Annotated in this window: 44 protein-coding genes (2 of these 44 cut by a window edge); 17 read left to right on the forward strand and 27 right to left on the reverse strand. The window is 43.6% G+C overall.

Annotated elements, in window-relative coordinates; translation table 11 throughout:
- The 7 genes from NBH14_RS06425 to NBH14_RS06455 form a co-directional block, all read left to right on the forward strand.
- Window positions 1-424, forward strand: the 3' portion of a protein-coding gene (locus tag NBH14_RS06425; protein ID WP_007654110.1) for a helix-turn-helix domain-containing protein. The gene continues 131 nt to the left of window position 1, outside the view; only the last 424 of its 555 coding nucleotides appear in the window; the start codon falls outside the window, past its left edge; its stop codon occupies window positions 422-424.
- Window positions 425-504: 80 nt separating this feature from the next.
- Window positions 505-2160 (forward strand): AMP-binding protein, encoded by a 1656-nt coding sequence (locus tag NBH14_RS06430; RefSeq protein ID WP_186958313.1) that lies wholly within the window; start codon window positions 505-507, stop codon window positions 2158-2160.
- 14 nt (window positions 2161-2174) lie between these two features.
- Window positions 2175-3260 carry a glutamate 5-kinase gene (proB, locus tag NBH14_RS06435; protein WP_186958314.1) on the forward strand — a complete coding sequence of 362 codons (1086 nt, stop codon included), beginning with the start codon at window positions 2175-2177 and terminating at the stop codon, window positions 3258-3260.
- A 133-nt stretch (window positions 3261-3393) separates the two neighbouring features.
- A complete protein-coding gene (locus NBH14_RS06440) occupies window positions 3394-4641 on the forward strand; it encodes a glutamate-5-semialdehyde dehydrogenase (RefSeq protein WP_186958315.1) in 1248 nt (415 codons plus the stop codon).
- Window positions 4642-4720: 79 nt separating this feature from the next.
- The gene (locus tag NBH14_RS06445) at window positions 4721-5674 is read left to right on the forward strand and encodes an N-acetylornithine carbamoyltransferase (RefSeq protein WP_186958316.1); all 954 of its coding nucleotides are present in this window, start codon (window positions 4721-4723) and stop codon (window positions 5672-5674) included.
- A gap of 318 nt (window positions 5675-5992) precedes the next feature.
- The gene (locus NBH14_RS06450) at window positions 5993-6994 is read left to right on the forward strand and encodes an FAD:protein FMN transferase (RefSeq protein ID WP_128135780.1); all 1002 of its coding nucleotides are present in this window, start codon (window positions 5993-5995) and stop codon (window positions 6992-6994) included.
- Window positions 6995-7093: 99 nt separating this feature from the next.
- A complete protein-coding gene (locus NBH14_RS06455; RefSeq protein WP_186958317.1) occupies window positions 7094-8383 on the forward strand; it encodes an NAD(P)/FAD-dependent oxidoreductase in 1290 nt (429 codons plus the stop codon).
- Window positions 8384-8700: 317 nt separating this feature from the next.
- Here the strand turns inward: NBH14_RS06455 and NBH14_RS06460 are convergent, their stop codons facing one another.
- The 5 genes from NBH14_RS06460 to NBH14_RS06480 all read right to left on the reverse strand — a co-directional run bounded on the left by NBH14_RS06460 (window position 8701) and on the right by NBH14_RS06480 (window position 15009).
- Window positions 8701-10758, reverse strand: a complete 2058-nt coding sequence (locus tag NBH14_RS06460) for an outer membrane beta-barrel family protein (RefSeq protein WP_186958318.1) — start codon at window positions 10756-10758, stop codon at window positions 8701-8703.
- Between the two features lie 75 nt (window positions 10759-10833).
- A complete protein-coding gene (locus NBH14_RS06465) occupies window positions 10834-11058 on the reverse strand; it encodes a hypothetical protein (RefSeq protein WP_007654122.1) in 225 nt (74 codons plus the stop codon).
- Window positions 11059-11216: 158 nt separating this feature from the next.
- The gene (locus tag NBH14_RS06470; protein ID WP_007654123.1) at window positions 11217-12881 is read right to left on the reverse strand and encodes an AMP-binding protein; all 1665 of its coding nucleotides are present in this window, start codon (window positions 12879-12881) and stop codon (window positions 11217-11219) included.
- A 109-nt stretch (window positions 12882-12990) separates the two neighbouring features.
- Entirely contained in the window at window positions 12991-14148 is a 1158-nt protein-coding gene (locus tag NBH14_RS06475) for a 6-bladed beta-propeller (RefSeq protein WP_186958319.1), read from the reverse strand.
- 177 nt (window positions 14149-14325) lie between these two features.
- Window positions 14326-15009: a hypothetical protein gene (locus tag NBH14_RS06480; protein ID WP_186958320.1), complete on the reverse strand. Its 684-nt coding sequence runs from the start codon at window positions 15007-15009 to the stop codon at window positions 14326-14328.
- A gap of 207 nt (window positions 15010-15216) precedes the next feature.
- Here NBH14_RS06480 and mtaB point away from each other — a divergent pair, with 207 nt between their 5' ends.
- The 3 genes from mtaB (at window position 15217) to NBH14_RS06495 (ending at window position 18607) form a co-directional block, all read left to right on the forward strand.
- Window positions 15217-16545 carry a tRNA (N(6)-L-threonylcarbamoyladenosine(37)-C(2))-methylthiotransferase MtaB gene (gene mtaB / locus NBH14_RS06485; protein WP_186958321.1) on the forward strand — a complete coding sequence of 443 codons (1329 nt, stop codon included), beginning with the start codon at window positions 15217-15219 and terminating at the stop codon, window positions 16543-16545.
- Window position 16546: 1 nt separating this feature from the next.
- Window positions 16547-17428, forward strand: a complete 882-nt coding sequence (locus NBH14_RS06490) for a lysophospholipid acyltransferase family protein (RefSeq protein ID WP_007654137.1) — start codon at window positions 16547-16549, stop codon at window positions 17426-17428.
- Window positions 17429-17554: 126 nt separating this feature from the next.
- A complete protein-coding gene (locus NBH14_RS06495) occupies window positions 17555-18607 on the forward strand; it encodes a glycosyltransferase family 2 protein (protein WP_186958322.1) in 1053 nt (350 codons plus the stop codon).
- Window positions 18608-18829: 222 nt separating this feature from the next.
- On the opposite strand, the gene NBH14_RS06500 is transcribed toward NBH14_RS06495, so the two are convergent.
- The 5 genes from NBH14_RS06500 to folB all read right to left on the reverse strand — a co-directional run bounded on the left by NBH14_RS06500 (window position 18830) and on the right by folB (window position 23359).
- Entirely contained in the window at window positions 18830-19519 is a 690-nt protein-coding gene (locus NBH14_RS06500; protein WP_186958323.1) for an HAD family hydrolase, read from the reverse strand.
- Entirely contained in the window at window positions 19519-20163 is a 645-nt protein-coding gene (locus NBH14_RS06505; RefSeq protein ID WP_128133153.1) for a MarC family protein, read from the reverse strand. Before NBH14_RS06505 ends, NBH14_RS06500 begins: the two co-directional genes overlap by 1 nt.
- An 89-nt stretch (window positions 20164-20252) precedes the next feature.
- Entirely contained in the window at window positions 20253-21497 is a 1245-nt protein-coding gene (locus NBH14_RS06510; RefSeq protein ID WP_186958324.1) for a PNGase F N-terminal domain-containing protein, read from the reverse strand.
- Window positions 21498-21503: 6 nt separating this feature from the next.
- Window positions 21504-22940 carry a monomeric [FeFe] hydrogenase gene (locus NBH14_RS06515; RefSeq protein ID WP_186958325.1) on the reverse strand — a complete coding sequence of 479 codons (1437 nt, stop codon included), beginning with the start codon at window positions 22938-22940 and terminating at the stop codon, window positions 21504-21506.
- Between the two features lie 56 nt (window positions 22941-22996).
- A complete protein-coding gene (gene folB / locus NBH14_RS06520; RefSeq protein ID WP_007654144.1) occupies window positions 22997-23359 on the reverse strand; it encodes a dihydroneopterin aldolase in 363 nt (120 codons plus the stop codon).
- A gap of 88 nt (window positions 23360-23447) precedes the next feature.
- On the opposite strand from folB, the gene NBH14_RS06525 reads away from it, so the two are divergent.
- Window positions 23448-23828 carry a bactofilin family protein gene (locus tag NBH14_RS06525; protein ID WP_186958326.1) on the forward strand — a complete coding sequence of 127 codons (381 nt, stop codon included), beginning with the start codon at window positions 23448-23450 and terminating at the stop codon, window positions 23826-23828.
- Window positions 23829-23862: 34 nt separating this feature from the next.
- Here the strand turns inward: NBH14_RS06525 and NBH14_RS06530 are convergent, their stop codons facing one another.
- From NBH14_RS06530 to NBH14_RS06570, 9 genes are all read right to left on the reverse strand, one after another.
- Entirely contained in the window at window positions 23863-26556 is a 2694-nt protein-coding gene (locus tag NBH14_RS06530) for a 4-alpha-glucanotransferase (protein WP_186958327.1), read from the reverse strand.
- A gap of 87 nt (window positions 26557-26643) precedes the next feature.
- Entirely contained in the window at window positions 26644-29187 is a 2544-nt protein-coding gene (locus tag NBH14_RS06535; protein WP_186958328.1) for an adenosylcobalamin-dependent ribonucleoside-diphosphate reductase, read from the reverse strand.
- 254 nt (window positions 29188-29441) lie between these two features.
- Window positions 29442-30839, reverse strand: coding sequence for a chromosomal replication initiator protein DnaA (dnaA, locus tag NBH14_RS06540; protein ID WP_128133159.1), 1398 nt, complete (start codon window positions 30837-30839; stop codon window positions 29442-29444).
- A 366-nt stretch (window positions 30840-31205) separates the two neighbouring features.
- On the reverse strand, window positions 31206-32090 hold the full coding sequence (locus NBH14_RS06545) for an MlaD family protein (protein ID WP_128133160.1): 885 nt from the start codon (window positions 32088-32090) through the stop codon (window positions 31206-31208).
- A gap of 24 nt (window positions 32091-32114) precedes the next feature.
- Window positions 32115-33311 (reverse strand): N-acetylmuramoyl-L-alanine amidase family protein, encoded by a 1197-nt coding sequence (locus NBH14_RS06550; protein WP_233566776.1) that lies wholly within the window; start codon window positions 33309-33311, stop codon window positions 32115-32117.
- A gap of 247 nt (window positions 33312-33558) precedes the next feature.
- Entirely contained in the window at window positions 33559-34002 is a 444-nt protein-coding gene (gene rplI / locus NBH14_RS06555; protein ID WP_007654153.1) for a 50S ribosomal protein L9, read from the reverse strand.
- 21 nt (window positions 34003-34023) lie between these two features.
- Window positions 34024-34293: a 30S ribosomal protein S18 gene (gene rpsR, locus NBH14_RS06560; RefSeq protein ID WP_007654155.1), complete on the reverse strand. Its 270-nt coding sequence runs from the start codon at window positions 34291-34293 to the stop codon at window positions 34024-34026.
- A gap of 2 nt (window positions 34294-34295) precedes the next feature.
- Window positions 34296-34649, reverse strand: coding sequence for a 30S ribosomal protein S6 (rpsF, locus tag NBH14_RS06565; RefSeq protein ID WP_007654157.1), 354 nt, complete (start codon window positions 34647-34649; stop codon window positions 34296-34298).
- A 118-nt stretch (window positions 34650-34767) separates the two neighbouring features.
- On the reverse strand, window positions 34768-36276 hold the full coding sequence (locus tag NBH14_RS06570; RefSeq protein WP_128133162.1) for a sulfatase: 1509 nt from the start codon (window positions 36274-36276) through the stop codon (window positions 34768-34770).
- A 345-nt stretch (window positions 36277-36621) separates the two neighbouring features.
- On the opposite strand from NBH14_RS06570, the gene NBH14_RS06575 reads away from it, so the two are divergent.
- From NBH14_RS06575 to NBH14_RS06585, 3 genes are read left to right on the forward strand one after another with little or no spacing between them, the layout of a single operon-like run.
- A complete protein-coding gene (locus tag NBH14_RS06575; RefSeq protein WP_128133163.1) occupies window positions 36622-39051 on the forward strand; it encodes a TonB-dependent receptor domain-containing protein in 2430 nt (809 codons plus the stop codon).
- A gap of 18 nt (window positions 39052-39069) precedes the next feature.
- Window positions 39070-40104: a sensor histidine kinase gene (locus NBH14_RS06580; RefSeq protein WP_128133164.1), complete on the forward strand. Its 1035-nt coding sequence runs from the start codon at window positions 39070-39072 to the stop codon at window positions 40102-40104.
- Window position 40105: 1 nt separating this feature from the next.
- Complete coding sequence (locus NBH14_RS06585) at window positions 40106-40810, forward strand: LytR/AlgR family response regulator transcription factor (RefSeq protein WP_128133165.1); 705 nt, start codon at window positions 40106-40108, stop codon at window positions 40808-40810.
- 16 nt (window positions 40811-40826) lie between these two features.
- Here the strand turns inward: NBH14_RS06585 and NBH14_RS06590 are convergent, their stop codons facing one another.
- Window positions 40827-42047, reverse strand: a complete 1221-nt coding sequence (locus NBH14_RS06590) for an alkaline phosphatase family protein (protein WP_128133166.1) — start codon at window positions 42045-42047, stop codon at window positions 40827-40829.
- Between the two features lie 379 nt (window positions 42048-42426).
- Here NBH14_RS06590 and NBH14_RS06595 point away from each other — a divergent pair, with 379 nt between their 5' ends.
- Window positions 42427-43434 carry an alpha/beta hydrolase gene (locus tag NBH14_RS06595; protein ID WP_128133167.1) on the forward strand — a complete coding sequence of 336 codons (1008 nt, stop codon included), beginning with the start codon at window positions 42427-42429 and terminating at the stop codon, window positions 43432-43434.
- On the opposite strand, the gene NBH14_RS06600 is transcribed toward NBH14_RS06595, so the two are convergent.
- Entirely contained in the window at window positions 43435-44820 is a 1386-nt protein-coding gene (locus NBH14_RS06600; RefSeq protein WP_128133168.1) for a protein kinase domain-containing protein, read from the reverse strand.
- Between the two features lie 141 nt (window positions 44821-44961).
- Between NBH14_RS06600 and NBH14_RS06605 the strand changes: the two genes are divergently transcribed.
- Complete coding sequence (locus NBH14_RS06605) at window positions 44962-46449, forward strand: capsule assembly Wzi family protein (protein WP_128133169.1); 1488 nt, start codon at window positions 44962-44964, stop codon at window positions 46447-46449.
- 2 nt (window positions 46450-46451) lie between these two features.
- Here the strand turns inward: NBH14_RS06605 and NBH14_RS06610 are convergent, their stop codons facing one another.
- Window positions 46452-47189, reverse strand: coding sequence for a lysophospholipid acyltransferase family protein (locus tag NBH14_RS06610; RefSeq protein ID WP_186958329.1), 738 nt, complete (start codon window positions 47187-47189; stop codon window positions 46452-46454).
- Window positions 47190-47328: 139 nt separating this feature from the next.
- On the opposite strand from NBH14_RS06610, the gene NBH14_RS06615 reads away from it, so the two are divergent.
- The gene (locus NBH14_RS06615; RefSeq protein WP_007654169.1) at window positions 47329-47499 is read left to right on the forward strand and encodes a hypothetical protein; all 171 of its coding nucleotides are present in this window, start codon (window positions 47329-47331) and stop codon (window positions 47497-47499) included.
- A gap of 82 nt (window positions 47500-47581) precedes the next feature.
- Here NBH14_RS06615 and NBH14_RS06620 read toward each other — a convergent pair whose 3' ends face one another.
- The 5 genes from NBH14_RS06620 to rplL form a co-directional block, all read right to left on the reverse strand.
- Window positions 47582-47899: a DUF3467 domain-containing protein gene (locus NBH14_RS06620; protein ID WP_007654170.1), complete on the reverse strand. Its 318-nt coding sequence runs from the start codon at window positions 47897-47899 to the stop codon at window positions 47582-47584.
- 386 nt (window positions 47900-48285) lie between these two features.
- Window positions 48286-49146: an endonuclease/exonuclease/phosphatase family protein gene (locus NBH14_RS06625; protein WP_186958330.1), complete on the reverse strand. Its 861-nt coding sequence runs from the start codon at window positions 49144-49146 to the stop codon at window positions 48286-48288.
- Between the two features lie 135 nt (window positions 49147-49281).
- Window positions 49282-53574 (reverse strand): DNA-directed RNA polymerase subunit beta', encoded by a 4293-nt coding sequence (gene rpoC, locus NBH14_RS06630; RefSeq protein WP_186958331.1) that lies wholly within the window; start codon window positions 53572-53574, stop codon window positions 49282-49284.
- A gap of 74 nt (window positions 53575-53648) precedes the next feature.
- Complete coding sequence (rpoB, locus tag NBH14_RS06635) at window positions 53649-57461, reverse strand: DNA-directed RNA polymerase subunit beta (protein WP_186958332.1); 3813 nt, start codon at window positions 57459-57461, stop codon at window positions 53649-53651.
- Window positions 57462-57568: 107 nt separating this feature from the next.
- On the reverse strand, window positions 57569-57671 hold the final stretch of the coding sequence (gene rplL / locus NBH14_RS06640) for a 50S ribosomal protein L7/L12 (RefSeq protein ID WP_122356276.1). Its footprint extends 275 nt past the window's final position; only the last 103 of its 378 coding nucleotides appear in the window; its start codon lies beyond the right edge, outside the window; the stop codon is at window positions 57569-57571.

Here is a 57671-nt window from a genome sequence, read left to right on the forward strand (position 1 = left end):
CGTCGATATTTCAGTCAGTGTCTTACACCAGATATCACAGGCATACGGAGTGGAACTTACCACACTTATGTTCGGTGACGAGCCTAAAATGAGCACTTACTTTATTACCCGTAAAGGAAAAGGTATTGCCGTTGAACGTACCAAGGCCTACAAGTATCAATCGCTGGCAGCCGGTTTTGCCGGACGCAAGGCAGATCCGTTCCTGGTTACCGTTCATCCGAAATCCGAAGAAGAACCCATTTATCTGAATTCTCATCCGGGACAGGAATACAACCTCGTACTGAAAGGACGTATGCTTTTGCAGATCAATAACAAGGAATTGATCCTTGAAGAAGGAGACAGCATATATTTCAACTCCGAACTGCCACACGGCATGAAAGCATTGGACGGAGAAAAAGTCAGTTTTCTGGCAATCATTTTATAAATCAGTAGACAGTTGACAAGCGAGAGCTGACAATTAATTATAAAAGCGACAACTATCCTTGTCCGTTAAATAAATAAATTATGTTAGAAAGATTCTTAGATCAGACGTCTTTTACGTCTCAGGAAGATTTTATAAAGAATTTCAAGATAAAAGTACCCGAGAACTTTAATTTCGGATATGATGTAGTAGATGCATGGGCCGCCGAAGAACCCGACAAAAAGGCTTTGTGCTGGACAAACGACCAAGGCGAACATATTGATTTCACATTTGCCGATCTGAAGAAATACACCGATCAAACGGCTGCCTATTTCCAGTCTTTGGGAATCGGACATGGCGATATGGTGATGCTGATCCTGAAACGCCGTTACGAATTCTGGTTCTCGATTATCGCATTGCATAAGTTAGGAGCGGTTGTTATTCCGGCAACTCACCTGCTGACTAAAAAAGATATTGTTTATCGCAATAACGCAGCCGATATAAAAATGATCGTTTGCGCCGGCGAAGAAATCATTACCAAACATATTATCGACGCCATGCCGGACTCTCCGACTATCGAGAAATTAGTCTCTGTCGGTCCTGAAATACCGGAAGGCTTCGAAGATTTCCATAAGGGAATCGAGGATGCGGCCCCATTCGTTCGTTCGTCTCATCCAAACAGCAATGACGATATTTCACTGATGTATTTTACATCGGGCACGACAGGTAATCCGAAGATGGTGGCACACGATTTCACTTATCCTCTGGGACATATCGTGACCGGTAGTTTCTGGCATAACCTGCACCGCGACAGTCTTCACCTGACGATTGCCGATACAGGATGGGGAAAAGCCGTCTGGGGAAAACTATACGGACAATGGATCGCCGGTGCGACTGTTTTCGTTTACGACCATGAGAAGTTCACACCAGCCGATATGTTACAGATGATTCAGGACTACAGAATCACTTCTTTATGTGCACCTCCAACAATCTTCCGCTTTCTGATCCGTGAAGATATGACAAAATACGATCTGTCATCCCTCCAATATTGTACGATTGCCGGTGAAGCACTGAACCCTGCCGTATTCGAAGCATTCTATAAGCTGACAGGAATCAAGCTGATGGAAGGATTCGGCCAGACGGAAACAACACTGACGGTTGCAACCTTCCCCTGGATGGAACCGAAACCCGGTTCTATGGGTGTTCCCAATCCGCAATATGATGTCGACCTGATCCGTCCGGACGGAACCCGTGCGGAAGATGGCGAACAGGGACAAATCGTGATCCACACGACCAGCGGCAAGCCTATCGGACTGTTCAAAGAATATTACCGGGATGCCGAACTGACTCACGAAGCCTGGCACGACGGCATGTATTATACCGGCGACGTTGCCTGGCGCGATGAAGACGGCTATCTGTGGTTTGTTGGCCGTGCCGACGATGTAATAAAAAGCTCCGGTTACCGTATCGGCCCGTTCGAGGTGGAGAGCGCCCTGATGACACACCCGGCAGTCGTAGAATGTGCCATCACCGGTGTGCCGGACGAAATACGCGGACAGGTAGTAAAAGCAACGATCGTACTGGCTAACGATTATAAAGAAAAGGCAGGCGAAGCCCTGATTAAGGAATTGCAGGATCACGTGAAACGTGTGACGGCTCCTTACAAATATCCGCGTGTAGTGGAATTTGTCGATGAGTTACCGAAGACCATCAGCGGTAAAATCCGTCGCGTGGAGATCAGGGATAAAGACAATAAATAACCGTGAACGCAAAGATGGCATATCAGTTTAAGCGGATAGCAGTAAAGATAGGAAGTAATGTGCTGACAAGGAAGGATGGCTCACTCGACGTCACCCGTATGTCAGCACTGGTTGACCAGATAGCCGAACTACACCGGAAGGGAGTTGAAGTTGTTTTAATCTCTTCGGGAGCGGTAGCTTCCGGGAGAAGCGAGGTGAAACCCGGCAAGAAGCTCGATGCCGTTTCAGCCCGCCAACTCTACTCCGCAGTAGGCCAGGCCAAACTGATCAACCGTTACTTCGAACTGTTTCGCGAACATAAGATCGCCTGCGGCCAGGTGCTCACTACGAAAGAGAATTTCGGCAGCCGCACGCATTATCTCAACCAGAAACATTGCATGGAAGTGATGCTCGACAATAACGTGATACCGATCGTAAACGAAAATGATACGATATCCGTTACAGAACTGATGTTTACGGACAACGACGAACTGTCGGGACTGATCGCCACCATGATGGGGATGGATGCACTTATCATCCTGAGTAATATCGACGGCATCTATAACGGAAATCCTGCCGATCCTGCCTCTACCGTTATCCGCGAAATAGACGGCGGGAAACAGGACCTTTCCGAATACGTACAAACCAGTAAGTCCTCATTCGGACGGGGTGGCATGCTGACTAAATGCAACATTGCACAGAAAGTTGCCGACGAAGGCATAACCGTCATTATTGCCAACGGGAAAAAGGAAAACATTCTGCCCCAATTGTTGGTTAAAGGAAGTACGGAAATATGTACCCGTTTCATTCCTGCGGCCAAGCCGGTCAGCAGCGTAAAGAAATGGATCGCCCACTCCGAAGGCTTTGCCAAAGGAGAGATACATATCAACAAAGGTACTGAAGAAGCATTGACCGGCCCACGTGCGACAAGCCTTCTATTAGTCGGCGTCACAGCCATTAAAGGAGAGTTTGAAAAGAACGACATCATAAAGATTGTCAATGAGGAAGGTATCCAACTCGGTGTCGGCTGCACCGGTTACGACAGCAATGAAGCAAAGAAGCTGATCGGGCAGCGCGACATAAAACCGTTGGTACATTATGACTATCTGTATCTGGATTAGAGACTAAACATAGCGACCGGTAGTAATCACTCCCCTCTTGAGAGGGGGTAGGGGGTGTGTTATCTTCCGTCATTCACGCAAATTATTACACACCCCCTGCCCCCTCTCAAGAGGGGAAAAGTTACTATCAAGAATGTCTATTAAGAACCTATTACAGCAGACCGTTGCCGCTTCACGCCAGCTGATCACGCTGAGCGACGAAGCCATAAACCGTATCCTGACCGATACAGCCGGCGAGTTGATGAACCGGCAAGCCGAAGTTCTTGCAGCAAACGAGAAAGACCTGTCCCGTATGGACCCGGCCAATCCCAAATACGACCGCCTGAAACTGACAACCGACCGTTTGGAAGGTATTGCCGGAGATATGCGGAATGTAGCAACACTCCCCTCACCGCTTGGAAAGGTATTGAGCGAAGTAACCCGCCCGAACGGCATGATGATCCGCAAGGTATCCGTCCCATTCGGAGTAATAGGTGTGATCTATGAAGCACGTCCCAACGTGACATTCGACGTATTCTCCCTCTGTTTCAAGAGTGGCAATGCCTGTGTATTGAAAGGCGGTTCAGATGCTGACGACTCTAACCGGGCACTGGTCGGTATCATCCATCAGGTGCTGGAACGTCATGGCGTAAACCCGGCTGTTTGTTGCCTGCTGCCACCTGACCGGGAAGCGACAACCGAACTGCTGAATGCCGTCGGACTGGTGGACCTGATCATACCACGCGGCAGCAGTTCGCTGATTAATTTCGTACGCGACAATGCCCGTGTCCCGGTAATCGAGACAGGAGCCGGTATCTGCCATACCTACTTCGACAAGGAGGGAGATAAAGAGAAAGGACAAGCCATCGTAAACAACGCAAAGACGCGCCGTGTCAGTGTATGTAACGCTTTGGATTGCCTGATCATCCATAAAGACCGGCTCGGTGACTTGCCCTATATCTGCAATAAGTTAAAGGACAGCCATGTAATCATATACGCCGATCAACCGGCTTTCAACTCCCTGGCTGGTTTTTATCCATCAGAACTGCTTCAACCGGCTACAGAAGACAGTTTCGGTACCGAGTTCCTCGACTACAAGATGAGCATCCGTACGGTTGCCAGTCTCGACGCAGCCTTGGAGCACATCGCCCGATACAGTTCAAAACATAGTGAAAGTATCGTAAGCGAATCGGCAGAAGCAATCCGTTTGTTCCAGCAGATGGTCGATGCCGCCTGCGTTTATGCAAACGTATCGACCGCTTTCACCGACGGCGCACAGTTCGGATTCGGGGCTGAGATCGGTATCAGTACGCAGAAACTGCATGCACGTGGGCCGATGGCGTTGCCGGAGCTGACCACCTATAAGTATATTATCGAAGGGGAAGGCCAGATTAGACAGTAGTAAGAAACAGCATTTGTAGCCTATGTTATCATTCAATTAAATTGACTACATTTGCCATTCATATAAACAGATAAACAACATGAGACATTTCACTTGTGTACAAGATGTAGGCGACCTGAAGCAGGCGCTTAACGAAGCATTCGAGATCAAGAAAGACCGCTTTCAATTCACAGAACTTGGCAAGAACAAGACGCTGCTAATGATATTCTTCAACTCCAGCCTGCGCACCCGCCTCTCTACCCAGAAGGCTGCGATGAACCTGGGGATGAACACGATGGTGCTCGACGTGAACCAGGGTGCCTGGAAACTGGAAACCGAACGCGGTGTCATCATGGATGGCGACAAACCCGAACATTTGCTGGAGGCTATTCCTGTCATGGGTTGCTACTGCGACATCATCGGTGTCCGTTCCTTTGCCCGTTTCGAAAACAAGGCGGACGATTACAATGAAAAGATTATCTCCGAATTCATCCAGTACTCCGGTCGTCCGGTATTCAGCATGGAAGCGGCTACCCGCCACCCATTGCAGAGTTTTGCCGACCTGATTACGATTGAAGAATACAAGAAGACTGCCCGTCCGAAGGTGGTTATGACCTGGGCGCCTCATCCGAAAGCCTTACCGCAGGCCGTTCCCAACAGTTTCGCCGAATGGATGAATGCAACCGACTACGAGTTCGTCATCACCCACCCCGAAGGTTACGAGCTCGACCCGAAGTTCGTCGGCAATGCCCGCGTAGAATATGATCAGAAGAAAGCCTTCGAAGGTGCCGACTTTATCTACGCCAAAAACTGGGCCGCCTATGCCGACCCGAATTATGGCCAGGTATTAAGCAAAGACCGCGCCTGGACTGTCGATACGGAAAAGATGGCACTGACCAACAATGCTTATTTCATGCACTGCCTGCCGGTTCGCCGTAACATGATCGTCACCGACGACGTGATCGAAAGCCCGCAAAGCATCGTCATCCCCGAAGCAGCCAACCGGGAAATCTCAGCACAAACAGTATTGAAGAAGATATTGATGGGGTTATAACCGGAAAGAAAACCTGTCCCCGTGCCTGACACGGGAGCAGGTCGGTTATGTCACCTATAGGAAGTCACCACGTCACTTATGGGAAGTCACCGTGCCACCTATATGTCTTAATTTCCTTAGGAGGAAACTCCAGTTTCCTAAGGAAGAAACGCGCGTTTCCTGCCGAGGAAATTACAGTTCCCTGCCCAGGGAACTACAGTTTCCTAAACACGAAACTACGAGGAAACTGTAATCGAATGTATATTAAATATATAGTCCCCTATAAAGAACAAAGCAAAAAGAAGTAAATTCTCCCTATATTATTCATCCCGGAAAACAATGAAACACTCTTCTATCCTACTTGCCTTTTTCACTCTATATCTATTGAGCAGTTGTGCGAAACAGAAACAGTATTACGAAGTAACCGGCATGCTTCATACTCCATATCAAATCAAGTTCGAATATACCGAATCACTGGAAGATGAAATCAGTGCTGAACTTCAACGCTACTACCATTGCCTCAATCCGTTCGATTCTACCTCCGTCATCTCCCAGGTAAACCAAAACAAAGATATAGAGGTCGATGATCTTTTCATCGAAGTCTTCAATAAAGCGATGGAAGTATCCGGACAGACCAATGGCATCTATGATATTACCTGTGCCCCGTTTATTAATCTTTGGGGATTCGGATTCAGCAAGAGTGACAGTGTTACGCCGGCTATGATAGATAGCATACGTCCATTTGTCGGTTATCAGAAAGTCCGTTTGGAGGGACGGAAGGTTATCAAAGACGATCCCCGCCTTCTGCTGAATTGTTCCTCTTTGGGAGACGGATGCTGTTGCGAAGTCATCGCCCGCCTCTTCGACAGTAAAGGCATCGAAAACTACCTGATCGATATAGGTGGTGAAACGACAGCCAAAGGCGTCAACCCTAAAGGTGAATGCTGGCACGTCGGGATCACCAGGCCATCCGATGATCCGATGGGCACGAATAAAGAGTTGCAGGTGATCCTCCTGTTATGCGGACGCCACGGCCTTGCCACTTCCGGCGACTACCGCAACTTCTACATCAAAGACGGAAAGAAATACGCCCATACCATCGACCCGAGAACAGGTTCTCCCGCCGGACAGCCCGTCCTAAGCGCAACCGTTATCGCCGCCGACTGCATGACCGCCGACGCTTACGCTACCGCCTTCATGGCTATGGGCCGCGAAGAAGCCCGCAAAATCCAACAACAACATCCGGAACTGGAATATATGTTTATCTATGCGGATGAGAATGGAGACTATCGCACGGATTATACGGAAGGATTTAAACAGTATTTGTTTCAGAAGCCATAATTCCTGATAACTTATCCTATAAATCAAGGCCTTCCCCCTATTCCATCCGAACATATTCCGTCTCCGATTGTTCTATTATAAAACATAACATAGAACATCATGGGCTTCAACATCGCAAAAACAAATAAGAAACGCGTAGTCATCATAGGGGGTGGCTTCGGCGGATTAAAGCTGGCCAATAAACTGAAGGGGAGTAATTTCCAGGTTGTCCTGATAGACAAAAACAATTTCCATCAGTTCCCGCCTTTGTTGTATCAGGTAGCATCGTCCGGGCTGGAACCGGGCTCAATCATATTTCCTTTCCGGAAGATATTCCAGAAGCAGAAAGACTTCTACTTCCGGATGGCGGAAGTGAAAGCCATCATTGCCGAACGCAATCTGATTGAAACATCCATCGGTGAATTAACCTACGATTATCTGGTGATTGCTTCGGGAACTATCACCAACTTCTTCGGCAACAAGACCATTGAAGAAAAGGCTTTGCCGATGAAGACAATCCAGGAAGCTCTCGAACTCAGGAATACCCTACTCTCAAACTTCGAGAAGGCTACAATCTGTACCGACCCGGAGGAACGGCAAGCACTGATGAACGTAGTTATAGTCGGTGGCGGTGCAACAGGCGTTGAAATATCGGGCGTATTGGCCGAGATGAAAAGATTCGTTATGCCCAAGGACTATCCGGACCTGAAACAGTCGGACATGCACATCTACCTGGTGGAAGGTTCTCCCCGGCTACTCGGAGTGATGTCGCCCGAAGCATCAGCCAATGCAGAAAAATTCCTGAAAGGAATGGGAGTAAACATCATACTCAACAACCGTGTTACAGACTATCAGGACGGAAAAGTGATACTGGACGACAACTCCACCATCGCCACCAAAACACTCGTATGGGTCAGCGGAGTAACCGCCACCCATTTCGAACATATTGATAAAGAGGCATTAAACCGCGGCGGACGAATAACGGTAAATGAATTTAACCAGATGCCGGGAATGGCAAACGTTTTTGCCATCGGAGATGTCTGCTTCCAGACAGAGGAAGACTACCCGAACGGCCACCCACAGGTAGCCCAGGTAGCAATCCAACAAGGTAACCTGCTTGCCGACAACCTCAAACGGCTGGAATCGGGCAAAGAATTAAAAGCCTTCCATTATCTAAATCTCGGAACACTGGCTACCGTTGGACGCAATAAAGCGGTGGCCGACCTGAAAAAGTTAAAGCTGCAAGGGTTCATTGCCTGGATGGTTTGGATGGGAGTCCACCTCCGTTCTATCCTGGGTGTCAAAAACAAACTGATGGTGCTGATCGAATGGGTATGGAGCTACTTCACATACGACCAGTCCATTCGCCTGATATTGTATATCCCTAAAAGAAAAAAGAATTCGGCATAACGATATGAACGAAATATTCATTTATAGAAATAATTGAGCTATCCAACTGTCAAAGTGACTCATCTGTTACAGGTTCATTTGCCGTCTGCTTTAGCTGACGGTTTATAAGCAGGTTCTTTTTTTGGCTTTAGCCACATTTCTCTCAGATAGAAAGCTTTAAGAAATGGGACTAAAGTCCAAAGAGATAGATTCTTTACTAGTCCGTCAGCTAAAGCAGACGGCAAATAGACCTGTAATAGTCAAGTGAGGTTGATGACAGGATAGTATCTGATAAGATTTGAGCCTATCTATCTTTATCTACGCCATCAAAATACCATTTACAAACTATAGGTCAATGTCAGCCAGGTCACCCGTGCATCCCGGTTGCGTACTTGCTCCATGTGCATTTTGCTTGTATCGATAAGGGTCGTCTCTTCCAGGCCGTCAAAGATATTATTGATACTCAGATTGGCACGCAGTTTACGATGCATGAAATATTGGGAAAGCCCGGCATTCACACTGCTGTGGCTTTTAATTTTACCCTGCGGAGTCAGTTGGTCCGAGATAAAGAAACCATCCAACTGAAACTCCGTGGTCGGGGTGATATAAATACTCACACTTCCTTTCAGGTCGGTACAAACCATTGACTTTTTCTCCTCATAGCCAACCGTTCTGCCATCAATCTCATCTCTGTACACATTGCCGGAGAAACCGATATTCAGGAGACGGATAGGATTCCAGTTTCCGGAAAGTTCAAAACCCAATGCCTGGCTGTGGCCTATATTCTCTTTCTGCCAGATAGACTCCTCGTTTATCACTTCCATAATCCGGTTCGATTTGTTACGATAATAAATAGCCGGAGAGAAACGGAAACGATTTGCAACCAACAGATAAGACAATTCCAATGAATGAATGAACTCATCCTTCAAATCCGGATTCCCCTGTGACAGATGAGTCGGGTCACTGTAATTGGTGAAAGGACTCAAATCCGCTCCATTAGGACGAATCACGCGTTGCAGATAACTCAATGACAAACTACCCGCGTTGCCGGTCTGTAAAGAAAACTTTACCCGGGGATATACATGAAAACGAGTATTGCTTTTCTGTGTTTTGAATTTCTGCGCATTGACTTCCGCCTGTAAACCGGCTTCGGCAGAGAAGCGGTCCCAACGTCTGTCGACCGAGGCGTACAACAAATGGGTATTCCGGTTGAAAGAATAATCGTATGTTTTATTTGCAACGGGAGTCCAGTTATTATCATCCAAGCCGATGTCGTTTGTCTCCGTCCTGTAAGTTTCATCCTTGATACGTCCGATATATCCGGCTTTGAAATACCATTCATCAGCAAACAACTTACTGAAAGCAGCAGAAAAATAATAATTATGCTTGTCCTGATTGATGAACATATTGTCTTTCTTCAGGATAGTTCCGGTTCCCGGCTTCTCATTTTCATAGTAATTGTCCTCATCATAACCGAAGTCATTATAATTGAATGTTACACTCAACTGATCCAACGGATTGGAAAAATGATGGTTCCAACGGGCCTCCAAGGCATAAGCATCCTGACGCTGGTCGTTATAACGATGGCGAGTCATCTGGTTCTTTACACTTCCATCCGGATTCAAGACCTTATTATTGATTCCCCCATAACGGCTGTAATCCATCAAATGATATAATCCGTAGACAGTCAGCAAGTCTTTTGAAGTCAGGTCATACCCCACACTCAGGTCGGCCAGATGAACATCCGGACGTGCCGATGCATTATTATTCATTATGGTTGTACCGGCATCCGTTTTTGTCGTCTTGTCAAACGAACGTTCGCGGTATTCTTTCCGGTAATTATATTTCCCAATGATATGAAATTTTCCCGGATGCAGATTTACGATTGCTCCGGCATTATACCGTTCCTGCAATCCCGCTCCCAACGTCACCGTCAGCGGCGAATCCGATTTTGTATAATTGGTAGAGGAAAGGTTCAGTACACCGGCATCCCCATCTGGCACCAGCGAAATATCAGGCAAGGCAGACATTGATATCCGGTTGAAAAATAAAGCAGGCAACTGGATAAGGACATCTCCGCTATATTCCTCCAGCAACCCGTAAGGAATACCATTAATCAGCATCCCTGCTTTCCCCGACCCGCGATAAGTGACTCCCCCTTCAATATCGGTCACCAGCGAAGGCATTTGCCGGAAGGCTTCGGATACCGTGCCCGTCATACTGCTCAGGTTCTTGTCTACCTGAAGACGTTTAACCTCACCGCCATTGAGACCGGCAATACGTTTACCCTGTATTTCCACATTCTGCAACTGCAAATTCATGTCAACCGGGGTCTGGGCATACATCGTATGACTCAACAATGCGACAACTGGGATAATGATTCGATTTCTTTTCATATTGAATACCGTTATAAACAAAAAAAGTCTGTATGTTTGAGCATACAGACTGTCCTTTTAACTGATTACTGAATATTATTCAGCAGGAGCAGCTTCTGTTTCAGTAGCAACAGCAGTTGAATCACCTTCAGCAGGAGCAACTTCTTCTGTTACTGTTTCTTCTTCAACAACTGCAGGAGTAGTTTCTTCTACTGTAGTTTCTGTTTCAGCTACTTCAGCATTTGATTCTGCAGATTTGTTACCACATGATGTGAAAGAAACGGCTGCAACGATAGCAGCAAATGCAACTAACTTTTTCATTTTGTCTTTAATTTAAACGGTCTATAATATCTTCTTGTTGTTGTAAAACGATGCAAATGTATGTATTAATTATATATGTTGTACAACATAAGATGTTTTTTTTTCAATTATTTTTTGCAACAAGCGTAATAGACTGTTAATCAAGATATGGATACCTATCAATAGTTGCTGTACAAATACCTCTTGATACTCTTCTTAGGTGTTTTTTCAAACTCTGTCGGGTATAATTGTATTTCTGAAACAACTTCATAGGAAGCCAGCTGCTTATTTAACTCAACCCGGTTCTGTTCCATAATGACCGGCAGGTCGGTATGGGATATTCCGGTACCGTCTACCGTGTCGTAATCTGGATAGACCAAAGCTACCAGCTTGCCGTTTTTCTCGATAACGATACTTTCCATGACGAAAGGCAGGTTATTGATTTTCGACTCAATCTCTTCCGGATAGATATTCTGTCCACTTGCACCCAGAATCATTGTCTTGCTACGGCCCCGGATAAAGATACGGTTATCCGCATCAATCGTTCCCAGGTCGCCGGTATGAAGCCAGCCGTCTTCGGTAAAAGCATTCTTCGTTGCTTCTTCATTCTTATAGTAGCCTTTCATTACATTCTCACCCCGGACCTGGATTTCCCCTACCTTATTATAGGGATCATCAGAATCGATACGTACTTCCATGATTCCTTTCAGGACTTGCCCGCAGGAACCGGGCACATATTCATAATTGTGGTCGTAGCTAATCAGCGGCCCGCATTCGGTCATTCCGTAACCGATAGTAAACGGGAATTTGATTTTATACAGGAAATCACTCACTTCCTGGTTCATGGCAGCTCCACCGACAATCACTTCACGGAAGCGTCCTCCCATAGCATCCACCAGATGTTTACGAATCTGGGCATAGATGCGCGAATCCAGCAAAGGAATATTCAATGCCAGCTTCATCGTTGTTTTACTCAACTGCGGAAGAATCATCTTTTTGTATATCTTTTCCAGAATCAGCGGAACGGTCAGAATCAGGTTCGGTTTTACCTCTTCAAATGCTTTCAATAAGATTTTCGGAGAAGGGACTTTCCCCAACATATAGACATGGGCACCCACCGCCATCGGTACGAGAAAGTTGAAAGCACAACTATAGGCATGTGCCAACGGCAGGAAGCATAATTCGCGGTCGCCACGATACATCAAATCGAGGGTCTTGGCATAAGTTACATTTCCCGCCAGATTATTTCCGGTCAGCATAACGCCTTTACTGAAACCGGTCGTACCGGAAGTATAGTTCAGCAGGACAACCTTATCGTTATCCAGTTCGGCATATTTTATATCGTTCTTGCTGAATCCTTTCGGATACTTTTCCGCCATCTTTTCATCCATCGACTTCATCAACTTCTGAATGCTTTCGCCGTCACGCTGATGCAGGCAACGGAAATCGGAAAGAGAGAACACACCGCGTATCTCTTCTATCTTATCCTCTTCCAGCGAATCCCAGATACGGTCGCTGACGAACAGGAAGACCGATTCGGAATGATTGATAATATGATGTACGTCGTTCGGGTTGAAATCTTGCAAGATGGGCACTATGATTGCACCATACGTAACAGCCGCCATATAGACAATACACCAGCGGGCACTGTCTTTACCGATCAGAGCGATTTTATCTCCCCGGCGTATCTGACATTCCTCAAACAGGATATGGATACGGGCTATTTCCTTCGCAACATCCTCGAATGTAAAAGTGACGTTCTTGCTGTAATCTGTCAGTGCGGGTAACGACCAGTTTTCCTTGAAACTGTTTTCGTATATCTTAATGAAGTTTTCTTGTATCATAGCACAGATGCTTATATTTTGTGCAAAAATACAGACTATCCGGCAGATACACAACAGACAGGCTGAGTTTAACCCTTAACCGGTCAAACTCAGCCTCTGTTTGATTTCTTTATTTCTTATGCTTTATCAGCATAATCACCGGATTCGCTTCCTCATCCAAGGTTGCCGCAATTTCTTTCAACCGGCCTTTCAGCTGTCCTTTTTCATAAGCCTCCGTAAGGTCAGAGGCTTCTAAAGATAGACTGACCGGTATTTCTTGATTTTTAGGCTTCGAAAAGAAAGAGACCTGTTTCTTATTCGAGTAATCAGCATTACATATAGTGTAGTTGAAGATTGCTTTTTCCTGCTTGTCATATACCAAATCGGTACCGGGGAATCCTTTAAACGTTTTATAATCCAATTCTTTCTTCATAGTCCGCATGAAATAATAGCGGTCGGTGATAATGGTTGGGAAAAGAAAGACTTCTACTTCCATGGATTGTATGGAGGGAGTTCTGACAATAGAAGGAGTTAGATTGCCCTTCGGCAAATAGTTGTACACAGTATCGGAAGATGTATTCACAAGCACCCAATGATCCTTGGCTGGAAATGTCATATGAAACTCAGGCGTTACAACCAATTCATCTTTCATCACAACCGGTGTCTTCATCTCTTTAAAGGGAATTGGTATTTCCCGGGTGACACTTCCGTCCTGCTTTGAAAACAGTATATGGCATGCCTGCCTGTTTTCTTCCGGTGTTCCATAGTATTTCTTATAAGTAATCAGATGTTCCCGGTCGTAATCGAATACATCATCATAATAACTGTTATCTGCAAATTTGAAACTTCTTTTAAAGTTTCCGGATAAGTCATATGCCAATATATTCTTAGTATAGTCTACGACAAACAATTCGTTATTATCTTCATCCAGAATAATTCCTGAAATACCGGAATATTCCTCAGCGCCCTGCCCCAGACGGTTTATCTTTCGCAGGCCCTTACCGGTTTTCCTGTCAAAGACAAAGATATTTCCATCGTTCCGGTTTCTTACCAGCAAGAATTCTTTACCGACAGCTTCCACAATACCATGAGTGATAAACTCGTCAGTGGTTTCCAGCGGAACGTATTCCACATCCATTATATCCTGGAGAATCAGTTCCTTTTCAGGATAGCTGGCAGTAACATCGACACTGATAATCTCGTCATTTTGGGAACCGGACTGTTGGCAACCAGTGCATCCCACTAAGAAAAAGAGGATAATTGCCAGATTTGCATTCAGTTTCTTCATTTCTTTCTGTTTGTTGTGAATACTAATTACGAACAACCTTACGTTTGCACGAATAAATCGTACGAAATATACGTACTTTCTGGCGAATAAACAACTCAATCTGTAAAATGGCATGCAGAGAGCATCTATATCTGCCCAATCTGCATGCCATTCTACATATTTCCTCTTTATTACCTGTTAACCCGGAATAACGGTCAATTCATTCAAATCTATTTCATCCAGTTTCTTATTCACAAAGAAAGGACAATAAAACAGTAAATCATCCATACCTTTTATCTTCTCGAAGCCTAGCTTTTGAAAATAAGAAGTCAATTTGCTGAATGCTTTCTTTTCATTCTTTTCAAGTCCTTTATACCAGTTCTTGTCTTCCCAGGGATCTTCACAAATACAATGTTCTCCCTCTAATTGCAAGGGGAAAGGATAAATAACGAACAAACCACAAGCCGTGCTAAAATGGAAGATCGTATCTTTAATTACTTTCTTAGAAATTCCGTATCCCCTATATTCGGGAATAAGTACCAATCTATCCAATACGCAAACATTGTTATTCATGCAACACTCCGGATATTTCTCTATTATGGACTGTTTGAAAATATCCAGGTCCGACTCTGGCTCAAGATCCAGGATCTGCCCCAATTCTCTATTCATATCCGCTAATTCAGCAAGGTCATACTGATTTTCCAACGCCTGACTTAATAAAATAACTTTTATACAAGATTTACCAATCAGCACACTATCTCCCTCATTATCGGCATCTTCAGCATAGATATCAATAAATACAGTTTGAAAATATCTCTCACCTTCCAATTCACCAGTTCCTGAACTAAAGGAATACCTAAAACTTAAAAATAACTCTTTCATATCGTATCATTTATTAAATTGTTACAAATTTAGCAGAAAGCTTTTATAATAGACCTAGATAATCAATATTTATTATTCGCCACACCATTTATAAAACAGCGCATTTCATAAAACCCGACCTAATAACGAGATTACTGAAACCACAGAAAACACCAACAATCTACATGTCAATAATTTTAATTACATTTGCGCGATAATTCAATCGCAATGATAGACAAAACCGTATTTGAAAATAAAATAGCTGCTTATTATACCCTGGGCTGTAAGCTCAACTTCGCAGAGACCTCCACCATCGGGAAGGTATTGGCAGAGCAGGGCGTACGTAAAGTCCGTGCGGGTGAGAAAGCAGATATCTGTGTCGTAAACACCTGCTCGGTTACGGAACTGGCCGATAAGAAATGTCGCCAGGCCATCCGTCGCATCAGCAAACAGCATCCGGGAGCCTTTATTGTTGTGACCGGCTGTTACGCGCAACTCAAACCGGAAGAGGTGGCCCATATCGAGGGGGTCGACCTGGTTTTGGGTGCAGAGCAAAAACTGGATATATTAATGTATCTGGATGACCTGAAAAAGAAAGAAGAAGGCGGCGCAGTCGTTGCCTCACAGACTAAAGATATACGGACTTTCTCCCCTTCCTGTTCGGCAGACGACCGTACGCGTCATTTCCTGAAAGTACAGGACGGATGCGATTACTTCTGCTCCTATTGTACCATTCCTTTTGCCCGCGGACGAAGCCGCAACGGCACAATCGCCAGTATGGTGGAGCAGGCACGGGAAGTAGCTGCCAAAGGTGGAAAAGAAATCGTGCTGACCGGAGTCAATATCGGCGACTTCGGCAAGTCGACAGGCGAGACTTTTATCGACCTGATTCGTGCACTCAACGAAGTGGAAGGTATCGTACGTTACCGCATTTCTTCCATCGAGCCGAACCTTATTACAGACGAGGCCATCGACTTCGTAGCCTCCAGCAAACGGTTCGCCCCTCACTTCCATATCCCTTTACAGAGCGGAAGCGACGAGGTGCTGAAACTGATGAAACGCCGTTACGACACGGCCCTTTTCCGTCATAAGATTGAGAAGATTAAGGAAATCATGCCCCACGCTTTTATCGGGGTGGACGTGATTGTCGGGACACGCGGCGAAACGGACGAGTTCTTCGAAGATGCCCGCAACTTTATCGACAGCCTGGACATCAGCCAGCTGCATGTATTCAGCTATTCGGAACGCCCAGGAACACAAGCGTTGAAGATTGCCCATTCGGTCGACCCGAAAGTAAAACATGCCCGCAGCCAGCAACTGCTGGATATTTCCGACAGGAAACTTCATGCTTTCTACGACGCCCATATCGGCAGCCAGGCGGAAGTTTTATTCGAACATACCCGCAAAGACGGCCGGATGCACGGCTTTACAGAGAATTATATTAAAATCGAGATACCTTACAACAGTTCGCTGGTAAACGAAACCCGACGGGTGACGCTGACCGGATGGAACGAAGACCGTACCGCATTAAATTGTGAATTAGTAACTATCGGTTGATATGTGGAATAAAATTCAATACGGATTAATCTTTGCATGGGCCAAGCTGCATGCATTTTTACCGATGTCGGTACTGTATGTACTGTCCGATATCCTGTATGTACTTATCTATTGGGTGATTCGTTACAGGATAAAAGTAGTGCGCCGCAACCTGGAAGCCTCTTTCCCCGAGAAATCGGAAATAGAATTACGCCGGCTGGAAAGGGCCTTTTACCATCATTTTGCCGACTATATCGTCGAGACAATCAAACTGGCGCATATCTCTCCCGAAGAAGTATTGCGCCGTGCCCATATCAAAAATCCCGAAGTGGCAACCCGTTTGCAGGCAGAAGGACAAAAAACAGTGATGATGCTGATGGGCCATTACGGCAACTGGGAATGGTTCAGTGCCTCCAGCCTGGTATATACCGATTCGTGCCTGTGGCAAATCTACCGGCCGTTAAATAACAAAGCTGTCGACCGCCTGTTCATTTATCTGCGCACCCGCTTCGGTTCTTATGGAATGAAGAAGAACGACACGGTACGCGACATGATGACGTTGAAGAAAGAAGGCAACAACAACATCGTTATCTTCATAGCCGACCAGACACCCAGCAAGGCAAACCTGCATTACTGGACTACCTTCCTGAACCAGGATACCGCTATGCTGAACGGTGCGGAACGTATCGCCCGTAAACTGGATTTGCCAGTCATCTTCCTGGATGTACAGAAAGTGAAGCGCGGCTACTATACAGTCGAAATGAAGCTGATGACCGCCCATGCCAAACAGACTGCCGAGAACGAGATTACCGAATCATACGCCCGCATGACGGAAAAGATGATTCTCCGCAATCCGGCCTATTGGCTCTGGACACATAAACGTTGGAAATATAAACGGGAGTAATCCCCTCCCCTCTCGAGAGGGGGCAGGGGGTGTGTTATGGTTCAGCCTTATAACTAGCTTTAACACACCCCTTATCCCCTCTCGAGAGGGGAAACAGTTACAACCAGTCACTATAATAAATATATCATGACAAATAATACTACTTCCTTCCCCCATCTGTCAACTAAAAAAGTAGCCATCGTCATCCTTAACTGGAACGGTGCGAAGCTGATGGAAGAATTTCTCCCGTCGGTAATAGCATACAGTCCGGCAGAAGGGGCGGAAGTAGTCGTGGCCGATAATGGTTCTACCGACAACTCGATAGCCCTGTTGCAGGAAAAGTTCCCTTCCGTCCGCATTATCCGGCTGGATAAGAACTACGGTTTCGCCGAAGGATATAACCAGGCACTCAAACAACTCGACAACGAATATACCGTCCTGCTGAACAGTGATGTCGAAGTAACGCCCGGCTGGCTCGACGCACCGTTGGCTGCCCTTGAAGCCGATACTACCATCGCCGCCGCCCAACCTAAGATACGGGCACAGCGCAACAAGGAATATTTCGAATATGCCGGAGCTGCCGGCGGTTATATGGACATTTACGGGTATCCTTATTGCCGGGGACGCATTCTGCATATAGTAGAAAAAGACGAAGCCCAATATGATACGCCTGCCGATATCCTCTGGGCAACAGGGGCCTGCCTGTTTATCCGTACCGCCGCCTATAAGGAAGTAGGCGGCCTCGATGCCGGTTTCTTTGCCCATCAGGAGGAGATAGATATGTGCTGGCGGTTACGTTCGCGGGGGTATCGGCTGGTATGTACGCCCCAATCGGTCGTTTATCATGTCGGAGGGGCGACTTTGCAGGTGGAGAGTCCCCGCAAGACTTTCCTCAACTTCCGCAATAACCTGCTGATGCTTTACAAGAACCTTCCCGAAAAAGACCTGAAACCTGTAATGCGTGCCCGCTTCTGGTTGGATTATATAGCTGCTACGAAATTCCTGTTATGCGGCCATATTCAAAATGCCAAGGCCGTATATGAGGCCCGCAAAGCCTTTTTCGATATGAAACCGGAATATACAGAGAAACGCAGGGAGAACCTGGCAAAGACAACGCTTCCGATTATCCCGGAACTGATGCGCAGCAGCCTAATCCTCGCTTTCTATTTGAAAGGGAAAAAGAAATACTCCGACCTTTAAGTACTTTCTTCATAATATCTAAGTGGAAAGGATATGATATCTAACCTTTTTTGTCAGGACTTTTAGAAAAGAAAGATTAAGCATACATATATGTAAGGTATGCTTTACATTTCCGAAAGTTCAACCTTGCATATTTGCAACGTATATATTACATATTTAAAAATCATAACAAAAAGGATTAATTGTCAGGACCCCAAAGGATAAAACCTGTAATGAACCGATTTAAGGAAGCAGAGAGATAATATCCCACAACGAATCGACAGTAAAGAACCGCGGGTTTACGACAGGCTCATCCACCTTTTCATGTTCCCAGGTAGTGTGGTAAGGGATATGAACAGCATAACTGCCAAGTTCCAAAGGCGGGAGGATATCGGAACGGACAGAGTTGCCAATCATCAGAAATTCTTCGGGACGAATATCCAAATGCTTCAATAGCAGACGGTATTCACGGTCGGTCTTGTCGCTCATTATCTCGACGTGATGGAAAAGATGCTCGATACCCGAGCGGCGCAGTTTCTGTTCCTGGTCGAGCAGGTCGCCTTTGGTCACAACAATCAGACGGTAACGGCCAACCAACGCATTCAGTGTCTCCTCCACTCCATCCAGCAGTTCTACCGGCTTGGTGAGTTGTTCTTTTCCCAGGGCCAGGATTTGCTCCAGTACACTTGCCGGGACTTTACCACCGGTGATACGGATAGCCGTTTCCAGGACAGACAAGATATAAGCCTTTACCCCGTAACCGTAAAGAGGCATGTTGCGGCTTTCCGTGCGGAACAGTTCAGCCGAGACAGTTTCGCCATCTACATAGGGAGCAAGCAAAAGGTGGAGCTTCTGCTCTGTCTCCAGAAAATAAGTTTCGTTTACCCAAAGTGTATCATCGGCATCGAAGCCAATCACCTGTATTCCTTCCATTATAAATTAGCTTGTTGCAATATATCAATCATTATTGGTTTGAAACCGCTTACAAAACATTCCACGGCAATAACCATCAGGATAAGTCCCATCAGACGCATCATCACGTTATTACCCGTCTCACCCATATATTTGTTCAGCCGGGTGGAAGCACGGAGTATCAGGAAAGTGATAAAATAGACCGATGCTATCACACTCACCAGCAGTATTTTCTTTATCAACGTATCCGCATCTTCCATCAGCATGATACCGTTGGCTATCGCACCGGGACCACAAAGCATCGGAATGGCGAGCGGGGTGACGGAGATATCGTTTACATACGTCTTTACCTCTTCATCCTTCAGTTTTGCCTTGGAATAACGTGCCTGAAGCATGTCGAATCCGATGGTAAAGATAATAATACCGCCGGCAATACGGAAACCGTTTGTAGAGATACCGAAGAACTTGAACAGGAACTGCCCCGAGAAAGTGAAAACCATCAGCGTGATAAAGGATACGATGGTAGCACGGCGCACGATGGTTTTGCGTTCATCGTCACTCATCCCGTTAGTCATCGTCAGGAAAACCGGCATAGTGCCCAACGGGTTTGTCAGCGTGAAAAAAGAAGTGAAGCACAAAAGGGCAAAAGGTAATAGTGTATCCATAATAATAATAATGATTTAATGTGATAATATGCCAATGTGCCAATTAAAGTACCCTCATTGGCATATTGGCACATTGACATATTGGCATATTATTCCTCATCCCAGACTAAATAAGCAGACACCAACCAATGATTCAGTTTATTGCCATCTATCTCCTGAGCTTCGGGGATGCTTACGGTAAATGTATGTTCGCCCGGTTGGATATCGGTCAATTCGACCTCCTCAGGCATCACATCGGAACCCGGACACCAGTTTGAACGGGAAAAGTCGGAAGAAGCGACAGGCTCTTCCACTTCTTTCTCCGCATATCCTTTCTCTCCGATATAAGAGGCCAGACGTTTCTCCAACCACACGCCCGTTGCCGGATTGAAACGGCGGAAAGAAGCACAGTCATTACGCCACGGGATAAAGTTCAGCACTTCCTTGCCATCCACAGAAATGATATTGCGCTTCTGTACAAACTCGTCACCTCCACTATGACCGCCATGTCCGGTAACGATATATTTCAGACGCACGTTCTTTGCTCCTTCCGGAACGGTAAAGCCGGTCGACACATCTTTACGGGCAAAAATATCAGGATAAGACTGACCGATATAGTAAACTGTATTCATCAACGGTTCCACATGTCTTTTAGGCAACGCGTCACAGGTTATATCCGATTCGTCCACATCAATGGTAACACTGGCAATATATCCTTCGGGAGTCCAGGTATCGATAAAGACACCCACATAAGCCCCGCCTTCCAGCAAAGGATACAGGTCGGTGATATTCTGCTCCCAGCTCACACTGTCGGCCCACTGGTCGATATAAACAGGCTTGCGTTTGCTACTCAGGCTATCGTCTGCATTGCTGTAATGACCAACACCGAACGGGGTCATAAAACGCATCAGTTCGACAGTCGGTTCATAACCCTCACCGGAAACAATACCAATCAAGTTTTCCAATTTCGTACTGTCTACTGCGGGAAATTGCTTCTCTCCTTTTGCTATGTTCAGCAGATTGATAGCCGACTCTTTGGGGAGGATGAAGCAGGAACCGGACTTATCCCAACGGTCACCGTTGGAGGCGATTGTTACTTTCAGGTTCACGGAGACATTGCGTTTATAGTCGGGCAATGTAACCTTCTTCAGGATGATACGTCCGTTTACCAGATGGTAGATACTGTCTGCTCCCGGTTCACTGTAACCGGCATACTGGTCCGGGGCGAACTTCACCGGAGTGTCGTGGAATACCTGCACGGAATAATCTCCCATCGCCGGTAATTCCCGGTGGCCGCATGCAGTCAACAGCATCGCACCGGCCAATGAGAATGATAATAAGATTTTCTTTGTCATTGTTGTTTAGAATTTAGTAAGTTCCTTAATCAGCTGCTTCTGTCCGGTTACTTTATCGGCGTGGATACAAGGACCGGTTACACACCCGCCTTCGCAGGCCATCACTTCGATAAACTGTGCCGGAGCCTTTCCCGTCTTGGCATAAGCACGAAGCAGGGCGACGTTCTTCTTTGTCAGGTTAGCTACCTGTACGGCATTTACCTGTTCTTCTTTCAGATAGACTTTCACGGCATTTATCACACCGCCGCTCTGGGCAAAGCCATGTGCTTCACGCACGGAATTATAAAGGACGGAGAACGGTTTCGCTTCTTCCACCTTTATACCCAGGCCTTCCAGCACCGAACCGATTTCCTCGAAAGTCAGCGTAAAGTCGACTGCCGGGTCCATCTTTACTTCTTTACGTTTAGCAACGCACGGGCCGATGAAAACGACTTTGGCGTCCGGATGTTTTTCTTTCACGAGACGGGCCGTATAATACATCGGGGAACCGGTTGAAGAGATATATTTCTTCAGGTCCGGAATATGTTTCTCTGCCAGCTGGACATACGACGGGCAACAGCTGGTCGTCATGAACGGTTGTCCCTCTTCCAGCTTTTCCTTCAGTTCTTCCGCTTCCCGGCGGGTCGTTTCCATCGCTCCCTGGGCGACTTCCACAATCTCCTCAAATCCCATTGCCTTAATCGCTCCATACACACTTTCCACCGGTGCACTGAATTGTGCCAGGATGGAAGGTGCCACAATGGCTACCATCTTCTCCTTATTACGCAAACGTTGCAGGATATCAAACACTTGTGATATTTCAAAGATAGCACCGAAAGGACAGGCATTGATACATTTACCGCAGTAGATACATTTCGATTCGTCGATATGCTCCACGCCGTATTCATCTTTGCTGATAGCCTTGACCGGGCAAACTTCTTCACAAGGAATCGGTATATAAACAATTGCATGGTAAGGACAGTTCTGGTGGCATTTGCCGCAACTGATACAAGTGTCATGGTCAATCCGCGCCTGTCCGTTCTTCTTGAACTGGATGGCGTCTTTCGGACAGTTCATATAACAGCTACGCGCCACACAACCACGGCAGAGGTTCGTAATTTCATAGTTTACCTGTACACAGGAAGAACATGCTTCATCCACAACGCACATCAGGTTCTCTTTCTTGTTTTCCGGACGGAGCAGCGCCCGTTTAGCGTACTCGGAAAGCGGTGTCAGTTCGTCAACTTCGTCCTGCATATCAAATCCCAGAAGAGGAAGTGTCTTGTATTTCCATACGGCACGTTCTTTATGTACGCAGCAACGGCCTATTACTTTCGATTTACGGGGACTCAACTCTATGGGCAAACGGTCAATCTCGTCGAGCAGACGATTTTCCTTCCAAAGTTTAACTAACTTCGCCATCAATCCGTGGCGGACAATCATTACGTTGTTGGTAAATGCCATGGTGTTTTGTTTATTTGTGCTTTAATAATGCAAAGATAGAGAAAGTTATCCAAATACTAACCGTAGCTCTCCCTTAGAATTACAGAGGCGCTGTAAACATCGCCCCCAAAAGGCGGGTTCAACTTGGAGAGTTTCAGTTCGATAGCCAGAAGTTGCGGAAAAGTATCCTTCAAGGCTGCCAGGATACGTCCCGCCGCATGTTCCAGTAATTTGGAAGGGATAGCCATTTCACGCTTTACGACTTCGTAGACAACGGCATAATTTATCGTATCTTCCAGGTCATCGCTGGCTACCGCCTTTTCAAGGGGAGCCGTTAATACAAGGTTTACCACAAACGTATTACCGACACGTGTCTCCTGCGGGGAGACCCCATGACAGGCGTAAAATTTCATGGTTTCCAGTTCTATTTGTACTGTCATTTTTCGTTATTTTATCTGTAAAAGTAGATAAAGTAAACCTTTCTGCAAAAAAATAGTCTATATTTGCGATTAAGCAAACAAACTATTTATGATGGGAATAAAACAAAAAGATGAAAACTCTGCCGGTGGCCTACATAATACCCTCGCCGCCGGAACAAACGTAAAAGGTAATATTATTACAGAAACTGATTTCAGATTAGACGGACAGGTAGATGGCGACATCAATTGCAGTGGAAAAATCGTAGTCGGTCCCAAAGGACGTGTAGTAGGCAACATTATTTCTACCAATGCCGAAGTCCTGGGCGAAGTGGAAGGTTCCGTACGTGTCACCGAAAAACTGGTACTGAAAGCTACCGCTAATATTAAAGGAGACGTGTTTACCCAATCGCTGGAAATAGAGCCGAATGCCCGTTTCAACGGTGTTTGCAACATGTCATCCGATATGACGAAGAAAACAAAAGCCCAGTAAATTTACCGGGCTTTTTAATTTTATATACTATTACTTATTTTCTTCCTGAAGCGACAATCAGTTGCGCAACCTTATCATTAAACTCATCTTTCATCAACAGCCTTTCCAATGGTATATGCATCCGGTAGCACCAATAATGGTTTGAGTTGGCCGGGACATTGATTCGTTCGGCTTCGATATCTTTCCTCTTCACTGTATCGTCGATAGCAAACCAGTCCTGTAAAGGAATAATGGTCAGCATAGAATTTGTTGCCAGATGGTTTGTTATAATCCGGACGGCAATTTCCGACGAACATTCCCCGGGAGCCTGCCCTTCATAATGCAATACATTATTATAATAGCGCTGTATCTTTTCGCGGTCTTCCTTCCACCAATTGCGGAGCGGTGACATATCATGGGTCGATGTAGTGCAAACAGAATTATACGGCAGACTGAACAAATCGGAAAACTCCCGCTGAGGAGTCTTTGGCATCCGTTCAATCTCCAGGCTCAGAATCTGTAACTTATTCATTACATCAGGCACCGATTCAGGAATCATCCCGAGGTCTTCCCCGCACACCAGCATGTTGGTACTACCCACCAAAGGAGTCAGCCGCTTGAATGCCTGTGCCTTCCAAAAGTCGTTATGCCGATGATAGAAGAAATCCCAATACAGTTGGTCGAAGGCATACTTTTCGGATGTATTCAATTCACTGTATATATAGGAATGGCTGGCTGAAATACGCGGATGGAATTTTTCCTTTTCCTGTGGGTCACGCAAAAACAGTACCTCATTGGCTATGGCAAACAATCCGTCTTTCAGGCGTAAAGACACTTCGTCTGTTTTCCCACCGAATATGGCTTCTATCTTCCGTTGTGTATCACAGAATGATTTCAGGACGAAATGATTGGATGAAGACTGTGCCAGATAGGTTCCTTCTACCTCCTCTGCCAAATCGCCAAACAACTCGGGCAGGAACTTTCGGTTAATATGCGGTGTAGTAAAACGTGCTTCATTGAAAGTTAATCCGTACTGTTCAATCTCTTCCCGGGTAAAAGGCAAAGCCGGATTAAAATGTCCGCAAAGACCTTGTATATAATCCAACGGGACTTCCCAAATACGGAAAAAGCCTAAGATATGGTCGATACGGAAACAGTCGAAATAGTCGCTCAACTTATGGAAACGCTTCTTCCACCAGGAAAAATGGTCTTTCTCCATAATATCCCAGTTATAAGTCGGAAATCCCCAGTTCTGCCCATTGACAGAGAAGTCGTCGGGCGGAGCTCCTGCCTGGCCGTTCATATTGAAATACTGTGGTTCTGTCCAGGCATCGATACTGGTACGGTTCACTCCGATAGGGAGGTCGCCTTTCAGGACAATGCCATTCTTACGGGCATAGTCGGATACCGACTTGAATTGAGTATGTAATATATATTGCAGGAAATAATAAAAGGATATCTCCGGATAGGCGTCACTGTCTTCCGAGCAAAGTTCGCGTATCTGAGACTTATTATAGATTGCATTCTTATCCCACTTCGTAAAATCGGAAGTCTGGTACTTCTCACGCAGATAACTGTAAGCGGCATAAGGCATCAGCCAGGATTGGCTTTGTTCAAAAAACTCACGGTATTCCGGACTCGACAGAATGGCTTGTCCTTCCTGACTGAAGAACTCACGGCAATAAGCCAGCTTATATCCTACCGCCGCTTCATAATCGACAAAATCCTTTGCATTCAACTCTTCCTGTTTTGCCTTGTAGAAGGCAGCCCTGTCCGCATCCTTCAATTCGCCCATCAAAGGCAAGCTGATATACATCGGATGGAGCGCATAAACAGAAATGGCACTGTAAGGATAAGAATCACTCCGGGTATGGCTCATAGTCGTGTCATTCATTGGCAACACCTGGATAATGCGCTGACGGGTTTTCTTTGCCCAGTCAACCAACATACGGAGGTCTCCCAAATCACCGACACCGAATCCTTGTTCCGAACGCAAAGAGAATACAGGGATAACTGTCCCAGCACACCGCCACAACGGTAAGTTATCACGAAAAGACAGACCGGAGACCACTACTGTTTCTCCGAAATCCTGCGGAGGCAAGTCCAGCTTCCTGTTTTCGTCTTCCTCCCAATATAATGGTTGGTGTTTGTCATTATCATATACCAGGAACTTATATTCCAATGGATAAATGATATCATTGGCATCCAGGTCGATATGCCAGTCGGGAAAGGTATCGCAACTAAGTATCAACGCTTTATCCGGATGCCAGTTTCCCAGGCATTCCTGGTTTCCGGTTATGGCAACACTCTGCCATTTCTCCACCCGGGGAGCCGATATTTTTATTGTCAGTTTCTTTCCGCTCTTAACAACTCTTTCGTATGTATTACAGGGATGTGCAAACAGACTTTTAGTAAAAGCCGATGAGTAGAATGCCAGATTAGCCGGACGTATCTGCCAGTAGTCATATAAAGTATAATGATTGGCATGTCCTTCAAATGTGACCTGATGGTTTTTCTCCCACTCTTCAAATATCTGCTTATCGTTTATACTTAAAAAGTAGCGGTATTCTATAGTCTGTTGCGGCGATGTAAGTTCCAACTCCAGCTCAAGCTGCCAGTTTCCATCCCCTTTGTAGTTCATCTCTTTAGCCAAAGCAGGCTCCCATGAGCCAAGCTCCGGAAGAGACCCTACTATACATAACTTCTGTCCCCAAACGGTATGGAAGTTTATATTAAAGGTGACTTTCATGTGTATCAAATTTAGTTCCGGAGACGAAGGTATAAAAAATGCGGGGATTTTCCCCGCATTCCTATAAAAATATTTGTTATGTTACGCTTATCCACACTTTGAAGCTCCGCAGTTCGTACAGATCAGGCACCCTTCCTGATAGATAAGGGTTTCCAGACCACAGTTCGGACACACCTGTCCTTTTACTTCCGTGCCATTCGGCAGATACTTCTTCAATGCGCGTTCAACCCCATTCTTCCAGGTATTGATCGATTCATTGTTCAGTTCCATTCCCTGAACCAACTTGATAACCTGGTCGATAGGCATGCCGTAACGCAATACGCCGGAGATCAGTTTCGCATAGTTCCAGAACTCGGGATCAAACTTTCCGTCCAGACCTTCGATAGTCATCTTATAACCACGCTTGTTCTTGAACTGGAAATCATAATGTTTCTTGCCGTCTTCATCATAACTCTTGATGATCGTTCCTTTGGATACATTCTTCGGCAACATGATGCCTTCGTCATCATCGGCAAGACCGGTAAAGATCTCATACGGACGACCGTTCAGCAAACCGACAAAAGCGATCCACTTTTCGCGGTTGTTCTGGAACTTCACAACATCAGCCTCCAGTTCACGCGGACGGGTAGAAACAATCACCGGCGGTTGCATGCAATTACAATCATCCTTCTTCTCTTTTTTCTTCTCTGTCGAGAGCAGTACACCTGAGCGGGAACCGTCACGGTAAACCGTACAGCCTTTACATCCGCACTTCCATGCTTCAACATACAAAGAATCTACCAATTCTTCCGATGCATCGGAAGGCAGGTTGATAGTGACACTGATAGAATGGTCCACCCATTTCTGGATACGTCCCTGCATCCGGACTTTCTGCAACCAGTCTACATCATTTGAAGTAGCTTTATAATAAGGTGATTTAGCAACCAACTCATCAATTTCTTCCTGAGTATATTTCTTGATAACGGAATAACCGTTAGCCTGCATCCAGGTTACAAACTTATGATGGAATACGACATATTCTTCGAATGCATCTCCGGTTTCATCCACAAAATCGACACGCGTTTCCGCATCGTTCGGGTTTACCTTACGACGACGTCTGTACACCGGAAGGAATACCGGCTCGATACCGGAAGTTGTCTGTGTCATCAAACTGGTTGTTCCTGTCGGAGCAATAGTCAGACAAGCTATGTTACGACGACCATACTTCAGCATATCCTCATACAATCCCGGATCAGCTTCACGCAAACGGTTGATAAACGGATTCTTATCCTCACGTTTCGAATCATAGATTTCGAAAGCGCCACGCTCTTTAGCCATCATTACGGAAGAACGATAAGCCTCCAAGGCCAATGTCTTCTGGATTTCTTCTGCACACTCTGTTGCCTCGTCCGTTCCGTAACGCAGTCCCAGAGCCGCAATCATATCGCCTTCAGCAGTGATACCCACACCGGTACGACGGCCTTGCAATGTCTTCTTTTGTATCTTTTCCCACAAATGGCGTTCCGTTTCCTTCACTTCCATTGATTCCGGGTCAGAATCAATCTTTTCAAGAATCTTCTCGATCTTTTCAGATTCCAGATCGATAATATCATCCATGATACGTTGTGCCAATGCTACATGTTTTTTGAACAGATCAAAATCAAAGTAAGCATCTTTTGTAAACGGATTTACGACATATGAATAAAGATTGATAGCCAGCAAACGGCAACTATCGTAGGGACAGAGAGGTATTTCACCACACGGATTGGTAGAAACCGTACGGAATCCCAGATCGGCATATGAATCAGGAACAGATTCACGCAAAATAGTATCCCAGAACAAAACACCGGGTTCAGCCGACTTCCATGCATTATGGATGATCTTCTTCCACAAAGCAGCCGCATCGATTTCTTTTACTGTAGTCGGTTCATTCGAGTCAGTCGGATATTGTTGTTTATATGAAGTTCCGCTAACAACGGAATTCATAAAATCATCATCAATCTTCACCGAAACATTTGCCCCGGTAACTTTTCCTTCAGTCATTTTTGCATCAATAAAGGACTCCGAATCCGGATGCTTAATTGATACACTTAACATCAGCGCCCCACGACGACCGTCTTGTGCTACTTCGCGTGTCGAATTAGAATAACGCTCCATAAACGGCACCAAACCAGTAGATGTAAGAGCTGAATTTTTAACAGGAGAGCCTTTCGGACGGATATGCGACAAATCATGTCCCACACCTCCGCGGCGCTTCATTAACTGAACCTGCTCTTCATCAATCCGGATAATTGCACCATATGAATCGGCTTCTCCGTCCAATCCTATAACAAAACAATTAGAGAGTGAGGCAATCTGGAAATCATTGCCAATCCCCGTCATCGGACTTCCTTGCGGAACGATGTAGCGGAAATGATCAAATAGGTCAAAAAGTTCCTGTTCTGATAAAGGATTAGGATACTTTTTCTCTACACGGGCAATTTCACTTGCCAGGCGGTGGTGCATATCCACGGGAGATTCCTCATAAATATTCCCGAATGCATCCTTCAAAGCATACTTGTTTACCCATACTTTAGCGGCAAGTTCGTCGCCCGTAAAGTAGTCCAGTGAAGCCTTAAATGCTTCATCGAATGTGTAAGTTTTATGGTTCACGATAATTACTGTATTAATAATAGTGCAAGTTTAAGAATACTTTATTTATTGACCAAATTATTCAACAACTAAAATCGAAAAGAATATCAGGTTTTCCAATTCATTTTATACTATATATGAAAATCAACACATTAACTTTTCACAAACCCAAAAATATTTTCCAAAAAGAAAACCACTAATATTTCCATGTTTCCCAAAACAGAAAAAGGATGCCATATAAAACGACATCCTTTCCACCTATATAAAATGATTTATCAGCTTCTTAATTTAACCTCGATCTCTTCAACAGACGAACGGAAAGACTTGCTTGTTTCCATCTGGTCCTTGATTGTTTTGCAGGCATGCAATACTGTGGCATGATCTTTCTTTCCTACAATCTTCCCTATATGGGAAAAAGAACAATCGGTATACTTTTTGGCAAGGTACATCGTAATCTGACGAGCCTGCACAATCTCACGTTTTCTGGAGCGTGTCTGAATGACTGCCTGATCCAGATTGAAATAATTACATACGATTTCCTGAATCATCTGAACAGAGAGCTGTTTTTTCTCCAGACGGACAGCCTGACTTACCACACGTTTTGTCAGAGGCAGATCTATTTCCTTATTATTAATAACAGCATTCGCCATCAATGAAACAAGGATACCTTCCAAATCACGTACATTTTCAGTAACATTATTCGCTATGAAGTTGAATACCTCATCCGGAATAACGATACCGTCATGGTTGATCTTATTCTTCAGGATCTTCTTTCTCAAATCAAGATCCGGACGGCTCAACTCAGCTGTAAGCCCCCATTTCAGACGGGTTATCAATCGCTCCTCCATCCCCTGCAAATCGACAGGCGCCTTATCCGAAGTAAGGATCAACTGTTTTCCCAGCTGATGAAGATGATTGAATATATGGAAGAATGTATTCTGAGTCTTATCCATACCGATCAATTCCTGGATATCATCCAATAGCAGGACATCGATATTTTGGTAAAAATTCAAAAAGTCATTCGTTGTATTCTTACGGATTGCATCAGTAAACTGAACACGGAACAGGTGAGAGGAAACATATAACACCTTCTTTTCCGGATGAAGTTCACGGATACGGGTTCCTATGGCATGACACAAGTGTGTTTTACCAACCCCTGACGGTCCGAAAATAAATAAAGGATTAAACGTCGTCTTCCCAGGATTCTGTGCAACAGCCTCACCTGCCGTACGAACTAACTTATTGCTGGTCCCTTCAAAATAGTTATCAAAGTTATACTTGGGATTTAATTGAGGATCCAAATCCTGAGGTGCAGTCTGTACAAATGGATTGGGAGCCTTATTCGCATCTTTGGGAGTTATCTTCTTTACTGCTACCGAACCATTCTCTGCCGGATAATCTACGGTGCCACCAGTCGTCTTATCTACCATAACACGGTAGTTAAGAATCGTACCCTGACCTATTACACGATATAGTGTAACTTTCAATACATTTACGTATTTCTCCTCAAGGTACTCATAAAAGAACTGGCTCGGCACCTGGATCGTGAACTTATTATCCTCATAGGATAAAGGTATGATCGGCATGAACCATGTGTTAAAAGCGGCCTCCGGCACGATGTCTTTAATGACAGCGAGGCATTTATTCCACAATGTCTGATATTCAGTCTGCATGATTTATTACTCTCCCAACTATACTTTTTTATTTTTCCGACTACAAAGTTTAGAAATTAATTCGGAAAAAAAAAGTGCCGAATTATTTGGTTCTTTTGAATGTTTAATATAGCATTTAGTGTCAACAAGTTATAGAAAACAACTCTGATTTACAACCACTTAAATACTTACTCATTCAAGAGCCCTTTATTTTGGGGCACTTTTAATTATTACGCTATCCCACTGTTTCTCATGCAAAAAGGCCCGTAGACTACGTTATTTTCCTCTATCTAAAGGCCTTATGCATCTCTAAAATTACGTTTAGACAGTTTTTTCCTTAATTGGAAAAATTCTAAATAAGATTAGATGATTTAATATTCTTTTCGGTTAAAAAACAGAAAAATGAACATATCTTTTCGGATTCTGCTTCAGATCCAGTAACAACCTTGATGCATTTATCATCGTACTATCCAGATTATTATATAAACTTCTGTCATTCAGCAACAATCCTAATGTATTATCCTTCTGGTTCAACTTGTCTGTTGTCAGTTGCAGATTTGCCAAAGTCGCATTAATGGAATTGACGGTAGTCGCCAGATCCAAATCTTTTAAACTGGTACTCACCTCATTAAAATTACCAGTTATCACTTTCAAATCAGACATAATACCCGGCACGTCTTTACTCAGCATAGTATTCAACTGGCGGGTAGAAGCCTCCAGGTTACCTGTAGTCTTCGCTATATGATCGAGAGACTGCGTAATAGCCGGATGATTGATCAGCACCTGCAAACCGCCCAGTATAGAATCCAGCTTGGGCAAAAGGTCTTCCACTCCCGGCAGAATCTTCTCCTGCACGGACTGCATCATATCCTCTTCCATCTTTCCTTCAATCGTAGCCCCAGGCTTTAAATAATCCTTTACATATTTATTCAGATGAATATGAAGTTCGCCACCACTCAGAAGCGTCTTTATAATCGTAATGTAACTTCCCGTCGTAAGTTTCATTTCATCATCCAGACTGATCTCTACCGTTATTTTATCTGTATTCTCATAATCATAAACAATACTTCTTACCAATCCCACTTTAAAACCATCGATATAAACAGGACTGGATACCGTCACATCCTTCACATTATGAAATGTAACGAAATAATGATTTACCGGTTTAAATAAATTTATACCTTTCAGATAATTAATCCCGAAATACAGCAACGCCAAACTAATAATACTTACAAGTCCAATCTTTGCCTCTTTGGTCAATATACTTTTCATCCTTTTAAATTATATGTTTCTCTTTTAATACTTTACCTTTTTGCCATCTTTAAATGCTACGATAAAAGCATCTTTAAAGTCTTTGGCAGCCTGTCGGCGCAACTTCCTGATCGAATCGAAATCGGTCGTTTCGCCATAGGTGTATTTATAGATTCCTTTCTCCACAAAGAAGTCTACATTCTTATATCCTTTAAACACTTTTGCCCCCGGAGAAAGTTTTTTATCCGAAGTAAGAATTTGCACTTTATAGACAATTTTCCCTGTTGCATTCGATTTTGTCCGAGTCGCAGCAGTTTGTTTCTTTTGTGAAGAAACCGAAGTATTTTTCTTTTTATTCAGAATATCCTCTTCACTACCGGCAGGCACAGTCTCTTCCGTTGCTTCATATTCAACATAAGACACCTCCGAGCTTGCTATACTCGGCGTAGATCCGGATACTCCTCCCTGCTTTCTGTCATATTCTTTCTTATACCTGTTGAATGCGTCATACAAAGCACTCGCCAGTCGGTTTTGCCCATCCGAAGATTTCATAAAACGCTCCTCATCCCGATTTGAAATATAACCCAGTTCGACCAGAACGCTCGGCATACTTGTCTTTCTCAAAACCAGAAAACCGGCTTGCCTTACCCCTCTATCTGCCCGTTTTGCCGAGACAAAGCATTTTTGTATCTCTGAAGCAAAACTAATACTCTGCTCCATATGCTTATTCTGCATAAACTCAAAAATAATATAGGATTCGGATGAATTCGGATCAAAACCTTCATACTTCTGCTGATAGTCATCTTCCAGCAAAATGGCGGAGTTTTCACGCATAGCCACAGCCAGGTTTTCGTCGGTACGAGCCAAACCTAACGTATAAGTTTCCGTTCCACGAGCTGTGCTACCTTTTTTGACTGAATTTGTATGGATGGATATAAAAAGATCCGCCTTATTACGGTTGGCTATATTCGCACGTTCATCCAGTTCTATAAAGCGGTCTGTCTTACGGGTATAAACAACTTTTACATCGTTATGGCTGGCCGCTATCCTGTCTCCGAGTTTTAAAGCCACAGAAAGATTAATGGCTTTTTCATCGATAACGGTACCGCGAGCCCCAGGGTCCTTTCCTCCATGACCGGCATCAATCACGACAGTAAAAGTCTTCTCTCTCGCCTGAAGTACAGGAAGAGTCAAAAACAAGGCCATCAACAGATTAATATATAGAAAAGATATTCTAGCCACAGTAAACGATTTTATGCAAATTCGGGGCAAATGTAGCATTTTTTTACTGATAAAGAGAAGTCTTTTTCTATAAATAATTAGTCATAGCCTGTTTAACGTCGTTCATTCCGGTATCCGGCCCATAGGACAACAAAACAAAACCAGATGAGTCTTTATACAATATAAAAGGAGTCCACCCAACCATATAAAACCACAAAAGGGCAAATCCCGAAGGACCGCCCTTTTCAACTTTATATCGTTTACTGAATTATTCAGAAACCACTTCGAAAGGAATTTCAACAGAAACTTCCTTGTGAAGTTTAAGGATTGCTTTGTAGTTACCTACTTCCTTAACAGCATCCTTAATGTAGATAATCTTACGTTCTACTTCGAAACCAGCTTTTGCCAAAGCTTCAGCAACCTGGATATTTGTAACAGAACCGAAGATTGTACCTGTTGAACTGGTCTTTGCACCGATAGTCAATGCAACGCCTTCCAACTTTGCAGCCAATGCCTGAGCATCTTCTTTGATCTTAGCCAATTTGTGAGCACGCTGTCTCAGGTTTTCAGCTAATACTTTCTTAGCAGACTCAGAAGCGATTACTGCCTTACCCGTGGGGATTAGAAAGTTACGTCCGTAACCGTCTTTTACTGTTACGATATCGTCTTTGTAACCTAAATTGATTACATCTTCTTTCAAAATAACTTGCATATTCTGTCTCCTCTCTTTTTATTATTTCATTAAATCGGTTACGTAAGGAAGCAACGCCAGGTGACGAGCTCTTTTTACAGCCTGAGCGATACGACGCTGGAACTTCAAAGAAGTACCTGTAATACGACGCGGAAGAATTTTACCCTGTTCGTTCAGGAATTTCTTCAGGAATTCAGGATCTTTGTAATCGATATACTTGATACCGTTCTTTTTGAAACGGCAATATTTCTTTTTCTTAACGTCTACTGAAGGCGGAGTTAAATATCTGATTTCTGATTGAGTTGCTGCCATGATTAATTCTCCTTTACTGTTTCTTTAGATGATTTCAGATTTCTTCTCTTAGCGGCATATTCTGCTGCATATTTGTCCTGGCGGAAAGTCAGGAAGCGGATCACACGTTCGTCACGACGGAAGTGAACTTCCAGAGTAGCGATAGTTTCCGGATTTGCCTTGAATTCAACCAGCTGATAGAAGCCTGTTGTTTTCTTGTCGATAGGATAAGCTAATTTGCGCAATCCCCAATTTTCTTCGTTCACGATTTCAGCACCCTGTTCTTTCAGGAGGTTCGTGAATTTTTCTACCGCTTCCTTCATCTGTGCGTCAGACAAAACGGGAGTTAAAATGAAAACGGTTTCATAATTGTTCATAAAACGCTGTTTTATATTTGTTAATACTTAAAATTTGCGGGGCAAAGGTAAGAAGTTTTTCTGAGTATACAATACATTACGTGTTATTTTTTACTCCATACGTCTGCTACTTCCTCTTTTAATAAACCGGCCTCAGCACATTTCCCTTCGCATCTTCCGGATAAAGCGCACCTTCGGCATCGAGTTGTGCCGTCATTGCTTTTACCATCTTAACCAATAATTTAGGATTTCTTTCCGACACATCCAGTGATTCGCCCGGATCTTTCTTTAGATTATACAGACGACAACGAGGTTCGGATGGATTTTCCGGGTTATAATAATAAATCAGTTTCCAATCTCCTTCTATATAAGTAGTAAAGTAACTTCCCCGATGCTCATGCGGAAAATGCATCAGGACAGTTTCCGGACGGCTATTATTTCTCTTTCCTTCCAATTGCTCCCGCAGATCGACACCATCGACAATATGTCCCTTCGGATTTTTTGCTCCGCTCAAAGAAACAAGTGTCGGATAGATATCCATCACTGTACCCATCTGTAACTGGACACCACCTACTTCAATCGGTAATTGTTTTTGAACCGGATTATTCATATCCGGCTTACCCCAGCAAGCAATAAACGGAACGCGGACACCACCTTCAAATTCAGAACCTTTCTTTCCACGCAGAGGAGCAGAAGAAGTGTAACCTTTATCATCTCCCAGAGGGGCATCGGAACCATTGTCACCCAGAAATATAATTAATGTATTCTCGGCAATCCCTAATTCTTCCAAGTGATCCATAATATCACCCAACGATTTATCCATTCCTTCGATCAACGTAGCAAAATCAGCCGCGACTTTCGGCCTTCCCGTATAACGGTAATGGTCGGCAAAACGTTTATCTGCTTCAAAAGGAGAATGAACTGCATAATGGGACATATATAAAAAGAAAGGTTTCTTCTCCCCCACGGCCTCAGTGATCTGCTCATTGGCTTCCAATGTCAGAGCTTCACTCAGGAATGTATCCGTACCATGATACTTTTCTAATCCCGGAACAGCACGAGCCTTCTGCCCTTTTATATTTCCATATCCGTTTTCCCCGTAATAACTACCCGGATGCCCGATGGAAGAACCGGCTATATTCACATCAAAACCTATATTCTGAGGCAGTTCCCCGTCGCTGTTCTGGCAACCGAAATGAGCCTTGCCGACATGAATCGTTTTATATCCGGCTTCGTGCAGCACACGGGGCAATGTTACATCATTCTTCGAGATACCTTTCCAGTTCCAGTCTGTCGGACCGAAAGGTGTTTTGTTATTTGTTTCAGAATTGATCCAGTTGGTCGTTCTGTGCCGGGTCGAGTTCTGGCCGGTCATGATAGATGCGCGGGAAGGAGAACTGACACTTTGCGCATAGAAAGTAGAAAAACGAATTCCCTGGCGGGCCATACGCTCCATATTCGGAGTCTGATACCAGTCGTTCAGCGGATAACGGACCGGATTACCTGCCTCATCCGTTAGAAACGGAAGCGAAGTATCCATAAGGCCCATATCATCAACCAGAAAAACAATAACATTCGGACGTTCCTGTGCCACAAGCGGCTGTCCGGCTAAACATAAAAGAGTTGATACACAAAGAGTTTTTTTCATGATATTTCAATTTTACAAAATTATCTTTAGGAGATAAGGCTTTGGACAAAAGACCGCAGATAAAATCCCCAACGGCCCGGATAATAAGGCGGCAATCCTGCATTTTCTATGTCTTGCACTACATTTCCTCTAATATCCCAGTTGCAAAATTAAACAATATCTCTTAAACCGAAAGTTTATGCTCCCGTTTTTTCAACTGTCAGGCACTCCCCTTACAGAAAAGGAATCATCCGGAAAGATACTTTTTTACCTTTCATCAAGTAAATTATTCCGTTCGTCAGGTTAATTTGATAGCCATATTGCTTCGGATTAGTTTTGAGCCAGAAATCAAAAAACAATAAAGTTATGAAATACAATAAAATGTATATCCTGGTTGTATTACTGATTCTGTCGATCAGCATATCCGCACAATCCGTCATATCAGGTAAAGTAATAGACAAAGACAATGCACCTGTAGCCGGTGCAACAATAGTAGTAGTCACCCATGCTGATTCAACCTACATAACAGGTGTTATATCAGATTTGGACGGACAATTCGAAATCCCGAATCTCAAACCAGACAGTTATATCCTTTCATTTTCTATGATGGGACTAAAAAAGATCAGCATGCAGCAACAAGTCGGACCAAATACTAAAAACGAATTGGGTAACATCGTTATGGAAGAAGATTCTTATATGTTGTCTGCTGTAACTATAACCGGTAAACGTCCCCCGGTGAAAGTCGAATCAGGGAAAATGACAATCAACCTATCTTCCGCATTATTGAGTACGGATGGCAATATACTGGATGCATTAAAAAAATTGCCGGGAGTAATCGTTCAAAATGACGGATCGATTATTCTAAATGGCAAATCAGGTGCGAAAGTATTGATCAATGATAAAGTAACTTATCTGTCAGGGGAAAATCTGGTCAATTACTTGCGTTCCATCCCCGCCAACTCCATTGAAAATATCGAACTGATATCCCAGCCATCATCAAAATACGATGCGGCGGGTAGTTCGGGTATGATTAATATCCAGAAAAAGAAAGTCAAAGAACAAGGTATAAACATTGCAGTATCTTCCGGTTTGGAGAGAGGGAAATATACCAAAGGATATGAAAATTTATCTTTAAACTTCCATCATAACAAACTGAATATATATGCTGATTACTCTTATTACTGGGGGAAAGACTATATAGAACTCACAGTCTCCGGTCATTACATAGATCCGGTCACTTTAAAACCACTCGAACTACGAAAGGACTTCGTTAATGATATAGAAAGGGAATATAGAGGACATTCTATAAATGCCGGGATAGATTATGACCTTTCGGATAAAATAACCGTCGGAACATATTTATCGCCAAGTTGGTTTAACCGGGACAAAAACGAAACTATCATATCAGACTTCTTTAAGAATAACAGCACTCAAAGCGATTCTACTTTAACAGCGTTAAGCGCATTGGATCACGGCTACACCAATATCACAGGAGGAGCCAATATGGTATACAAATTTGCGAAAGCAGGAAAATGGGACGCCTCCTTCGACTTCCAACTGTTTGACCAGAAAGACGATCAGTTGTTGAAATCCTTTTTCCAGACTCATATCAAACCATTACAGGAAGATACAATGTCCGGCAAAACAAATGGGGATATTAAAATATACAGCGGACAAACTAATTTAAGTTATGATATGTCTGAGAAATTTGGAATAAAAGCCGGACTGAAAACAGTTTTCGTAAATATTGGAAGCGATGCTTTGTATAAAAACCTGATTGACGACAATTGGCAGGAAGACAACAACCTCAGCAGTAATTTTGCTTATAATGAAAACATCAACGCAGGATATTTTCAATTCAACGCTAAATGGTCTCCCCACTTTTCAACAGAAATAGGTTTGCGATTAGAAAATACATATACAAAAAGCGATTATAGTTCGACCACTCAGGACACTACTTTCAGTAAAAGATATACAGACCTTTTTCCTTCTCTGATGGCTCAATATCAACTATCTGAGAATCACAGTCTGTCTATGGCATATAACCGTCGTATTGTCCGCCCCAATTACAGGAATATGAATCCTTTCGTGGAAGTCAGAGATCAGTTTTTATATGAGCAAGGAAATACCGGATTGAAACCTGAGTTAATAGATAATATAGAAATTTCATGGCTGTTCAAAAAACGCTACTCATTCAATGTATTCTACTCTCATATAAACAATCCGATCTCTACTAGTTTTCTGGTCGAGGATAGCCGCGTCATGATTATGCCGCAAAACTTATCCGGCAATAATTCATTCGGATTAAGAGTCGGATTAAACAACCTGCAACCTTTTAATTGGTGGACAGCTCACATAAATGGTTCTTTAACTTATAAACAATTCGATTGGACGGCATCCGGGAAAACATTAAAAAATGAGGCTATCACCCCAATGTTACATATCAGCAATCAATTCAGGCTACCCTACGGATGGGGAGGAGAAGTTCAAGGATTTTATAGCGGCAAGATGATCGAAGGACAAACCAGGGTGAAATCTTTATGGACACTATCGCTCGGAGTTCGCAAAAACCTGTTTAAAGACAAATTTAGTATGTATATTTACGCTCACGATATCTTTCATTCTCTTCGTCCCCGTGTCAGTATAGACAGTAACTATCTGTATTATACATCTAAAGAAAAGAATGATAGCAGAATGATAGGAATATCGCTCGGTTACCGTTTTAATCGTGGCAGGGAGATAAAGAAATCCCAAAAGGCAAATAGGATCGAAGAAAGTAAACGAATAGGCTTGTAACATTAAAGATAAAAACAAATGAACTTAAAGCATGACTGGATTAATTCCTTACTTATCGCGTTAACACTTACATTGTGCATGTTTATTGTTGTGGATATTGCTTATAATGAGCGAATATGGGAATTTAATCCGTTTGCTTTTAGAGCCCGTTTACTGGCTATGGGTATAACCATTACCACATTCTTTCTGGGAAGTTTTATTTATCAACGAATAGCACGCTATTCTATCAATAAAAGCAAAGATAAGAAGAAAGCAAGCTGGAAAGAATATGTGTTGGTTTTTCTAATAAATTTTACCCTCTTAAATATCACACACACATTTATTCAGTTTTGTGTAAACTTGAATGACACTTTTAAATGGGGGGAATCGGCACTGATTAATGTGGTTGTATCTCTTATGCTGTTTCTATATTATACGCTGGTGCGCAATGGCATTTTATTCAAAAGTTTCATTGAGCAAAACCTTCAACTGGAAAAGGTTAAAGTCGATCAGCTAGAAACCGAACTGAAATTCCTTAAATCGCAATACCATCCGCATTTCCTGTTCAATGCCTTAAATACCATTTATTTTCAGGTAGAGGATACAAACGGGGAAGCCAAACAAAGTATCGAACAGTTATCCGACCTGCTACGCTATCAGCTCTATGATATAGAAAAGGAGGTGAGAATGGAACAGGAAATAAGTTATCTTAAATCATATATTGCTTTTCAGCAGTTACGGATGACCGAAAGGCTCGTGCTGGATCTGTATTTCGATCCGGAGTTGAAAGATCAGAAGATACACCCTCTCTTGTTTCAGCCTTTAATTGAAAATGCTTTTAAATATGTAAGAGGTGAATACAGAATACAACTGGAAATGAAATCAGACGGGAGACAAATTCTGTTTGAAATAACAAATTCAATATCCCAATCGCAGAGCACCAAAAAGAAAAAAGGGATAGGCATTGAGAATTTAAAACGACGGCTCGACCTTCTGTATCCTGATAAATACAACTTAGAGATTAAACAAACAGAAAATCTGTTTGTTGCTAAACTTACTATAAGCACAAACTGACATGAAAATAAAATGTATCATAACAGATGATGAACCCATGGCTAGAAAGGGGTTACGGGGTTATATCGAAAAAATAGAATTTCTCACACTGGTCGGCGAATGTGAAGATGCTATTCAGTTAAACACAATGCTGAAGAACCAACAGGTCGACCTTATCTTCCTCGATATTGAAATGCCTGAAATGACAGGACTGGAATTGCTATCAAACATAACCAACCCGCCTAAGGTTATCATCGTATCGGCTTATGAGCAATATGCCCTTAAAGGATATGAGTTCGAAGTAGTGGATTATCTTCTGAAACCGGTATCCTTCGATCGCTTCCTAAAATCAGCAAACAGGATTCACGCCCTGTTGCAAACAGAACAGAAAGAAGCTGACGATTACATATTCGTAAAGAGCGACAAGCAGTTGAAGAAGATTCTGTTCAAAGATATCCTCTTTATCGAAAGCATGGAAAACTATGTTATCATCCAAACTGTGTCCTCTAAAGAAATAGTGTACACCACCCTGAAACAGATCCATGAATCGTTGCCACAGGATATCTTTCAACAGACCCACCGGTCATATATTGTAAATATCAACCAGGTAAATGCTATCGACGGAAATCTGCTGAACGTAAACTCATACAAAATACCCGTAGCCCGGAACCTAAAGGATAACATCTTCAACCTGATACTGAATAACCGGTTAATAACCAAAGGTTAGACCTATTGTAATCCAGCTATTTCTGTAACCAACGGTTCAGATGATTGCCCGGAGACACGACAACGAACTTATAAAACTGCGATGCCGGTAAAACCTGTAGATCGACCGTATAACTTTTCACGCCGGCCGGAAGTTCCGCGAGCTTAGTCCACTCATCCTTTCCGCCTTCCCTGAACTTATTAGCGGAAGCGGCATAGACTGCGACCGGGGCATTTCCTGTATAGGATTTCCAGGACAACTCCACCGTATTATTATAAGGCAGGGTTTGCAAATCATAAATATCGGTCTGCCCGATAAACGGCATGCCGTCCTGCTCCCAAAGTACAGCCTGCGGAATTTCAAATCCCATATAACGGCAAATGGAAGGAGCGATATCCGTGATAGCCAGGGAGCCTTTTGTAAAATGACTGTTTACAGGGATATTGGTCGAAATCCAGGTAGTACGTTCGCGCCAGGACTGCCCCCCGTGACCGTGACCATTTTCTCCGCGTCCGTGATCGGTGGTAACAACAACCATCCATTCTTCATCAAAGTTTGCTTCGCGGTACTTGACGGCTTCCCAGATACGGGCAACCTGATTGTCGGCCTTCCGGACATATTCGTCGAAGAAAGCCCCGTTTCCGGCAATATGCCCTGCGTCGTCGGTATACCACAGATAAACCCAGCTCAGGTCGGGCGCCTCTTTACGGATACCTTCTGCGGCATCCTTCGATATTTGTTCATCTATATCGAAGATATGCAAATCCTTCTCCTTTTTAGGAAAACGAATTGTATCCAGGTCGTAACCGTCTTTTACATAATCTATTTTAAGATTGTTTGTTTCCTTCTTCCCCTCCCCGATCAACACGGTACGGTTATCCGTCCAACTGGAATAAATGGCTGTTTTATACTCTTTGGGTTGTTCTTTCGCGATCCTGAAGATAGTCCAGTAGTTATAATTGGGTTTCAAGTCCGAATTGCCGCCCACATTATGCTTGTTAAACCAAGTAGATGTCAGCAAATTAGTATATCCGATCGCCGAGATCGTAGCGGTCTGGGAATATCCTCCTATCTCACCTCCGGTATAAGCCCTGCCATAGGCTCCCCTCGACGCTATATCAAAAATCGCCGGAGTATGCAGTCTCTCGATCTGGTCGGCAGGAACCCCGTCGATGATTATATACACTGCCTTCTTCGTCTTGGCAAACAAACCGGCGCAACACAGTACCATCAGTAACAAAGAATAAAAACGTCTCATAACTATCTCCCCCTATTGATTATTAATGAAGTCCTAAAAGTACACAATTATTTTATTTAATGAAATAAAGAACGGCATAAATCAAACTAACCGGAAAGACATGACTATTTAGTTTGTTTGTCATAGACTTTTCGTATTTTTCTCCCTTATTCTATTTCTTTTGAGCAAGCTAAAAATCAATTTTCAGCATGCATAAATTTAATTTCCGGCATGCTCAAAATTAAATTTATGCATGCCGGAATGAATAAAAATACAAGAGGTAAGAACTAAATAGTAATATAGAAAAGATTAAAATACGATGTCTTCCGTTCTAATTGTTTACCTACCTTTGCGACCGGAACAATGATATACCCGTCGCGGTTATAAAAGGAAAACGATTATGAGACGCAAACTTTATTTTACATCTTTACTTATTCTACTGGCAGTCAGCCTGTATGCCCAATATGTACCCGATGTGCTGGGAGACGGATACCTGCGTCGTACTTTTCAAATGCCTGACGATTACGAAGGGAAAGTGGTCTGTACGCTGGTCAAGAAGCCCCAGTTGCCCGATGTAAAACAGGCGGTCCTGTATATTCATGGTTACAACGATTACTTTTTTCAGAAGCAACTGGGCGATAGCGTGAATGCACACGGCTACAACTTCTATGCGATGGACCTGCGAAAATACGGGCGTTCCATCCTCCCCAACCAGAATCCGTTTTTCTGCAAAAGCCTTACGGAGTATTTCGCGGATATCGATACGGCACTGGCAACCATACGTTCGGAAGGGAATGACAGAATCCTGTTGATGGCCCATTCCACGGGAGGATTGATCACACCATTATACCTGGATAGCAAAAAGGATAACCTTCCGGTCGACGGGTTGATATTGAACAGTCCTTTCCTCGACTGGAACTTCGGATGGTTTATGGAAAAGGTTGCTATTCCGGCTGTGGCATTTATAGGGAGATTCTTGCCGAACCTGACCGTACAAGGCTATGGTATTGCATCTTACGCACACAGCCTGTTGAAGCAGTTCAAAGGGGAATGGGAATACGATACAAACTGGAAGATGATTAACGGGCATCCTAAAAAGGCTGGCTGGATAAAGGCTATTCAGGAAGGGCAACGAAAAGTAAGGAAAGGCCTGCACCTGGATTGTCCGGTTCTGGTCATGTCGTCCGACAAGTCATATCCGGAGACTAAAGAATGGCATAACGAATATCTATCTTCCGACATAGTACTGGATGTACACGATATTCAGAAGTATGCTCCGAAGCTGGGAGAGTATGTGACCCGCGACACGATACCGAACGGCATCCATGACCTGATACTCTCCGAAAAAGAATCCCGCGACCACACCTACCGGACGGTTTTCGACTGGATGAACCGGAAAGGCTTCTGATCATTTTCTGCCGAGAGCCGAGATATGTTGCTTCATCTGGTTATTCATATCTTCCAGAATGTAACGGTTGACATAACTAAAGCTAAAACGGAAAAAGTAATCGCGTAACGTCCCGGCATTGGCGGGAGAAGCCAGGCTATGCAGATGGTTCAGCGCGATAAAAGTATACCCCTCACGGGAGATGCGGTTGTAAAACTCAATTTTAGTCCGGTCCAGTGCGATAATATCCCCGTCGCTTTCGGCGAAACCGTTCATCGCTTCCTCCCAGGTGATCTGTGTACGTTCTTCATAAACGGCCCAGCGGTACACATCCTTGCCGTTTACCTTTTCGGGCAGTGTGTTCGAATGGTGAACCAGGATATAGTCGTTTCGCATATCGCTGTCACTGTGAATCCAGATATCCAATACCTTATATTGTGCTGAGTTATCGAACTTGATATATCCGTTCTTGCATATCTGAGGAGAAAAGACATTCCGCTCCACATCCGTGAAATAGATCAGGTTGCTGCCAAAGAAGTCTTTTCTGGAGACAAACTCGGAAAAGAGTTTTGTGATCTTTGCCTGGTCCGAACAATGGACAAACTCGGGAAGTTCCTTAGGAAAGTTCTTCCGGCAGATCAGGCTGAACTCTTTCAATAATTCACTCGGATCACGTTCTTTCTGGATCTCTACAAAAGCCAATATCTCATCCACCGAACGGAAGCGCCGGCTGTTATCCTGTGTCAGGCAACGTTCCACGATCTGGTCATACAGTTTCAATGCCGGGAAAACCTTGCTTATGCCAGCGTCGTTGCTGGTATTTCCGAAAGCATACCATTGCAGTACCTCTCCGATCGCGGTGATATCTGAATAACCGGCATCGTTATTCTCCAGGATAGAGACATCCGTCAGGACAAAATCATTATGATCGTCCACCAGGATATTACGGGGAGTTATAGCTCCATGGCTGATTCCCATGCTATGCAGGAACTGTACGGTGTTCGTCAGGAAACGGAACAACTTTAGGAAAGTATCCATCGAAAGTATACTCCGGTATTCTTCCAACGAACATTTATACAATTTCATCACAAGGACCGGTATTTCCTCCCCTTCGACAGTCACGATATCAAAGTCGGCATACTGGACAATGTTATTTCTTGTCTCCAAAAGCGATATTTCCAGGTATCTTGCTTTAAGTTTATTTAACCACTTCCCTTTTCTTGAGTCATCACCATTAAACAAAAAGAATTTCAAGGCAACATCTTTTCCATTCATTCTCGCTTTGAAGACTATGCCTGCCTCATTCCTCCCTAAAGGTTTGGAATCTAACTGACATTCCCCCAAAGATAATGAAATTCTATACTTTTCAGCATCAAGAAATTCAAACAAAAGTAGCTTATCATCCATATCAAACGTTGTAAATCAAGCAGTGACAACAAAGATACAATTATATTTGTATTTTTATAATGCTTAAGCTTCTTTTTTAAATGAGTCTCTTGAAGCATTATATTTATCATTACCTTTGTTGCGGACAAAAAAGTAAATTAAATGAAAGCCTTACATATTATATTAATAGGAATAAGTTTGCTTAGTATTTCTGTTCGCAGTTATTCCCAGATCAACAAGATACAAGATTCCACGATTTATAAAGCCGAGCTGTTCGGTTCGGCAGCAACCGGTTCGAACACCCCGTTCTGGATGGTCAGCAACCGCTATGGAGTTGTTCCGTTGGATGCAGGAAACGGGCTTTTAAATGCAGGAGTTTTTCATAACCAGCATTTCGGTTCGAAGTTCTACTGGGGCGCAGGGTTGGATCTCGTTGCAGCCGTACCACGCCACCGTAATGTTTTCATTCAACAGGCTTATGCGGAAATAGGATACAGAAGCATGCTGCTCAGCATTGGAAGTAAGGAACGGTATAATTCGTTATGGGACCGTAACCTGAGTTCGGGTGATATGACTCAATCGGCTAATGCCCGTCCTATCCCGGAAATTAATATCAGTATGCCTGAATTTACATTAGTTCCCTTAACTAAAGGGTGGCTACAGGTGAGAGGTGATTTTGCCGTCGGCAAGTCATTCGATACCGATTACCTGAAAGATTTCGCCAACTCGAAACAGACTTATGTGAAGAATGTATTATGGCATCATAAATCCTTCTTCTTCCGTATCAAGGACACAGAAAATAATTTTCCTTTATCCTTCACAGCCGGTGTTCAGCATTTTGCCCAATGGGGAGGTACTTCCACTAATCCTAGAATCGGCAAGCAACCACAATCTTTTAAAGATTTCATAAGAGTCATTTTTGGACAAAAGGGAGGTGAAGATGCTACAGATTCCGATCAGATTAACGTATTGGGTAGTCACTACGGTTCTTACGATTTCAAATTAAGTTACACACAAAAGGACTGGGGAGGACATTTTTATTATCAACATTATTTCAATGATAAGTCGGGGATGGAATTTGCCAATAAAACGGACGGCTTATGGGGTATTCAAGTCGATTTACCGACTATTCCCTGGCTAAATAAAATTGTAGCCGAATATCTGGTAACAATGAATCAAAGTGGACCGATGCACTTTATCACATTCGACCGTGATAAATGGAAAGGCGGCCGAGGAGGCGGAAACGATGATTATTATAATAATGGAGAATACCGGACAGGTTTTTCTTATTTTAACCGTGGAGTAGGTTCACCACTGATTCCCGCACCGGAATATAACACAGACGGTACTTTAGGCTTTGAGAACAATCGTGTTAAAAGCTGGCATTTTGGAGCAGAAGGCAATATTAACGCCCTCCTGTCCTACCGCGTATTATTCACGGCAATGAACGGTTGGGGGACCTCTTATTTCCCATATCTGAATAAGAAATACGGCACTTCCAGCCTGGTCGATATCAACTACACGCATCCCCGGTTAAAAGGATGGCAGTTTACCGGATCAGTAGCAGCCGATACCGGAACGATGCTGGGCAAGAGTGTCGGGTTCAGTCTGGGTGTAACCAAGACTGGTTTATTGAAAGCATGGAACTAATTTCACTTATACTTCTCCCATAAGGCAGAAGTAATGATCGCCTGCGTCCGGTCTGCAAATTGCTGCATCCCTTTATGGGAAGGGTCCATATCTTCCGTTGAAATAGCCGGATGAATGATCATCTCCATTTTATGCCGGTGCACATTCAGCGATCCGATCGGCAAGACATCAAAAGGTCCGTTCAATGTAATCGGCACAATCGGCAAATGTTGATCGAGAGCCATCTGGTAAGCACCTTTTTTAAAACGGATCATTTTCCCGGTATAGGTCCTTGAACCTTCCGGAAAGACAACAACAGAGGCACCATTTTTCAGGCATCGTTCCGCTTCCTGCACACTGCGGGCTGCTGCTTTAGGCGTAGAGTTATCCACAAATATAAAACCAGCAGCACGACAGGCGGCTCCCACAAAAGGAATCTTTCCAATCCCGGCCTTCATCACCCACTTGATCGGGACGCCCAGAAAACCATAAATAAGAAAAATATCAAATGCCCCCTGATGATTTGAGACGAACACGTATGATTGTTTACGATCTATATTTTCCCGACCTCTTACTTTTACCGGACAGAGTGCCAGATAACACGTCAGCCGGGACCAGATCATACCCGGGTAATAAGCAAAAATCTTTTCTCCCCCCAGCAAACAACCAGCGATGACAGTTAAGGCTGTAACGATCGTGAGCACCAGAAAGACAGGCACAAAAAACAGCCATAAATAAACTAAGTAAAGTATTCGTATCATATATAACTGTATTGATCCTACAAATATAACCGCTAAATTTGATGGATTCATTATTTTTATTCTAAAATATTTTTGCAATCGGGTTATTATTACTTTATTTGCGGTAGAAAAGAAAATTATTATAAAAACATCTATAACCATGAGCGAATTAGTCAAAAATCTTGGGGTAATCGTACTCCTAATCGGTGTAATCATCCTTGCTGTACCGGCTATTACCGGAGGTGTAACCAACACTATCCTTATCGCAGGTTTGGCAGTCATCATCCTTGGTTACGTCGGTCACATTGTTATCAACAAGAAGATGGAGTAACACACACAAGCTTCAAAAAATTAAAAAGGGACCGTTTCTGATAATTGAAACGATCCCTTTTTAGTTTAAGAAACACGAGAAATCAGGCTTCTCCCTGAACGCCTCCCATCGGTGGAATAAAATCTTCAAAATTAGCCGTCTTATTTCCTCCTTTCAACTGTTCTTCATATTTTGCCAGGTTATCCTGCAATGCAAAAAACAAGCGCTTCGCATTATCCGGAGTCAGGATCACACGACTTTTCACCTGTGCCTTCGGAGCTCCCGGTACCACACGGATAAAGTCGAGTATAAACTCTGATGTTGAATGTGAAATAATTGCCAGGTTTGCATAAGTACCCTGTGCCATTTCTTCTGACAGTTCTACCTGTATCTCGTTAGAAGGTTTGTTATTGTTCTCCATTTTCTTTATGTTTTATGTTTAACAAATCGAACGCAAATATACTGATATAAGAAGTATCCATGAAATATATTGGAAATAAAAAGGGCCACCTTCACAGGCGACCCTTTTCCAGTTGTGTTTTTAATTCTCAATTCTTTAGACCAATGTAAAAAAAATACCTTATTGTGTTTAATATTTATTATCCTGACTTTTAGGTTAAGGTTTTTTTCTGTTCAGATGTATATCTACATTCAGAACGATACAAAGATACAAACTGTAGAAAAAAACACCAAACACAAATTAGTCATTAACTTATATTTCTCCGATAATTAACAAAATAAAACACATATAAAATAGGTCATAAATAGATTTGCTCCGAAGTGCATTTCATTACAGACCAATATTTTCTATTTAATTACCAAAGTTGCAATAACCGGACAATGATCGGACGGATAAAGATGATTAAGTGTATCCGTAAGCACACCGTTAGTCAAAACCTTTATGTCTCCTTTCATGAAAATATAGTCGATCCATTCTCTCTTTTCAAGAGGAATACGTCCGTAGTCATGGAAAGTCCATTCCGGGCCATATTTCAAATCTGCCACTTCACGGGTATGGATCACATGGCGCGGATCGCTTGTATCTGTCAATACTTTTATCGGATCATCATCCGGAGTCGCATTAAAGTCGCCTGTCACAATAACCGGTAAGCCTTTAGAGAGCTTATGTGCTTCGTCCAGAACTAATGAAGCTCCCTCATGGCGGGCTACTTTTCCCATATGATCCAGATGAGTGTTCAGGAAGAAAAACTTTTTCCCGGATTCTTTATCTTTAAAGATACCCCAGGTAGCAACACGTTCGCAAGCGGCATCCCAGCCTTTTTTACCTACGGCATTCATATCTTCCGCCAACCAGAAATTACCACTGTCTTCAAGTTCAAAACGGTCTTTTTTATAGATAATCGGAGCATACTCACCTTTGGTCTTTCCATCTTCCCGGCCAACACCGACATAGGCATATTCCGGCAGACGTGTCAAAAGATCCGTAAGCTGGTGATTTAATACTTCCTGCGCTCCAAAGATATCCGTATTATAAAATTTAACCAGATTAGCTGCTAAATCCTTTCGGTTACTCCACTGATTATCTCCGTCAGCATTCGTATCCATACGAATATTGAACGTCATTACCTTCAGAGCATCCGGCTGTTTAGCCGACAAAAAGCCTGCAAACAATAATACAGACAGAATACTTAACAAAATCTTTTTCATGATACTTTATATATTTAGTTAATATAGGCGACAGACAAAAGTAAGATATCTATACTGATTAAGCAAATTACTAAAAACAAAAAAGGCTTCCGGAAATAAACCGAAAGCCTTCTTTTATATTATATGATAAGCTATTTACTCATCATCTCTGTCCATCGCATTGAAATCTACAACATTCTTGCGGTTGGCAAAGATACGTTCAAATTCATCTTTAGCGCCGACAACCAACTTGTCGAAATCTCTCTGACCTGTACCAGCCGGGATCAAGTGACCGCAGATAACGTTTTCTTTCAAACCTTCCAGACGGTCTACCTTTCCGTTGATAGCAGCTTCGTTCAACACCTTCGTAGTCTCCTGGAAAGATGCGGCAGACATAAAGCTGTTTGTCTGCAATGCAGCACGTGTAATACCCTGAAGGATCTGATTTGCAGTAGCAGGAACAGCGTCACGAACTTCTACAAGTTTCATGTCACGACGTTTCAACATACTGTTTTCGTCTCTCAGCTTACGGGCAGTTACGATCTGACCAGCCTGCATTGTCTGAGAATCTCCCGGTTCCAAGACAACTTTCTTGCCCCAGATACGATCATTTTCATCCATTACATCGAGCTTATCAACAACCTGCTGTTCCAGGAAGCGGGTATCTCCCGGATCAACCACTTCTACCTTACGCATCATCTGACGAACGATAACTTCGAAATGTTTGTCGTTAATCTTCACACCCTGCAGACGGTAAACGTCCTGTACTTCGTTCACGATATATTCCTGAACGGCCGTCGGGCCCTTGATAGCAAGGATATCCGAAGGAGTGATAGCACCGTCGGACAATGGCATACCAGCACGGATATAGTCATTTTCCTGAACCAAAAGCTGTTTTGACAATGGCACCATGTACTTCTTCACTTCACCCAACTTAGAGGTTACAGTGATTTCACGGTTACCACGTTTGATCTTACCGAATCCAACTTCACCGTCGATTTCAGAAACGACAGCCGGGTTAGACGGGTTACGAGCTTCAAACAACTCGGTAACACGGGGAAGACCACCGGTGATATCACCAGCCTTACCTACTGCACGCGGTATCTTAACCAAAACTTCACCAGCCTTAACAGGATCGCCGTTCTCTTTGACAACGTGAGCACCCAACGGCAATGAATAGTTTTTCAGATAATTACCGTTTTCATCAACGATGTGAGCAGCCGGAGCTTTTGTCTTATCCTTAGATTCGATAATGATCTTTTCTTTCAAACCTGTAGTTTCGTCACTTTCAACTTTGTAAGTAACACCTTCTACAACGCTTTCAAATTCGATCTTACCGGAAACTTCCGATACGATAACAGCATTGAACGGGTCCCATTCAATAATTACGTCACCCTTGCTGATCTTGTCTCCGTTATTAAAGAACAATTTAGAACCGTAAGGGATATTATGAGTCAGTAATACAATCTTCGTATTCGGATCAACGATACGCATTTCAGCCAGACGGCTTACTACTACCTGATACTTCCTGCCTGCTGATGCATCATCAGCTTCTACGGCACGAAGTTCGTCGATTTCCAGAATACCGTCATATTTAGATGTAATACTGTTTTCTGTTGCAATGTTAGACGCGATACCACCGACGTGGAATGTACGCAGTGTCAACTGTGTACCCGGCTCCCCGATAGACTGTGCAGCGATAACCCCGACAACTTCACCCTTTTGAACCATACGGCCTGTAGCCAGGTTACGTCCGTAACACTTAGCACAAACACCCTTCTTGGATTCACAGGTAAGTACCGAACGGATTTCCACACTTTCGATAGGAGAATCCTGGATCTGCTTAGCAGCGTCTTCGCGAATTTCTTCACCGGCAGCAACAATCAATTCACCAGTCAACGGATGCTGTATATCATGAACAGATACACGTCCCAGAATACGTTCATACAGAGAAGCGATAACTTCTTCGTTATTCTTCAATTCCGTACAAATCAGACCACGAAGCGTACCACAGTCTTCTTCATTGATGATAACGTCATGCGATACGTCTACCAGACGACGAGTCAGGTAACCAGCATCGGCAGTCTTCAACGCGGTATCGGCCAAACCTTTACGAGCACCGTGGGTAGAGATGAAGTACTCCAACACAGACAAACCTTCTTTAAAGTTTGAAAGGATCGGGTTTTCAATAATCTGACCACCTTCAGCACCACTCTTCTGCGGTTTTGCCATCAAACCACGCATACCGGACAACTGACGAATCTGTTCTTTAGAACCACGGGCACCGGAGTCCATCATCATGAATACAGAGTTAAACCCGTCATTGTCATTTGTCAGCTGCTTCATCAAAATATTAGACAACTTACTGTTGACGTGTGTCCATGTATCGATAATCTGGTTGTAACGTTCGTTGAAGGTAATGAAACCCATGCTATAGTTAGCCAGAATCTGTTCCACTTCATCGTAACCTTCTTTTACCAAGTCATCTTTTTCTGGCGGAATAAGCACGTCGGCCAAGTTGAATGACAGACCGCCCTTAAATGCCATGTAGTAACCCAGGTTCTTGATATCATCCAGGAACTGAGCCGTACGGGCAACACCACATATCTTGATTACTTTACCGATAATATCACGCAAAGATTTCTTTCCCAATACTTCATTGATATAACCAACTTCGAAAGGAACGAATTCATTTACCATCAAACGGCCGATAGATGTTTCGATCATTTTACGAACCAGCTTGCCATCTTCTTCTACGTTATCAACGTAAACCTTGATAGGTGCATGGATATCTACTTTCTTTTCGTTATATGCAATAGTCGCTTCTTCCGGTCCGTAGAATACCAGACCTTCTCCTAATGTACCCTTACGCATCTTGGTGATATAATACAGACCAAGCACCATGTCCTGAGAAGGAACGGTGATAGGCGCACCATTAGCCGGATTCAAAATGTTATGAGAAGCAAGCATCAGCATCTGTGCTTCCAGTACAGCTTCATTTCCTAAAGGCAAGTGAACAGCCATCTGGTCACCGTCGAAGTCGGCGTTGAATGCCGTACAAGCCAACGGGTGCAACTGGATAGCCTTACCTTCGATCAGTTTAGGTTGGAATGCCTGGATACCCAAACGGTGCAGTGTCGGTGCACGGTTCAGCAACACAGGGTGACCTTTCATTACATATTCCAGGATATCCCAAACAACCGGTTCCTTACGGTCCACGATCTTCTTGGCAGATTTAACCGTTTTAACGATACCGCGTTCGATCAATTTACGGATAACGAAAGGTTTATAAAGTTCGGCAGCCATATTCTTCGGCAGACCGCACTCATGCATTTTTAATTCAGGACCTACAACGATAACCGAACGGGCAGAGTAGTCAACACGTTTACCCAACAAGTTCTGACGGAAACGACCTTGTTTACCTTTCAAACTGTCAGACAGAGACTTCAACGGACGGTTAGCATCTGTCTTAACGGCACTCGATTTACGAGAGTTGTCGAACAGAGAGTCCACAGCTTCCTGAAGCATACGTTTTTCATTACGTAAAATTACTTCCGGAGCCTTAATATCGATTAATCGTTTCAGACGGTTATTACGGATAATAACACGACGATACAAATCATTCAAGTCGGATGTAGCGAAACGTCCGCCATCCAACGGAACCAACGGACGCAATTCCGGCGGAATAACAGGAACGACCTTTACGATCATCCATTCCGGTTTATTGCGGCCTCTGGATGCACGGAAAGATTCAACAACCTGCAAACGTTTCAACGCTTCGTTCTTACGTTGCTGTGAACCGTCCGTACTTGCACGGTGACGCAGTTCGTAAGATAGAGAATCCAAATCCAGACGAGCCAGCAAATCATAAACGGCTTCAGCACCGATCTTTGCAATGAACTTGTTAGGATCCGTATCTTCCAGCATCTGGTTTTCCTTTGGCAGGTTATCCAGAATCTGCAAGTATTCTTCTTCCGAAAGCAGGTCTAATTCAGCAACAGTGTCTACACAACCCGGCTGAATAACCACATAACGTTCATAATAAATGATAGAATCCAGTTTCTTGGTAGGCAAGCCTAACAGATACCCGATTTTGTTGGGTAGAGAACGGAAATACCAGATATGAGCGACAGGAACAACCAGATGGATATGTCCCATACGTTCGCGACGCACTTTCTTCTCTGTAACTTCTACCCCGCAACGATCGCAGACAATACCTTTATAACGGATACGTTTATATTTTCCGCAATGACACTCATAGTCCTTGATCGGACCAAAGATACGTTCGCAGAAAAGACCGTCGCGCTCAGGTTTGTACGTACGATAGTTAATCGTTTCCGGTTTCAGAACTTCACCACTAGAGTTTTCAAGAATCTCTTCAGGAGAAGCCAGACCGATGGTTATTTTTGAAAAGTTACTCTTTATCTTGTTTTCTTTTCTAAAGGCCATATTGTTTATTTATAAAGAGTTATCAATAGATAAAGTAGATGAGCCGAAACCCACCTACTTATATTGTTGTTGAATTAATCCAGAGTAAAGCTTAAACCTAAACCTCTCAGCTCATGGAGCAATACATTCAGAGATTCCGGAATACCCGGTTGTGGCATCGGATCACCCTTCACAATTGCTTCGTAAGCTTTAGAACGTCCTACAACGTCGTCAGACTTAATTGTAAGAATTTCCTGAAGAACATGTGCGGCACCGAAGGCTTCCAGTGCCCAAACTTCCATTTCTCCGAAACGCTGACCACCAAACTGAGCTTTACCACCCAGAGGCTGTTGAGTAATCAAAGAGTACGGACCGATTGAACGGGCGTGCATCTTATCATCAACCATGTGCCCCAGTTTCAGGAAGTAAGTAACACCTACTGTTGCCGGCTGGTCGAAACGCTCACCGGTTCCACCATCGTACAAGTAAGATTTACCATACCGCGGGATACCGGCTTTGTCAGTCATTGCATTCAAGTCATCCAGTGATGCACCGTCGAAAATCGGAGTAGCAAACTTCACTCCCATCGTTCTACCGGCCCAACCTAATACAGCTTCGAAAATCTGTCCCAGGTTCATACGGGAAGGCACACCCAGCGGGTTCAAGCAGATATCAACCGGAGTTCCATCTTCCAGGAACGGCATATCTTCCTGACGAACGATCTTGGAAACAATACCTTTGTTACCGTGGCGACCGGCCATCTTATCACCTACCTGAATCTTACGTTTCTTAGCAATATAAACCTTCGCCATCTGAACGATACCTGTCGGCAGTTCATCACCGATAGTAAGGTCGAATTTCTTACGTCTCAGTTCAGCATCCAGTTCTTTATATTTCTTCAGATAGTTCAGGATCACCTGCTTGATAAGTTCGTTCTTATCAGCATCAGCAGTCCATTTACTAACCTGAACAGCATTGTAATCCAGATCTTCCAAAGCCTTGCGACCAAACTTAGCGCCCTTCGCAATCACTTCAGTATTCATGTAGTCTTTAACACCCTGAGAAACTTTATTGTTAGTAAGCGTCAATAACTTTTCTACCAGTAAGTTCTTCAGGTCAGCCATCTTCATTTCGTATTCTTCATCCAACTTCGGAAGAATAGCCTTATCTGTCAGTCTTGACTTACGTTTCTTAACAGCTTTTGAGAATAAAGCCGTATCGATAACAACACCACGAAGAGACGGAGTCGCTTTCAAAGAAGCATCTTTCACATCACCAGCCTTATCACCGAAGATTGCACGCAGCAATTTTTCTTCAGGAGAAGGATCTGATTCGCCCTTCGGAGTAATCTTACCGATCAGAATGTCACCCGGTTCGATACGGGCACCCACACGAACGATACCTCTTTCATCCAAATCCTTTGTAGCCTCTTCACTAACATTAGGAATATCGGATGTAAGCTCTTCCATACCACGTTTAGTTTCGCGAACTTCAAGGATATATTCATCCACGTGAACAGAAGTAAAGAAATCCTCACGAACCATACGTTCGTTCAGTACGATAGCATCCTCATAGTTGTAACCTTTCCAAGGCATGTAAGCCACTTTCACGTTACGTCCCAAAGCAAGTTCACCCTGTTGAGTCGAATAACCTTCAGTCAGGATATCACCAGCCTCTACACGCTGGCCACGGTGACAAATCGGACGAAGGTCTACAGTCGTACTCTGGTTAGTCTTACGCCACTTCGGAATAACATAGGTCTTAACCGCATCTTCGAAGCTTACGAAATCTTCGTCTTCAGTACGGTCATATTTAATCTTGATACAAGTTGCATCAACAAAAACAACTTCACCGGCACGTTCTGCCATGATCTGAGTACGGGAGTCGCGAGCAACCTGTGCTTCAATACCTGTACCAACGATCGGTGCATCCGTACGCAACAAAGGAACTGCCTGACGCATCATGTTAGATCCCATCAATGCACGGTTAGCATCGTCATGTTCCAGGAACGGAATCAAAGAAGCTGCGATAGAAGCAATCTGCTGCGGAGCAACGTCCATCAAGTCTACTTCTGAAGGCGGCACAACAGGGAAGTCTGCTTCAAAACGAGCTTTCACCCTTTCTAGAATAAACTTACCGTTTTCATCCAACGGAGCATTACCCTGTGCAATGGTCATTTCTTCTTCCTCTTCCGCTGTATAATATTGCAAAGAATCTTCTGAAAAATCTACCTTACCATCTACTACTTTACGATATGGGGTAGAAATAAATCCCAGGTCATTGATTTTTGCATACACACAAAGAGAAGAGATCAAACCAATGTTCGGTCCTTCCGGTGTTTCAATCGGACAAAGACGGCCATAGTGTGTATAGTGAACGTCACGAACCTCGAATCCGGCACGCTCTCTTGACAAACCACCCGGTCCAAGGGCAGACAGACGACGTTTGTGAGTAATTTCAGCCAACGGGTTTGTCTGGTCCATAAACTGCGACAAAGCATTCGTTCCGAAGAAAGAGTTAACCACAGAAGAGATAGTCTTCGCGTTAATCAAATCGATCGGAGTAAATACTTCATTGTCGCGAACGTTCATACGCTCACGTACAGTACGTGACATACGAGCCAGACCGATACCGAACTGGTTGTATAACTGTTCACCAACAGTACGAACACGACGGTTACTTAAATGGTCGATATCATCCACGATCGCTTTTGAGTTAATCAATTCGATCAGATACTTGATGATCTCGATTATATCTTCTTTTGTCAGAACCTTAACATCATCACTGGTAGTAAGGTTCAACTTTTTATTAATCCTATAACGGCCTACTTCACCTAAATCATAACGTTTTTCAGAGAAGAACAGGTTCTGTATAACTTCACGGGCACTTGCTTCGTCTGCAGGTTCTGCATTACGCAACTGACGGTAAATATACAATACAGCCTCTTTTTCAGAGTTACTGGGGTCCTTCTGAAGCGTATTATAGATGATTGCATAATCTGAAAGATTCTGGTCTTCACGATGTAATAATACATTTTGTGTACCAGATTCCAGAATTGCTTCAATACTGTCGCTATCCAAAACCGATTCACGGTCAATGATAACGTCATTACGTTCAATAGAAACAACTTCGCCAGTATCTTCATCTACGAAATCTTCCACCCAGGTTTTCAATACACGGGCAGCCAGCTTACGACCGATCAGTTTCTTCAGGTTTGCTTTCGAAACTTTTACTTCTTCAGCCAGGTTAAAGATTTCAAGAATATCTTTATCGCTTTCAAAACCAATAGCTCTTAAAAGGGTAGTTACAGGTAATTTCTTTTTACGGTCGATATATGCATACATCACATTGTTTATGTCTGTTGCAAATTCGATCCATGAGCCTTTAAACGGAATGATACGTGCCGAATACAATTTCGTACCGTTAGCATGTGTACTCTGACCAAAGAATACACCCGGAGAACGGTGTAACTGTGAAACAACAACACGCTCAGCACCATTTATCACAAAAGTTCCGCGATCAGTCATATAAGGGATCGGGCCCAGATATACATCCTGGATAACCGTATCGAAATCCTCATGATCCGGGTCTGTACAATACAGTTTTAACTTTGCTTTTAAAGGCACACTATAGGTTAATCCACGCGCAATACATTCATCTATGCAGTAACGGGGCGGATCGATATAGTAATCTAAGAACTCCAACACAAAGTTGTTTCTGGTATCTGCAATAGGAAAATTCTCTGCAAACACCTTATACAAACCCTCCTTCTTTCTCTTCTCAGGAGGTGTGTCAAGTTGAAGAAAGTCTTGGAATGACTTCAATTGAACTTCGAGAAAGTCCGGATACGGAAACTGATTCTTAATCGAAGCAAAATTAACTCTTTGGTTTTCAGCTGTTGAAGACATCTAGTAAGGAATTTATTGAACTTATTGAAATTATAGACACAAAAAGGTTAAGAATCTCCTTTGAGGGAGACTCTTAACCAAATCACCTGGAAACCAGGTTATAAATACTATTTAAGCTCAACTTCAGCTCCAGCTTCTTCCAACTGTTTCTTTAATCCTTCAGCGTCAGCTTTAGCGATTCCTTCTTTGATTGCGCTAGGTGCACCGTCA

The organism is Parabacteroides caecihominis, from assembly GCF_023656785.1.
Taxonomy (GTDB): Bacteria; Bacteroidota; Bacteroidia; order Bacteroidales; family Tannerellaceae; genus Parabacteroides; species Parabacteroides segnis.

Excerpts from the sequence above, each read along its gene's own strand:
- NBH14_RS06430 (WP_186958313.1), top strand. The coding sequence starts at position 505 with ATGTTAGAAAGATTCTTAGATCAGACGTCTTTTACGTCTCAGGAAGAT.
- proB (WP_186958314.1), top strand. The coding sequence starts at position 2,175 with ATGGCATATCAGTTTAAGCGGATAGCAGTAAAGATAGGAAGTAATGTG.
- NBH14_RS06440 (WP_186958315.1), top strand. The coding sequence starts at position 3,394 with ATGTCTATTAAGAACCTATTACAGCAGACCGTTGCCGCTTCACGCCAG.
- NBH14_RS06445 (WP_186958316.1), top strand. The coding sequence starts at position 4,721 with ATGAGACATTTCACTTGTGTACAAGATGTAGGCGACCTGAAGCAGGCG.
- NBH14_RS06450 (WP_128135780.1), top strand. The coding sequence starts at position 5,993 with ATGAAACACTCTTCTATCCTACTTGCCTTTTTCACTCTATATCTATTG.
- NBH14_RS06455 (WP_186958317.1), top strand. The coding sequence starts at position 7,094 with ATGGGCTTCAACATCGCAAAAACAAATAAGAAACGCGTAGTCATCATA.
- NBH14_RS06460 (WP_186958318.1), bottom strand. The coding sequence starts at position 10,758 with ATGAAAAGAAATCGAATCATTATCCCAGTTGTCGCATTGTTGAGTCAT.
- NBH14_RS06465 (WP_007654122.1), bottom strand. The coding sequence starts at position 11,058 with ATGAAAAAGTTAGTTGCATTTGCTGCTATCGTTGCAGCCGTTTCTTTC.
- NBH14_RS06470 (WP_007654123.1), bottom strand. The coding sequence starts at position 12,881 with ATGATACAAGAAAACTTCATTAAGATATACGAAAACAGTTTCAAGGAA.
- NBH14_RS06475 (WP_186958319.1), bottom strand. The coding sequence starts at position 14,148 with ATGAAGAAACTGAATGCAAATCTGGCAATTATCCTCTTTTTCTTAGTG.
- NBH14_RS06480 (WP_186958320.1), bottom strand. The coding sequence starts at position 15,009 with ATGAAAGAGTTATTTTTAAGTTTTAGGTATTCCTTTAGTTCAGGAACT.
- mtaB (WP_186958321.1), top strand. The coding sequence starts at position 15,217 with ATGATAGACAAAACCGTATTTGAAAATAAAATAGCTGCTTATTATACC.
- NBH14_RS06490 (WP_007654137.1), top strand. The coding sequence starts at position 16,547 with ATGTGGAATAAAATTCAATACGGATTAATCTTTGCATGGGCCAAGCTG.
- NBH14_RS06495 (WP_186958322.1), top strand. The coding sequence starts at position 17,555 with ATGACAAATAATACTACTTCCTTCCCCCATCTGTCAACTAAAAAAGTA.
- NBH14_RS06500 (WP_186958323.1), bottom strand. The coding sequence starts at position 19,519 with ATGGAAGGAATACAGGTGATTGGCTTCGATGCCGATGATACACTTTGG.
- NBH14_RS06505 (WP_128133153.1), bottom strand. The coding sequence starts at position 20,163 with ATGGATACACTATTACCTTTTGCCCTTTTGTGCTTCACTTCTTTTTTC.
- NBH14_RS06510 (WP_186958324.1), bottom strand. The coding sequence starts at position 21,497 with ATGACAAAGAAAATCTTATTATCATTCTCATTGGCCGGTGCGATGCTG.
- NBH14_RS06515 (WP_186958325.1), bottom strand. The coding sequence starts at position 22,940 with ATGGCATTTACCAACAACGTAATGATTGTCCGCCACGGATTGATGGCG.
- folB (WP_007654144.1), bottom strand. The coding sequence starts at position 23,359 with ATGACAGTACAAATAGAACTGGAAACCATGAAATTTTACGCCTGTCAT.
- NBH14_RS06525 (WP_186958326.1), top strand. The coding sequence starts at position 23,448 with ATGATGGGAATAAAACAAAAAGATGAAAACTCTGCCGGTGGCCTACAT.
- NBH14_RS06530 (WP_186958327.1), bottom strand. The coding sequence starts at position 26,556 with ATGAAAGTCACCTTTAATATAAACTTCCATACCGTTTGGGGACAGAAG.
- dnaA (WP_128133159.1), bottom strand. The coding sequence starts at position 30,839 with ATGCAGACTGAATATCAGACATTGTGGAATAAATGCCTCGCTGTCATT.
- NBH14_RS06545 (WP_128133160.1), bottom strand. The coding sequence starts at position 32,090 with ATGAAAAGTATATTGACCAAAGAGGCAAAGATTGGACTTGTAAGTATT.
- rplI (WP_007654153.1), bottom strand. The coding sequence starts at position 34,002 with ATGCAAGTTATTTTGAAAGAAGATGTAATCAATTTAGGTTACAAAGAC.
- rpsR (WP_007654155.1), bottom strand. The coding sequence starts at position 34,293 with ATGGCAGCAACTCAATCAGAAATCAGATATTTAACTCCGCCTTCAGTA.
- rpsF (WP_007654157.1), bottom strand. The coding sequence starts at position 34,649 with ATGAACAATTATGAAACCGTTTTCATTTTAACTCCCGTTTTGTCTGAC.
- NBH14_RS06570 (WP_128133162.1), bottom strand. The coding sequence starts at position 36,276 with ATGAAAAAAACTCTTTGTGTATCAACTCTTTTATGTTTAGCCGGACAG.
- NBH14_RS06575 (WP_128133163.1), top strand. The coding sequence starts at position 36,622 with ATGAAATACAATAAAATGTATATCCTGGTTGTATTACTGATTCTGTCG.
- NBH14_RS06580 (WP_128133164.1), top strand. The coding sequence starts at position 39,070 with ATGAACTTAAAGCATGACTGGATTAATTCCTTACTTATCGCGTTAACA.
- NBH14_RS06585 (WP_128133165.1), top strand. The coding sequence starts at position 40,106 with ATGAAAATAAAATGTATCATAACAGATGATGAACCCATGGCTAGAAAG.
- NBH14_RS06590 (WP_128133166.1), bottom strand. The coding sequence starts at position 42,047 with ATGAGACGTTTTTATTCTTTGTTACTGATGGTACTGTGTTGCGCCGGT.
- NBH14_RS06595 (WP_128133167.1), top strand. The coding sequence starts at position 42,427 with ATGAGACGCAAACTTTATTTTACATCTTTACTTATTCTACTGGCAGTC.
- NBH14_RS06600 (WP_128133168.1), bottom strand. The coding sequence starts at position 44,820 with ATGGATGATAAGCTACTTTTGTTTGAATTTCTTGATGCTGAAAAGTAT.
- NBH14_RS06605 (WP_128133169.1), top strand. The coding sequence starts at position 44,962 with ATGAAAGCCTTACATATTATATTAATAGGAATAAGTTTGCTTAGTATT.
- NBH14_RS06610 (WP_186958329.1), bottom strand. The coding sequence starts at position 47,189 with ATGATACGAATACTTTACTTAGTTTATTTATGGCTGTTTTTTGTGCCT.
- NBH14_RS06615 (WP_007654169.1), top strand. The coding sequence starts at position 47,329 with ATGAGCGAATTAGTCAAAAATCTTGGGGTAATCGTACTCCTAATCGGT.
- NBH14_RS06620 (WP_007654170.1), bottom strand. The coding sequence starts at position 47,899 with ATGGAGAACAATAACAAACCTTCTAACGAGATACAGGTAGAACTGTCA.
- NBH14_RS06625 (WP_186958330.1), bottom strand. The coding sequence starts at position 49,146 with ATGAAAAAGATTTTGTTAAGTATTCTGTCTGTATTATTGTTTGCAGGC.
- rpoC (WP_186958331.1), bottom strand. The coding sequence starts at position 53,574 with ATGGCCTTTAGAAAAGAAAACAAGATAAAGAGTAACTTTTCAAAAATA.
- rpoB (WP_186958332.1), bottom strand. The coding sequence starts at position 57,461 with ATGTCTTCAACAGCTGAAAACCAAAGAGTTAATTTTGCTTCGATTAAG.